46 protein-coding genes, 3 pseudogenes and 1 riboswitch (2 of these 50 cut by a window edge) are annotated in these 57,671 nt (G+C 63.7%); of the genes and pseudogenes, 32 read left to right on the top strand and 17 right to left on the bottom strand.

All coding sequences use genetic code 11. The features are described 5' to 3' along the window. Positions 1-1,234, top strand: the 3' portion of a protein-coding gene (locus tag AC1RQC_RS10320; protein ID WP_492883178.1) for a cation:dicarboxylate symporter family transporter. It extends 173 nt beyond the left edge of the window; the window shows 1,234 of its 1,407 coding nt (coding positions 174-1,407); its start codon lies off the left edge, out of view; the stop codon is at positions 1,232-1,234. Between the two features lie 34 nt (positions 1,235-1,268). Here the strand turns inward: AC1RQC_RS10320 and AC1RQC_RS10315 are convergent, their stop codons facing one another. Further along, positions 1,269-2,681 (bottom strand): MFS transporter, encoded by a 1,413-nt coding sequence (locus AC1RQC_RS10315; RefSeq protein ID WP_492883176.1) that lies wholly within the window; start codon positions 2,679-2,681, stop codon positions 1,269-1,271. A gap of 97 nt (positions 2,682-2,778) precedes the next feature. On the opposite strand from AC1RQC_RS10315, the gene AC1RQC_RS10310 reads away from it, so the two are divergent. From AC1RQC_RS10310 to AC1RQC_RS10295, 4 genes are all read left to right on the top strand, one after another. Then, positions 2,779-3,654 (top strand): LysR family transcriptional regulator, encoded by an 876-nt coding sequence (locus AC1RQC_RS10310; protein WP_492883174.1) that lies wholly within the window; start codon positions 2,779-2,781, stop codon positions 3,652-3,654. Positions 3,655-3,835: 181 nt separating this feature from the next. Further along, positions 3,836-4,384, top strand: a complete 549-nt coding sequence (locus AC1RQC_RS10305; RefSeq protein ID WP_492374912.1) for a hypothetical protein — start codon at positions 3,836-3,838, stop codon at positions 4,382-4,384. A gap of 42 nt (positions 4,385-4,426) precedes the next feature. Further along, entirely contained in the window at positions 4,427-4,741 is a 315-nt protein-coding gene (locus AC1RQC_RS10300) for a hypothetical protein (RefSeq protein ID WP_492374913.1), read from the top strand. Next, positions 4,738-5,301, top strand: coding sequence for an RNA 2'-phosphotransferase (locus AC1RQC_RS10295; protein WP_492883172.1), 564 nt, complete (start codon positions 4,738-4,740; stop codon positions 5,299-5,301). Before AC1RQC_RS10300 ends, AC1RQC_RS10295 begins: the two co-directional genes overlap by 4 nt. A gap of 303 nt (positions 5,302-5,604) precedes the next feature. On the opposite strand, the gene AC1RQC_RS10290 is transcribed toward AC1RQC_RS10295, so the two are convergent. Both AC1RQC_RS10290 and AC1RQC_RS10285 read right to left on the bottom strand, forming a co-directional pair. Further along, entirely contained in the window at positions 5,605-6,588 is a 984-nt protein-coding gene (locus AC1RQC_RS10290; protein ID WP_492814353.1) for an MBL fold metallo-hydrolase, read from the bottom strand. A 185-nt stretch (positions 6,589-6,773) separates the two neighbouring features. Further along, positions 6,774-7,478: an alpha/beta fold hydrolase gene (locus AC1RQC_RS10285; RefSeq protein WP_492374916.1), complete on the bottom strand. Its 705-nt coding sequence runs from the start codon at positions 7,476-7,478 to the stop codon at positions 6,774-6,776. 560 nt (positions 7,479-8,038) lie between these two features. Here AC1RQC_RS10285 and AC1RQC_RS10280 point away from each other — a divergent pair. From AC1RQC_RS10280 to AC1RQC_RS10270, 3 genes and pseudogenes are all read left to right on the top strand, one after another. Continuing rightward, on the top strand, positions 8,039-8,917 hold the full coding sequence (locus AC1RQC_RS10280; protein ID WP_416046926.1) for an alpha/beta fold hydrolase: 879 nt from the start codon (positions 8,039-8,041) through the stop codon (positions 8,915-8,917). Between the two features lie 88 nt (positions 8,918-9,005). Beyond that, positions 9,006-9,315: pseudogene (locus tag AC1RQC_RS10275) on the top strand (gluconate 2-dehydrogenase subunit 3 family protein); the annotation flags it as partial. Positions 9,316-9,380: 65 nt separating this feature from the next. Then, complete coding sequence (locus AC1RQC_RS10270; protein ID WP_492883170.1) at positions 9,381-10,583, top strand: MFS transporter; 1,203 nt, start codon at positions 9,381-9,383, stop codon at positions 10,581-10,583. Between the two features lie 982 nt (positions 10,584-11,565). Here the strand turns inward: AC1RQC_RS10270 and AC1RQC_RS10265 are convergent. Further along, positions 11,566-11,860, bottom strand: a pseudogene (locus AC1RQC_RS10265) (transposase); the annotation flags it as partial. A 239-nt stretch (positions 11,861-12,099) separates the two neighbouring features. On the opposite strand from AC1RQC_RS10265, the gene AC1RQC_RS10260 reads away from it, so the two are divergent. Beyond that, the gene (locus tag AC1RQC_RS10260; RefSeq protein WP_492883168.1) at positions 12,100-13,575 is read left to right on the top strand and encodes a sensor histidine kinase; all 1,476 of its coding nucleotides are present in this window, start codon (positions 12,100-12,102) and stop codon (positions 13,573-13,575) included. A gap of 35 nt (positions 13,576-13,610) precedes the next feature. Here AC1RQC_RS10260 and AC1RQC_RS10255 read toward each other — a convergent pair whose 3' ends face one another. Continuing rightward, on the bottom strand, positions 13,611-14,552 hold the full coding sequence (locus AC1RQC_RS10255; RefSeq protein WP_492814356.1) for a LysR substrate-binding domain-containing protein: 942 nt from the start codon (positions 14,550-14,552) through the stop codon (positions 13,611-13,613). A gap of 355 nt (positions 14,553-14,907) precedes the next feature. On the opposite strand from AC1RQC_RS10255, the pseudogene AC1RQC_RS10250 reads away from it, so the two are divergent. Together AC1RQC_RS10250 and AC1RQC_RS10245 are read left to right on the top strand one after the other, a co-directional pair. Beyond that, a pseudogene (locus tag AC1RQC_RS10250) lies at positions 14,908-15,763 on the top strand (IS5 family transposase). A gap of 92 nt (positions 15,764-15,855) precedes the next feature. After that, positions 15,856-16,362, top strand: a complete 507-nt coding sequence (locus AC1RQC_RS10245; RefSeq protein ID WP_492374927.1) for a GNAT family N-acetyltransferase — start codon at positions 15,856-15,858, stop codon at positions 16,360-16,362. 193 nt (positions 16,363-16,555) lie between these two features. Here AC1RQC_RS10245 and AC1RQC_RS10240 read toward each other — a convergent pair whose 3' ends face one another. Continuing rightward, positions 16,556-17,629, bottom strand: coding sequence for an alkene reductase (locus AC1RQC_RS10240; protein ID WP_492374919.1), 1,074 nt, complete (start codon positions 17,627-17,629; stop codon positions 16,556-16,558). Positions 17,630-17,734: 105 nt separating this feature from the next. Here AC1RQC_RS10240 and AC1RQC_RS10235 point away from each other — a divergent pair, with 105 nt between their 5' ends. Next, positions 17,735-18,607, top strand: coding sequence for a LysR family transcriptional regulator (locus AC1RQC_RS10235; RefSeq protein WP_492883165.1), 873 nt, complete (start codon positions 17,735-17,737; stop codon positions 18,605-18,607). A 152-nt stretch (positions 18,608-18,759) separates the two neighbouring features. After that, entirely contained in the window at positions 18,760-19,083 is a 324-nt protein-coding gene (locus AC1RQC_RS10230) for a hypothetical protein (RefSeq protein WP_492883164.1), read from the top strand. 242 nt (positions 19,084-19,325) lie between these two features. Here AC1RQC_RS10230 and AC1RQC_RS10225 read toward each other — a convergent pair whose 3' ends face one another. Next, positions 19,326-20,342 (bottom strand): GlxA family transcriptional regulator, encoded by a 1,017-nt coding sequence (locus AC1RQC_RS10225; protein ID WP_492883162.1) that lies wholly within the window; start codon positions 20,340-20,342, stop codon positions 19,326-19,328. Positions 20,343-20,524: 182 nt separating this feature from the next. On the opposite strand from AC1RQC_RS10225, the gene AC1RQC_RS10220 reads away from it, so the two are divergent. Next, positions 20,525-22,936, top strand: a complete 2,412-nt coding sequence (locus AC1RQC_RS10220; RefSeq protein ID WP_492883160.1) for an acylase — start codon at positions 20,525-20,527, stop codon at positions 22,934-22,936. Positions 22,937-23,062: 126 nt separating this feature from the next. Here the strand turns inward: AC1RQC_RS10220 and AC1RQC_RS10215 are convergent, their stop codons facing one another. Further along, the gene (locus tag AC1RQC_RS10215; RefSeq protein ID WP_492814363.1) at positions 23,063-23,926 is read right to left on the bottom strand and encodes a ParB N-terminal domain-containing protein; all 864 of its coding nucleotides are present in this window, start codon (positions 23,924-23,926) and stop codon (positions 23,063-23,065) included. Between the two features lie 145 nt (positions 23,927-24,071). Between AC1RQC_RS10215 and AC1RQC_RS10210 the strand changes: the two genes are divergently transcribed. Together AC1RQC_RS10210 and AC1RQC_RS10205 are read left to right on the top strand one after the other, a co-directional pair. Beyond that, a complete protein-coding gene (locus AC1RQC_RS10210; protein WP_492883158.1) occupies positions 24,072-25,214 on the top strand; it encodes a GGDEF domain-containing protein in 1,143 nt (380 codons plus the stop codon). A 252-nt stretch (positions 25,215-25,466) separates the two neighbouring features. Continuing rightward, positions 25,467-26,558 (top strand): branched-chain amino acid aminotransferase, encoded by a 1,092-nt coding sequence (locus AC1RQC_RS10205; RefSeq protein ID WP_492831751.1) that lies wholly within the window; start codon positions 25,467-25,469, stop codon positions 26,556-26,558. 164 nt (positions 26,559-26,722) lie between these two features. Here AC1RQC_RS10205 and AC1RQC_RS10200 read toward each other — a convergent pair whose 3' ends face one another. After that, positions 26,723-27,619, bottom strand: coding sequence for an IclR family transcriptional regulator (locus AC1RQC_RS10200; protein WP_492375751.1), 897 nt, complete (start codon positions 27,617-27,619; stop codon positions 26,723-26,725). 132 nt (positions 27,620-27,751) lie between these two features. Here AC1RQC_RS10200 and AC1RQC_RS10195 point away from each other — a divergent pair, with 132 nt between their 5' ends. The 4 genes from AC1RQC_RS10195 to AC1RQC_RS10180 all read left to right on the top strand — a co-directional run bounded on the left by AC1RQC_RS10195 (position 27,752) and on the right by AC1RQC_RS10180 (position 32,029). After that, on the top strand, positions 27,752-28,528 hold the full coding sequence (locus AC1RQC_RS10195) for an enoyl-CoA hydratase/isomerase family protein (protein WP_492375750.1): 777 nt from the start codon (positions 27,752-27,754) through the stop codon (positions 28,526-28,528). A gap of 9 nt (positions 28,529-28,537) precedes the next feature. Then, entirely contained in the window at positions 28,538-29,746 is a 1,209-nt protein-coding gene (locus AC1RQC_RS10190; RefSeq protein ID WP_492814369.1) for a CaiB/BaiF CoA transferase family protein, read from the top strand. 31 nt (positions 29,747-29,777) lie between these two features. Beyond that, positions 29,778-30,944, top strand: coding sequence for an acyl-CoA dehydrogenase family protein (locus tag AC1RQC_RS10185; RefSeq protein ID WP_492883156.1), 1,167 nt, complete (start codon positions 29,778-29,780; stop codon positions 30,942-30,944). Positions 30,945-31,027: 83 nt separating this feature from the next. Further along, positions 31,028-32,029, top strand: coding sequence for a Bug family tripartite tricarboxylate transporter substrate binding protein (locus AC1RQC_RS10180; protein ID WP_492375747.1), 1,002 nt, complete (start codon positions 31,028-31,030; stop codon positions 32,027-32,029). 233 nt (positions 32,030-32,262) lie between these two features. Here the strand turns inward: AC1RQC_RS10180 and AC1RQC_RS10175 are convergent, their stop codons facing one another. After that, a complete protein-coding gene (locus tag AC1RQC_RS10175) occupies positions 32,263-32,955 on the bottom strand; it encodes an NnrU family protein (protein ID WP_492831745.1) in 693 nt (230 codons plus the stop codon). A 337-nt stretch (positions 32,956-33,292) separates the two neighbouring features. Here AC1RQC_RS10175 and AC1RQC_RS10170 point away from each other — a divergent pair, with 337 nt between their 5' ends. Further along, complete coding sequence (locus AC1RQC_RS10170) at positions 33,293-33,979, top strand: hydrolase (RefSeq protein ID WP_492375745.1); 687 nt, start codon at positions 33,293-33,295, stop codon at positions 33,977-33,979. A 98-nt stretch (positions 33,980-34,077) separates the two neighbouring features. After that, positions 34,078-34,174: riboswitch (glycine riboswitch) on the top strand. Between the two features lie 168 nt (positions 34,175-34,342). Then, a complete protein-coding gene (locus AC1RQC_RS10165; protein WP_492375744.1) occupies positions 34,343-35,611 on the top strand; it encodes a D-amino acid dehydrogenase in 1,269 nt (422 codons plus the stop codon). 13 nt (positions 35,612-35,624) lie between these two features. Here AC1RQC_RS10165 and AC1RQC_RS10160 read toward each other — a convergent pair whose 3' ends face one another. Next, complete coding sequence (locus tag AC1RQC_RS10160; protein WP_492831488.1) at positions 35,625-38,054, bottom strand: DUF3772 domain-containing protein; 2,430 nt, start codon at positions 38,052-38,054, stop codon at positions 35,625-35,627. 355 nt (positions 38,055-38,409) lie between these two features. On the opposite strand from AC1RQC_RS10160, the gene AC1RQC_RS10155 reads away from it, so the two are divergent. Both AC1RQC_RS10155 and AC1RQC_RS10150 read left to right on the top strand, forming a co-directional pair. Then, the gene (locus AC1RQC_RS10155; protein WP_492375742.1) at positions 38,410-39,408 is read left to right on the top strand and encodes a helix-turn-helix domain-containing protein; all 999 of its coding nucleotides are present in this window, start codon (positions 38,410-38,412) and stop codon (positions 39,406-39,408) included. A 167-nt stretch (positions 39,409-39,575) separates the two neighbouring features. Next, positions 39,576-41,207, top strand: coding sequence for an MFS transporter (locus tag AC1RQC_RS10150; RefSeq protein WP_492883154.1), 1,632 nt, complete (start codon positions 39,576-39,578; stop codon positions 41,205-41,207). Between the two features lie 16 nt (positions 41,208-41,223). Here AC1RQC_RS10150 and AC1RQC_RS10145 read toward each other — a convergent pair whose 3' ends face one another. Continuing rightward, entirely contained in the window at positions 41,224-42,411 is a 1,188-nt protein-coding gene (locus tag AC1RQC_RS10145; protein WP_492813205.1) for an MFS transporter, read from the bottom strand. Between the two features lie 20 nt (positions 42,412-42,431). Next, positions 42,432-42,815: a response regulator transcription factor gene (locus AC1RQC_RS10140; RefSeq protein WP_492883152.1), complete on the bottom strand. Its 384-nt coding sequence runs from the start codon at positions 42,813-42,815 to the stop codon at positions 42,432-42,434. Between the two features lie 358 nt (positions 42,816-43,173). Between AC1RQC_RS10140 and AC1RQC_RS10135 the strand changes: the two genes are divergently transcribed. The 5 genes from AC1RQC_RS10135 (at position 43,174) to AC1RQC_RS10115 (ending at position 50,850) form a co-directional block, all read left to right on the top strand. After that, on the top strand, positions 43,174-47,544 hold the full coding sequence (locus tag AC1RQC_RS10135) for an ATP-binding protein (protein ID WP_492883150.1): 4,371 nt from the start codon (positions 43,174-43,176) through the stop codon (positions 47,542-47,544). A gap of 221 nt (positions 47,545-47,765) precedes the next feature. Continuing rightward, the gene (locus AC1RQC_RS10130) at positions 47,766-48,425 is read left to right on the top strand and encodes a response regulator transcription factor (RefSeq protein ID WP_492375737.1); all 660 of its coding nucleotides are present in this window, start codon (positions 47,766-47,768) and stop codon (positions 48,423-48,425) included. Positions 48,426-48,553: 128 nt separating this feature from the next. After that, complete coding sequence (locus AC1RQC_RS10125) at positions 48,554-49,711, top strand: acyl-CoA dehydrogenase family protein (RefSeq protein WP_492375756.1); 1,158 nt, start codon at positions 48,554-48,556, stop codon at positions 49,709-49,711. Between the two features lie 69 nt (positions 49,712-49,780). After that, the gene (locus tag AC1RQC_RS10120; RefSeq protein WP_492375736.1) at positions 49,781-50,020 is read left to right on the top strand and encodes a DUF2789 domain-containing protein; all 240 of its coding nucleotides are present in this window, start codon (positions 49,781-49,783) and stop codon (positions 50,018-50,020) included. A gap of 188 nt (positions 50,021-50,208) precedes the next feature. Beyond that, a complete protein-coding gene (locus AC1RQC_RS10115; protein WP_492883148.1) occupies positions 50,209-50,850 on the top strand; it encodes a hypothetical protein in 642 nt (213 codons plus the stop codon). 102 nt (positions 50,851-50,952) lie between these two features. On the opposite strand, the gene cyoD is transcribed toward AC1RQC_RS10115, so the two are convergent. The 4 genes from cyoD to cyoA form a co-directional block, all read right to left on the bottom strand. Further along, the gene (gene cyoD, locus AC1RQC_RS10110; RefSeq protein WP_492831493.1) at positions 50,953-51,327 is read right to left on the bottom strand and encodes a cytochrome o ubiquinol oxidase subunit IV; all 375 of its coding nucleotides are present in this window, start codon (positions 51,325-51,327) and stop codon (positions 50,953-50,955) included. Then, the gene (gene cyoC / locus AC1RQC_RS10105; RefSeq protein ID WP_043354234.1) at positions 51,324-51,926 is read right to left on the bottom strand and encodes a cytochrome o ubiquinol oxidase subunit III; all 603 of its coding nucleotides are present in this window, start codon (positions 51,924-51,926) and stop codon (positions 51,324-51,326) included. Before cyoC ends, cyoD begins: the two co-directional genes overlap by 4 nt. 3 nt (positions 51,927-51,929) lie before the next feature. Beyond that, a complete protein-coding gene (gene cyoB / locus AC1RQC_RS10100; protein WP_174425386.1) occupies positions 51,930-53,906 on the bottom strand; it encodes a cytochrome o ubiquinol oxidase subunit I in 1,977 nt (658 codons plus the stop codon). 80 nt (positions 53,907-53,986) lie between these two features. Next, positions 53,987-54,868: a ubiquinol oxidase subunit II gene (gene cyoA, locus AC1RQC_RS10095; RefSeq protein WP_492374512.1), complete on the bottom strand. Its 882-nt coding sequence runs from the start codon at positions 54,866-54,868 to the stop codon at positions 53,987-53,989. A 306-nt stretch (positions 54,869-55,174) separates the two neighbouring features. Between cyoA and AC1RQC_RS10090 the strand changes: the two genes are divergently transcribed. From AC1RQC_RS10090 to AC1RQC_RS10080, 3 genes are all read left to right on the top strand, one after another. Continuing rightward, positions 55,175-56,578, top strand: a complete 1,404-nt coding sequence (locus AC1RQC_RS10090) for an aminotransferase-like domain-containing protein (protein ID WP_492883146.1) — start codon at positions 55,175-55,177, stop codon at positions 56,576-56,578. Positions 56,579-56,749: 171 nt separating this feature from the next. Beyond that, a complete protein-coding gene (locus AC1RQC_RS10085; RefSeq protein WP_492374514.1) occupies positions 56,750-57,607 on the top strand; it encodes an ABC transporter ATP-binding protein in 858 nt (285 codons plus the stop codon). Positions 57,608-57,613: 6 nt separating this feature from the next. Further along, on the top strand, positions 57,614-57,671 hold the beginning of the coding sequence (locus tag AC1RQC_RS10080) for an ABC transporter permease (protein ID WP_492374515.1). The gene runs 779 nt beyond the window's last position; only the first 58 of its 837 coding nucleotides appear in the window; it begins with the start codon at positions 57,614-57,616; its stop codon lies beyond the right edge, outside the window.

Raw genomic sequence — 57,671 nt, 5'->3', positions numbered from 1 at the left:
GCTGATCAAGGCGGGCGTGGCGCCGCTTGTGTTCCTCACCATTGTCCACGGCATTGCATCCGCCGGCGATGTGAAGAGTGCTGGCCGCGTTGGCTGGCGCTCCATCTTCTACTTCGAAGTGCTTTCGACGATTGCCCTGGTCGTGGGCATGCTGGCGGGTAACCTCTTGCAGATCGGCAAGGGCATGACCACCGTAGCCACCGGCGCCGCCCCGCCGGTGGTGGCCAAGGCCGGGCAGCACGGCTTCCTGGCGTTCATGGCCCACATCGTGCCAGACAATTTTGTCGGGGCGTTTGCCAAGGGCGAACTGCTGCAGGTGGTGGTGCTTGCGGTGATGGTCGGCATCGGCATCCTCGCCATTCCGGAAGGCCGGCGCGAGAAGATCAACGAGGGGCTCGACCAGATCTCCGAGGTACTGTTCTCCTTCATCAACCTGGTGATGAAACTGGCGCCGATCGGCACGTTCGGCGCAGTAGCCTATTCGGTCGGCAGCAACGGCACCGCGGTGCTGATCGCGTTGGCCCAACTGGTGTTCAGCTTCTACGCGGTGGTGGCGGTGTTTATCGTGGTGGTGCTGGGCCTGGTGGCACGGCTGGCAGGCTTCAGTCTCTGGCGTTTCCTGCGCTACATCAAAGACGAGATCCTTATCGTGCTCGGCACCGCATCGTCGGAGAGTGCACTGCCCCGCCTGCTGATCAAGCTGGAGCGGTTGGGTTGCGCCAAGCAGACCGTGGGCCTGGTGCTGCCAACCGGCTACGCATTCAACCTCGATGGCACCTCGCTCTTCATGGCCATGGGCGTGATGTTCATCGCGCATGCCTACGGCGTGCCGCTGTCGCTGGATCAGCAGATTGGCATCCTGTTGCTGATGCTCCTGACTTCCAAGGGCGCGGCGACCGTCTCCGGCGGCTCCTTCGTGGTCTTCGCTGCAACGGTGACTTCGACCGGGATGCTGCCGGTCGAGGGACTAGCCGTTATCTTCGGCGTCTACCGCTTCCTGTCGATGGCGATCTCCACCTGCAATACGATCGGCAACAGCGTCGCGACCGTGGTCATTGCCAAGTGGTCCGGCACCTTTGACCACGAGATTGCGCAGCGGCATCTGTATCCCGAGCGCTTTCCCGAAACGGCCAACGCCGATGCTGCGCTCGACGATGGCAACCTTCTGCCTGAGGACTCCAAGGAAGGCAATCCACACACTGCCGGTATCCCGCTCTCGAAATCCGGAGAGTGATCGGACCATCCCGCCATGGCAGCGAAGGTGCCGATTAGAGAGCATTGGTTCCAGTGGCGCCTTGCTGCCCGTCCTTGCTAGCGGCGGGACGTTCCGCACGAATGCCAAACCAGCACGTCACGGCTCCCACCAGCAGCAATGCGGCCGCGAGGCAGAGCGAGAGATGCATGCCGCGCATGAAGGCCTGCGGGGCAGTGTCGCGCACCAGGTAACCGAACCCCGCCACGCCTAGCATACCGCCCACCTGCCGCGCTGAGTTGAGGACGCCGGAGGCGATGCCCGCGCGGAAGCCATCCACGGCTGACAGCGTGACATTGGTCATGGTCGGCACCATCAGCGCGATGCCGCTGGCGGCTAGCAGCATCGGCGGGGCAAGCAGCCAGTAGGGGCCGTCGATGCGCACCGGCAACAGCATCAGGTAACCCAGGGCGGCCAGGAGCAATCCCAGCACCATCAGGTATCTCGCGCCCATCCGCGTGATCAGGCGGCCGGCGAGCACGTTGACTGCCATCAGTACCACCGTCATCGGGAGGAACGCCAGCCCGGTCTGCTGTGGCGATAGTCCCTGCTGAAGCTGGAAGAACAGGCTGAAGACAAAGATCTGGCCATAGTAGGCAAAATTCACGATCACACCGGCGAGCGACGCCACCCTGAACGCCGGGATGCGCAATAGCGCCAGCGGCAGCATCGGCGCAGCACTGCGTGATTCGATGCGGATAAAGGCCGCCGCCGACGCCAAGGCCAGCCACAGCCCCGCCTGCACCCAGGCGTGTCCCCAGCCGAGACGGCCGGCTTCGGTGACCGATGCGGTGAGTGCGGCCAGCGCCAGTATGGCCGCGCCTTGCCCGGGCCAATCCAGGCCGCGGTGATGTCCGCCGCCATCGGCGGCGACATGGCGCAACGTCAGATACAGGCCAATCAGGCCCAGCGGCAGGTTGATCAGGAAGATGCTGCGCCAGCCGAAGTGGGTCACCAGCAGGCCACCCAGTACCGGCCCGGCCGCCAGCGAGATGCCGCCGATCGCACCCCACCAGCCGACTGCGCGGCTGCGTTGTTCGCGTTCGGGAAAGGCCCGCTGGAGCATCGACAGCGAGTTCGGCACCAGCAGCGCCGCACCAATGCCCTGGCCCAGCCGGGCCACCACCAGCATCGCCAGGCTGCCCGCCGCGCCGCACGCCACCGACGTCAGCGTGAACAGCGCGAGCCCCATCAGGAACACCCGTCTGGCGCCCAAGCGATCTCCGAGCGCTCCGCTGGTCAGTAGCAACGCCGCGAACACCAGCGTGTAGGCGTTGATCACCCATTGCAGCCCCGCCACATCGGTGGCGAATCCTTGCCGCAAGGTATCCAGGGCGACATTGACGACGCTGACGTCCAGCAGGACGACGACAAAGCCGAGCGCAGCGGCCAGCAGGGTGGCCCGTTGCGCATTGGTGGTGGTAGGCATGGCATGGATTCCAACGATAGGATCTCCGCATGCTAGGCTGCAGACATATCCGCGTAAATTCCCTAAAATCTCCACCGAACCTGGAGAAAACGCACAGATGCTCGATTGGGAAAATCTTCGCCACTTCCTGGCAGTCGCTCGCACCGGCACGTTGTCCGGCGCAGCGCGCGATTTGCAGGTGGATCACGCCACGGTAAGCCGCCGGCTGGCCGCGCTCGAAGCCGGGCTGCAAGCGCTTCTGGTTGAACGCCTGCCGCGCTCGTGCCGCCTGACGCCGCTCGGGGTGTCGGTCTTCGAGCAAGCCAGGACGATGGAAGCCGCCGCGTTCGCTATCGAGCGGCAGACGCGTGCCAGCCACGAGCCCGTGAGCGGCAAGGTGTCGCTCAGTGCGCCACCGGTGCTGACCACACATCTGCTGGCCGGCCGCCTGGCGGATTTCCGCGCGGCTTATCCGGGTATCCAGCTCTCCGTGTCGGCGCAGGCCCGCGCGGTGTCGCTGACGCGCCGTGAGGCAGACGTAGCGCTACGGCTGGTGCGGCCCAGCGAGTCGAGCAGTGTGGTGCGCAAGCTGGGGCAGATGCCATTCGCCTTGTACGCAAGCCTCGACTATCCGGCATTGCGGAGTCCCCGCGACTGGACCTTTATTGCCTACGATGCGCAGTTCGCCGACATGCCGCAGCAGCGCTGGCTGCTGGAGCTGGCGGGGCCACGGCCCGTGGGCTGCGAACTCAGCGATATCAGCAGCCATCTCGCCGCTGCCCGCGCAGGGGCGGGCGTGGCTGGCCTGCCTTGTTTCCTGGGGGATGCCGATGCGGGCCTGGTACGGCTGGAACACGAGGGCGCTGCATTCTCGCGCGACATCTGGCTGGTGGTGCACAGGGACTTGCGGCGCTCGGCCCCTGTGCGCGCGGTGATGGACTTTCTTAGCGAAGTAGTGGCCGGGCACGGCGCATTTGGATCCGCTTCGGAATAGGCACATGGGCTCTCAAGCGGCTGCTTGGGGCCGGCTAACGCGGCCGGGCCCGCCAGTATCGGCCGGTCGACACGGACGCCTGGATCGTCGACAATCGACGTGTGGATGGCAGGCAATTCTCTTCGTGGAGTGAACTGCAGACCATAGGATGCAAATCTCGCGTGCGGTGGGAAAAATATAAATGACTCTGATTGACGATTTTCTGCCTCAATATGATTTCCGCGAGCGACACGCTGCGCTCGTACACGCGCCAGCGAACATTATTCTGGATTGCGTTGCTCGCCAACGTGCGCAAGATGATCCGCTGGTACGACTGGCCATTGGCCTGCGCGAACTGCCGTCGCGATGGATGAACCGGTCGAGCAGACGCCCGCTAGATCTCGACGATTTCACATTTCTTGGTCGCGAAGGGGATTCCGGGCTGGCGTTCGGGCTGACCGGAGCTTTCTGGCGGGCAGATTACGGTTTGCTGGACATTGGGTCCCCCGAAGCCTTCAAGGCGAGCGTCAGAATGGACGTCTGCCAGCTCGTCATGGGCTTCAACGTAGATGCCAATGCGTCAGGCGCATCCGTGCTGAGCACGGAGACCCGGGTGTTTTGTCCAACCGCGGCGGTTCGTCGCCGATTTGCTCCCTACTGGTACATCATCCGTCCTGTCAGTGGGCTAATCCGGCGGCGTATGCTTGCCAGGGTTCGGCGACAGGCCGAAAGTCTTGCCAAAGAACGATGATTCGCCACTGGCCAAGAATGGCTATTTGTGAAAGGTATATGCATGGAGTGGCTTGAACCGTGGTGGTCCACTAAAAGTATGGACGAGCAATTTCACGAAGCCTTCGCGCGACAGCTCGCGCTGGAGGTTCCGCCGGGGCACGAAATGTTCGGGCTGCTTGCAAAACTTATCGGAAGGGGCCCGGGCGACGATGCTTTGTTTGAAATACTCGATGGTAGTGGTCGGGTTGCGGTGGTTCATCTAACCTGGTCGAAATCGCGCGGGCGCTTACCCTGGCCCATCACCGTTTTCTACACCGACATGAAGAACTGGATCGAGACATGCATGCTTCCGGAGCATCAGGAGTGGGCGAATTGAGTGAAGACCTGACGTCCAGCAGTAAATTCCTTAGTCTGGTGCTCAGACACGCTCCGGAAACGATAGGCCTTTCGCTGAATGAAGCCGGTTGGGCGAATGTCGAGTTGCTTCTGCGGCAAGCCAACGCGCACGGCAAGCGAATTGATCGTGAGATGCTTGAGAAGATCGTGGCGACCAGCGACAAGAGGCGGTTTGCCATCAGCGACGACGGGCTGATGATCCGAGCCAACCAGGGACACTCGATCGATGTGAATCTTGGTCTCGAAGCGCTAAAGCCGCCTGTGCAACTTTTCCACGGCACGGCAAGCAGGTTCGTTCCTGCCATTCAGGACCAAGGCTTGAAGCCGCAGAACCGGCAGCACGTGCATCTGTCGGCAGACATTGCTACCGCGCTTGTCGTTGGGCGTCGGCACGGCAGTCCTATTGTGTTGAGGGTGGAGTCCGCGAAGATGTGCGAGCTCGGTCACGCCTTCTTCCAATCACAGAACGGTGTTTGGCTCACGCAAGCGGTGCCGCCTCAGTTCATACAACCGATCGACTTGCCCAAGCTTCTTGGATGATGTGGCTTAATGCCCCCTTTGAGGACGGCAGTTTGAATGCAATCGATTGCGGGCACTCACCTGACAGACATTGGTTGGTTGATGCGACGATGAGAGCGATGAGATTGCGTGGAAGTCCAACGCAGCGCCAATGTTCCTCGCCGGTCCAAACGAATGCTAGCCAGCCGATCGCGCTGCGCGCCGGAGCGTGTTCCGAACGCCTGGCGGGGGGCACGTCCCTCGCTTAGGTTGCCTTCGCGACCAGTGGCCGACTTAATACATGACGAGCAGGCGGCGGCTCATCATCTGCCACAAACGGCGGGGCTATTTTCCGGGTTCTCCCACATAGTTCAGGGGCACCCATTCATATTTGTTTCCCGCTCTTCGAATGTGCCCCAAGCCGGGGAAGGCGATGTGGGCCGCACCTACCGTGTAATGACTGGTTGCCAGCATATCCATGACCGAGCGGCGCGAGCGTTGCGCCTCGGTCGCGGTGCTATCGTACTTGACCGTCGCCTCGGGTGTTCGCATTTGAATTGAGGCAACGTGGACAATATCGCCCCAGACCAACATTCCCTCCCCTTTGCTGCGGATCAGATACCCCGTGTGTCCGGGAGTGTGGCCGGGCAATGCCATTGCCTGAATACCGGCATCCAGTTCGATGTCCCCGATAAACGGGCGGACCTTGTTTGCCGCAACATAAGGTGCGACCGATGCGATGGCCGCATCAAAGAACGTTGCGAGGAAGTCGGGCGCCTTTGATTTGCTGGCTGGATTGAGCCAGTAGTCTGCTTCGGCCTGGTTCACGCGCAAGATGGCGTTTGGAAACGCCATCTTTCCGCTGGCGTCGACACCACCAACGTGGTCCTTGTGCAGGTGCGTCAGCAGGATCTCGTCAACTTGTTCCGGTTGATAGCCAGACGCTCGCAGGTTGGCCAACAAGTGTCCGCAGCAGTCACCATAGAGCACGCCCGCCCCGGCATCGACCAGGACGAGTTTTGCGCCAGTGTTGATCAAGAAGGCGTTGATGGAACCCTGGACGGGAGCTTGCAGGAAATCCTCATCGAGGTCGCGTTTGATTTGTGCCTTGGACACCCCTTCAACAACCGCATCTATCGGAAACGCATGCGTTCCGTCCAGGAGCGCCGTCACCTCAAAGTCTCCGACCATGACGCGGTGAAAGCCGGGCCCCTGTGTACGAACTTGTGGTGCCGCGGCCTGCGCGGAAGGCAGAACAGATGCCCCCAGCATTATTGTGAACACCAGCCGTGTGCAGGCGAGCGCCAGGCGTTTGAGGATTTGCTTCATGACTTCGGATACCGCAAGGAGATGGGTAGGGCTCGCACCCCGGACCGAGGCGCTATCGCGACGGGAACCGGCAGAGGGATTCGGGAAGTCACGCACGCGTTCCGGACCATCGTGAGGGCGGATGCTACCGCCTCGTGGAATCACTGCATGGCCCCCGGCGCTGGCGGGCATAGACGCAGGCCAGGTTAAGCAGTAACCGACTTAACCGCGTCGATGATGACGTCTGCAACTTCCCGGTGCTTCGACAGGATCAGAAGATGGCTTGCCTTCAGTTCAGTCGTCTTCGCCTTGAGCCGTTTGGCGAGTTCCGCCTGAAGTTCCACGCTCACTGCGCGATCGTCCGTCGCCACGACGTACCAGCTCGGACGCGTCTGCCACGCGGCTTTGGTGATCTTGTCGCCGAACGTGCTGGTAGGCAAAGGAGGCTGCACCGTTGCGAGGATGCGCACCTCGGATGCCGGCAGATCGTTCGCGACATCTTCGATCCAGGCCTCGGGGCTGAGCTTAAGGTAACCGCGGCCATCATCCTGAATCTTTCCCAGCGCCGGCGGGGCAGGATGTGACGAGACCAGGTCGCCCGTCGACTCGCCTGCCCCCGGCGCAAGCGCGGCTACGTACACCAACCCCTTCACCTTGGGATCGTTACCTGCCTCGGTGATGACCGTCCCACCCCAGCTATGCCCAACCAACACAATCGGGCCTTTGATCGACGCCATCGCCCTCTCGGTCGCGGCCACATCGTCGGCGAGCGAGCTGGTGGGATTCTGGATTGCTACCACGGGAATGTTCTTGTCCAGCAGGTGCGGGATGACCCGTGCCCAACTTGACCCATCAGCCCATGCACCGTGGACGAGCACGACAGTTACGCCATTTGGCGATGCAGCATTCATTTGGAAACTCCTTGACCGGAATGTGACCGGATTCAGTTTGGCTATCGTTCGGATAGTGCGCTGATCGAGCGCAGTCGAAAAACAGGCGAAGGATGATGCGCGCCTACTAGCTGCGGCGATTATTTCGGGCCAGGGGAAAAAGCTCGATCGACACCATTCTGGTGACCTGAAAGTGTCATGAAGCCCAGCAAGTTAAACGGATGCCATTCCTGTGGTCAATACTACTTACGGATAATCGTCGAGACGGTAGTCTTAGCGACGTGTTGGATCAACAGGTGTCTTGGCGCAGGAGCGACGTGTTGGGCTTGTGTGCGGGGCGGGCTGATGCGATGCGACCTACGACCTTGGTGTTAGCCGGTTCTACGAGGATCGGGTAGAAAATTTCAGCTTTCTTTCGAAGAATGGAGGGAGCTTGCCAGGGAGTCAGAAAGCGAAGCTGCCCGATTGATGACATTCACAATTTTGGGGAATTTAATAAAAACGAAAAATCGATCCGCATGCGGAATGTCGATCAGTGAGAGGACAACAATTTAACGTTCCCCGCCAGAAGGTAAGACATCATGGAAAATAGCCAGATTCGGATCAAGCATCATACGATTCGTGCGAATGGTATTCGACAGCATTTTCTCGAAGCCGGTGACGGACCTCCCGTGGTGCTTCTGCATGGATTTCCGGAAACCAGTTTCGCGTGGCGATTTCAGTTTCCGGCGCTGGCCCGGCACTATCGGGTCATCGCTCCCGATCTGCGCGGTTACGGGGAAACAGACAAGCCGTCCTCGGGGTACGACAAGCGGAACATGGCGCTGGACATCACCCGCCTGCTCGATGAACTGAAGATCGGCAAGGTGGCGCTGGTAGGGCACGACCGCGGTGCCCGGGTGGCGACGAGACTGACGAAGGATCATCCTGAGCGCGTGGACCGATTGGTGGTGATGGATAACGTGCCGACACGAGTCGTCGCGCAGAACATGAGCGCACAGACCGCGCGCGCCTATTGGTTCTTCCTCTTCCATCTGGTGTCGGACCTCCCTGAGACCCTGATCGCAGGTAAGGAAGCCGAGTGGCTCCACCATTTCTTCGCCGACTGGTGCTACAACCCACACACGATCGAAGGCGAGGCGTTCGACACCTATGTCCGCGCGTACAAGCGGCCCGGCGCAGTGCGCGGAGCAATGGCTGACTATCGGGCGAACGCCGAAGATGTGGCGCAGGACCTGATCGATGCCGACGTCAAGATCAAGTGTCCCGCGATGGCGATCTGGGGCGAGGACTTCTACGCGGTGGGCGGGATGTTCGATATGAAGGCCGTTTGGGAAGGAATGGCCAGCAACTTGCGCGCTGAACCTATCGCCCAGTGTGGCCACTTGCCGCAGGAAGAGCAGCCTGCCCATGTCAACGAGTTGTTGATCGACTTCTTGCGCGGCTGGAACGGCGCGTAGTTGGCGCGACGAAACCACCTCGAAGGGCCACACCGGTGGCGATATCCCAGCGTGACCCTTCTCCGCAAGCACCCCATAAGAGACAGCCATGTCGGAAGACAAAGAGCCTCGCAGGCGCTTCCTGCGCCAGGTACTCGCTGCCAGGCTGCCCGAGTTCGTCGATCGCCAGATGGAAACGCCGTTCGGCCACGGCAAGCTCTGGTACATGCGGAGACCATTTCCACACGGACCGGGTGCTGGAGTTCGGCTACCAGTTGAGCCTGGTGCCACGCGACAACTATCGGCACGGCATCGCAGCCTGCAACGCATGGTGCAAGAAGGAGCATGGCAAGGTATTCGCCGAACTGGACAAGGCCACTCAGGAAAAGGTGCTGACCGACCTGCAGACGGGCAAGGTGCAAATATCGATACGCACACTCTCGTTGACCATTTTCCCAATCCAGTATCTTTGAGGACTTGAACGATGATTGACAGGGCACAGGACGGCACGTCCTTGTCGGGGCGAAGTGTGCTGGTGTTGGCTGCGTCGTGCGGATTCGCCGTGGCGAACCTGTATTACAGCCAGCCGTTGCTTCCAGCGATGGCTGCCGCCTTCGACGCTGGTGCCGAGGCGCAAGGCGCCATCGCCATGCTGACGCAGCTCGGCTACGCCAGCGGCTTGCTGCTGTTTGGCCCCTTGGGCGATCAACTCGATCGCCGAAAGTTGATTACCGTTCTGTTGCTGGCAAACGTGGCCGCGCTTGGGTTGTGCGCGTCCGCCCAGAATCTTCCTTGGTTGCTGGCCGCCAGTGTCCTCCTCGGGCTCACGGCGATGAGTGCGCAGGTCATCATTCCTGCAGTGTCGGGGCAAGTAGACCCCGCGCAACGAGGACAGACGGTGGGGCGGTTGTTGAGTGGACTGTTCGCCGGCACGCTGCTAGCGCGCACGGTCAGTGGCTATGTCGGTGCTCACGCGGGCTGGCGCTCGATGTTCCTGTTGGCCGCGGCTCTCGATCTCGTCCTGATCGCGATGGTCTGGGTTCACTTGCCACGTGCCGGAGCGGAAAGCGACCTGTCATACGTACGCTTGCTCCGTTCAATGGTAGAGCTGTTCGCACGAGAGCCGCTTCTGCGCGAGGCCTGTCTGACCGGCTTTCTCTTGTTCGGCGCCTTCAACGTCTTGTGGGGGTCGCTTGCCATGATGCTTGCCGGGCCGCCCTATCGCTGGGGCAGCGAGGTGGCCGGGCTCTTCGGGCTTGTCGGCCTGGTCGGGATGTTTGCGTCGCCCACCATCGGTCGCATTGCGGATCGCTTCGGTGGGCGACGAGTCGTCGGCGGGGCCGCAATATTGGTGATGCTGGCGTTCGGACTTGTCGCTGGCTCGATATGGTCAATCGCGTGGCTAATCGCCGGTATAGTCGTGCTTGACCTGGGAAGCCGGGCGAATCTCGTCGCGAACCAGACAAGGCTATATGCGTTGCTTCCGGCGGCGCGCGGGCGTCTTAACACGATCTTCATGACTTGCTATTTCCTCGGCGGCGCCGCAGGGTCGACAGTTGGGACGTTTGCAGCCGGTCGGTATGGATGGCACGGCGTGGCGATAGCTGGCATGCTCTGCGCGGGCTCAGCGCTGATCGCGACCGTCGGGGTTCGTGCGGCCGCACAACGTGCAGTATCAGGGGAATGACTGATGCCTCGCGTGCGGTCCGTTTCGCATCGATGCGGGAGACGTTGAGCGGAGATTGAATGTCATGGCGCTGACCTGCGAATTGAGCTTGAGGGCGAACGAAGTCCAAAAGTCCCGCTAGTTCGCCGCAGGCATCTGAACTCTGCCGCACCGACACAGTGGCGTCATGTGGAGGCCGTAGCGATTCAGGATGAGCGACGCTCCATCCAGGAAGCTGAGGCGATGTCGATGTGCTGGCTGGAGACTATCTCAAGGTTGGGCATGATATTGCCTTCCTATGGTCGTAACGCGCCAGGAAAGTCGGGAGGCGAGCGGCGCCTGAGTCGTCCTCTGGCGATGCCCTTGTGCGCGAGCACGATGCTTTACGGGGGCGCCATCCCGTTCTTAAACGGGAGCAACTTCCCATGTCGGAACTACCTTTGCACGAACCAACTCAATGTGCGTTCGTCCTTGTCGACGAACAAGCGGGACTCGCTTTCGCAGCGGGATATCAGGCCCCGCAATTGCTTCGCAGTAACGGCCTGGCGGTAGCAAAGACCGCAGTTGCCTTCGGCGTGCCAGTCGTGATCTCGACGTCGGCGTCTAGGGCATGGCGGCGGCTACGGAACAGGGTTCGCATATGCCCGGGATATGATCAAGCCCGCTTGATCCGAAAGCGGAAGACCGAGTTCTACGCAACGCATCGTGCATGAGTGGAAGCACTCCGACGAGGTGCTCTGGTCATGAACAATGCGATCGGTACTCCGATTTTGCATTTCAGCGAACGGAATCTTCCCCTTGCTGTCCCGCTCGGCGGCGTTGGCGGGCTTCAATTCACTGTGTCGCTTCGGCTTTCAGCCTTGGTGGCAGACAATCTCACTCCGCCTGTCCCGTAGTCCCGCTGCCGCCTCGATCGCGATCCCTGCGGCCCACCTTGAGGCGCCATTCACAATCGCCGAGACGTTCATCTTTTGGCGATCTGCTCCTGCCTGCAGTGCGCGCCAGATTCCGTCATTTGCTCTATCCCTGCAAACGTGCACATCGCTATGTTGTCGTACAGCGAATCTTCCAGTGCTTCGTCCGACAGTCCATACCACTGCTGCAGGAAGCAAATACGCATCCGTTCCAATCCAATCGGCGGCCGGCCACATCGTCGCTTGGAATAGGGCAGCTCAATCGCCGCCAGCAGTCGCCGCCGTGCCACCACGCGTTCCATCTCGTTCGGAAGGCGCTGGCGACGGGTCACGCACTTCTTGCCGTGGTTTCTCTGCTTTCGCAAAACTGAACTGTCGCTTCATCTCTGGCTCATCTCCGGGACACACACATGACAACACTTACGAGCCACTCAACGATGACTGCCACGCGGACTAAATGGGTTTTCCCCTGGCGTTACGTTGCGCGACCGACATCGATTCTTGATTCCTTGTAAATAGTGTTTTGATTTGATCATTTGCGACTTGCTCAACTAGCATATCCGTCATCCAGCCCCGGGGGGCGCCTGCGCAACTCCCCCTCTGAGGGAAAATCCGCCTTTTTTATGGCGCCGCCAGTCGGCCGCTGTATGAGGAAGAGCATGAAACCACTGACAGGAAGCAGCCAGAATCGGCCCGCGGTGCCCAGTGCTCTCGGCGCCCGGCGCCGACACCAGTTTGCTCGCCTTAAAGCCTCCTTCCGCTCGCACCGGCACCTCGCACATGATCTTGTCGAGATGCCATCGTGTTCTCCGATTCCTGACTGTGATCGGATCGGTATTGCGAGCAAATTGGCAATGCTGTGTACAGCGTTTCCGCCAGCGGCATCTGATGTGCATAGCCAGGCAATATTAAACGTCCTGTTGCACACCTGCTTGAAACTGACCGGTGCGACGCGTGCGGCGGTAGTAGCCATTCAGGGCACTGAGCAGTGCGTAGCTGCAGTGGTGATGGCGGGCGTCGGCTCTCCGTCGCCGAAAATTGTCGATTCAACGCCGCAACAAATCGCACTTCCTCAGTCGGTTATCCACCATGTATTGAACACGGGTGCGGAGCTAGTGCTCGCAAATGCTTTATCAGTAGCGCCATTTAAAGACGATCGCTATATAACCATTCACCGCACGCGCCGGATTATTTGTCTGCCGCTAATCAGGCATGAGAAAATTGTCGGTTCTCTTTATATTGAGTGCCAGCTATCGACGTCAGATCGCGTCCCCGAAGAGATCGCAGTGCTCAGATTCTTCGCGCAGCTATTGGCAGTCCTCCTTGAAAGCTACAGACTAATCGAAGAAGTAGATCAGCAGCGAAAGTCGCTTCGGAAGGCGCAAGTCGATCTGGAACATGCGTCAAGAGTCATGACGTTGAGCGTTCTGCAATCTTCGCTGGCACATGAACTCAGTCAGCCACTAGCAGCACTAACAACCAACGCCGCCGCAGCGATCCGCTGGCTGGATCATGATCCGCCAAATCTCCATGAGACACGCGAGTCCTTGGGGAGCATTGTTTCTCAGGGGATCCGAGCAGCGGCAATCATAGACGGGATGCGAGATCTTCTCAGGAAAACAACGCCATCCGCTCCTGCTCGCTTGCAGATGAACGATCTCGTTGGAGAGACGTTAACGCTGGTTAGAGGAAAATCTTCGGAAGAGCAGATCGCGATCACGACCGATCTAAGCCCAGACCTTCCGCCTGTTAGCGGCAACAAGGTCCAGCTACTGCAAGTGATCCTGAATCTGGCGCTGAACGCTCTGGATGCCCTAAAAGGCATTACGGAGCGGCCTCGAATCCTCCATATACGTTCGAGGAATTTCGGCAAGAAAGGTGTCATCGTCTCCGTACAGGATTCCGGGGCGGGCCTTACTCAACAGGCAAATGAACGAATGTTTGAACCATTTTTTACGACAAAGGAGAATGGACTTGGCATGGGCCTGATCATCTGCAATTCAATAATCAAAGCACATGGCGGACATCTCTGGTGTAGTTCAGGAAATCCGACGGGAACGGTTTTTAATTTCTCAATACCTTCTCTCCCTGCGGGTTAATTAAATTTAATGCATTAAAAATCAGATTGATTGCATTATTTTTTATGTGTTAGTTTGCTCGCGCCGATATTATGGCAAATGTTCTGTGATTTTACAGAAAGCTCTCTGGCCACGTGATCGACAAAGCAGATAATGCGGGATGCTAATGCCGTATTGCGGTAGTAGACTGCGTTAATCGACTGTCGCGCATCGAGTGTTTGCTGCGTGAATAACTGAACCAGTCTCCCGCATTGTCGATCATCGCTTGTCATGAAGTCTGCCAGACAAACGATGCCCTGACCAGCCAAGGCCAAATTCCTAAGTACTTCGCCGCTTGACGAGGCGATTGTCGGTTCAATGCGCATGATCGTTTGGTTATGGTTGAGCAGCGGCCATTCATTGAGCGACTCCGGCTGTGTAAAGCCTAGCAGGGAATGCTGCGCGAGTTGCGCCGGTTTGGTCGGAGTGCCGTGGCGTTTCAGATAGTCAGGACTCGCGAGCACGCGAAGGGAACTGCTACCAATCGGACGCGCGTGCAGCGTGGAGTCTCTCAGCGGACCGATACGAAATGCCACATCGGTTCGCTTCTCAAGCAGATCAATAATGCCCTCGTTCGTGTTCAACTCCAGCTCTACTTCCGGATACTGGCTTCGGAAGCCTTCCAGTAGCGGTACGATTGCGTGCACCATATATGGTGTCGCTGCGTCAATCCGTAACCGCCCGACCGGACGCATCCGTCTCGCCGCCATTTGCTCTTCCGCTTCATCGACTCTCGTCAGGATGGCACGGGCGTGTTCCAGGAACGCCGCCCCTTCCTCCGTCAGTTCCAGTCGTCGTGTGGTTCGCCGCAGCAGCGTAGTCTGTAGTTTTTCCTCAAGCCGGCTTAATGTTCGGCTGGTGGCGGACACCGTCAAAGCTAGCTGTTCAGCGGCAGCCGTAATTGAGCCCGTGTCCACGACGGCCGTAAAGGCAAGCATTTCGTCGATCGTCGTCTTCATTCCTGACATCCTATACACGCATTTGTAAATATGAGGACGGTAATCTGGTAGAGATCGCTCCCACACGGTCCGCGGCGACGGGTCCTGGGGCCACCTGCGAAGCGAACCCTGAGTTGCAGGGGCGTGTCACAACGTAGACGGCCCCCCTGACTCGCCGGACACAGTCTGCCCTCTTACACGGGGACCCAGGCGCGCACTGTGGCAGGGATTAGTTCAGTGGGAAACGCAGGCACCTCGTTAGTGCTTTATGGGGCATTCTAACCGCAGGCGATCGAGGCTTTGCGATAAGACGTAGTCACGCTGGCAATGGTCGGGTTCCAGGGTCAGTAAGCGCCCGTTTGAAAATTCGCCGCAGATGTGTTCTAACGTTCGGACGTGGATAAAAGAACATCGAGAGCGGCAGGCAAGCATGGCGGCCAAGACAAAGCGGTATCCGAGTGATCTGACGGACATGGAGTGGCCAGCGATGGAGGAACTGCTGCCGAGGCCCGCACAGCGAGGGCGGCGAAGGAAGGCCGATCTGCGGGAGGTGATCAACACCTTGCGAAACCTGGTGCGCTCGGGGTGTGGCTGGCGCATGCTACCCAAGGACTTTCCGGCCTGGCAAACGGTGTACTGGTGGTTTCGCTGACTGATGCGGGGGTTCCTGTTCCAGACGCTTCATGATGTAGTGCTGGTGCTCGACAGGGAGTTGGAAGGCAGGCAGCGCTTGCCGAAGCGCGGGCGTGGTGGATAGCCAGTCGGTAAAAGCGCCAGCCGCCAAAGAGCGCGGCTACGACTCGGGAGAGAAGATCGTCGGGCGCAAGCGGCATATTGCCGTGGATACGAATGGCCGGTTGCTGATGGTGAACTTGACGCCGGCAGATATCGCAGATAGTGCCGGGGCGTTGGCGGTTCTGGAGGCCCTAAAGAAGCGTTGGCCGGGACTGAAGCATTTGTTTGCAGATGGCGCATACGGTCGTCGCACGTTGATGGACAAAGCCGCGACGCTCGACTTCGTCGTGCAGGTGGTGCGCCGCCACGAGGATCAAGTTGGTTTCGCGGTGCTACTTCGGCGTTGGGTGGTGGAACATACCTTCGGTTGGATGGTTCGCTGGCGTCGCCTTGTCAGGGACTACGAGCGGCGTCCTGATGTGTCCGAGGCCATGGTCTATACCGCAATGGGCGGGTTGCCGCTAGGTAGAATCGCCCCGCAGAATGCCCATCCTTGAATTATCGAGCGGGCTATAACCGCAGCATTCAATAAAGACGTCATTGTTCAAATGACGAAAACACATATTTTTGAGGTTTTATGACCACCTCCTTGGTTAAAATCCGACTTCTTACCGCCGCTGACGCAGCAATCTTCAAGGCAATCCGTCTACACGCTATCGAAAACGCTCCCACGGCAATCTGGCCAACCCGCGTCGAAGAAGAGGCACGCTCTGCCAGTGCAGTCGCAGAGCGAATTCAATCGACGCCTACGCAGGCTGTTTTTGGTGCGTTTGTTTGCGAAACCCTGGTTGGCATCGCTGGCGTACGTCGCGAATCGCTCTCGCAGGTGAGCCACAAGGCGACCATCTGGGGGGTATTTGTCGACCCAAACCAACGCGGCAAGGGAATCGCGCGGGATCTGTTGAATACCGCGATGGCCCATGCGTCAAAGAACTGGGATAGCGCGCAGTGCAATCTGTGCGTCAATACGGAAAACACGGCGGCCAAGCAATTGTACGAATCATTGGGATTCGCAGCTTTCGGCGTCGAACCTCGCGCAATGCAGGTGGATGGGCGGTTCTACGACGAACAGCACATGTTTCTGAAGCTGCGATGATCGCAACGAAGCGGCCTTCGATATTCCCGTTTTCGGCTACGGCCATTCATCGGGACGTTGGAATGCCATTGCCATGGCTGGCTTGATCAGCTAGCCGCCATTCGAGGGCCGGCGAGGGACGACTCCGAGGGCGGCATACGCGCCCAGGCGGGTTGGTGGGCGCCGATGTTGGTCGGCGCACATTGTGGTGGCCTCAGGCTCCTTGGGCTTCGCTCAAGGTCGGGTAATCGGTGTAGCCCTGCGCCGTGCCGCCGAAGAAAGCACTGTGCTGAACCTCGTTCATCGGCGCATTGGTCTTCAGCCGGGTGACGAAATCCGGGTTCGCAAGAACCATCTGGCCGTAGGCTTCCAGGTCGGCCAGCCCCGATGCCACGTCGGCCCCGATCTGGTCACGCGGGCGGCTCGGCCGGTTCAGGATCAGCGTGCCATTCCAGAGCTTGCGGATGTCGGCCAGCAGCGGCTCGTTGCCCTGGTGCAGGATGTGCAGATAGGCCAGGCCCAGCTTGTCGAGTTCGGCGACCAGGTAGCGGTACAGATCCGGCCCTTCGGCGCCTTCGTCGATACCCCAAAGCGTCGTGCCGGGCGACAGGCGAATCGCGGTCCTGTCTGCGCCGATTTCCTCGGCAATCGCGGCGGCGACTTCGAGGGCGAAGTGGGCGCGGTTCTTGACCGGACCGCCGTACACGTCGGTGCGCGTGTTCGCGCTCGGTGCGAAGAACTGCTGGATCAGGTAGGCGTTCGCAGCGTGGATCTCGACGCCATCGGCGCCTGCCTCGACTGCCCGGCGCGCCGCGTGGCGGAAATCCTGAGCGGTCTGGTGCACTTGCTCGGTGGTCAGCGCACGCGGCACGGGGATGTCCTGCATGCCCTTGGCAGTGAACATCTGCGTGCCCGGCGCAATGGCCGACGGTGCGACGCCCTGGCGATGATGCGGCGTGTTGTCCGGGTGCGACATGCGCCCGGCGTGCATGAGCTGGATGAAGAGGTGGCCACCCTTGGCATGCACGGCGTCAGTGGTCTTCTTCCAGCCGGCGACGTGTGCATTGGTGTAGATGCCTGGCGTGGTCAGGTAGCCCTGTCCATCGTCCGAGGGTTGGGTGCCTTCGGCGACGATCAGGCCGGCGCTGGCGCGCTGGGCGTAATACTCGGCGGCCAGCTCTCCCGGCGTGCCGTCGAATTGGGCACGGCTGCGGGTCATTGGTGCCATGACCAGGCGGTTTTGCAGGGTGTGGCGGCCGACGCGGACGGGATCGAACAGTTTGCTCATGATGGAATCCTCAGAAAGTGGTGGATGGAGGAATCATCGCCTGCTTCTCATGCGGGATAAATATGGTAATTTGGAGAACATTGATCCACTGATGGAGCAACGAGCATGGAGCTGTTGAACGACATGGCCTTGTTCGTGGAGGTCGTCAAAGCCAAGGGCTTTCGAAGTGCCGCGGAGGTGATGGGCGTGCCGAACTCGACACTATCGCGGCGGATCAGCGCATTGGAGAAAGCGATCGGGCTGCGCCTGCTGCATCGCACGACACGCAAGATCGAATTGACCGAGGCCGGCCAGATTTACTTCGAGCGATGCAAACGCATCGTCGATGAAGCCCGGCTGGCACACGAGCAGCTCGGCGACATGCTTGCCCAGCCCAGCGGTGTGCTGCGTGCATCGTTGCCGGTGGATTTCGCAGTCACCTACCTGGCGCCCTTGATCGCCGAGTTTGCTGGCCTCTATCCCGGCATCACCTTCGATTTCGACCTGACTCCGCGACGGGTCGATCTGGTCAGCGAACCCTTCGATGTGGCTATCCGCATGGGGGAGTCCGAAAACTCGCAGCTGATCGCACGCGCGTTGGCCGCGCTTACGCCTAACCTCTACGCCTCGCCCGGCTACCTTGGACGATCGGGCGAGCCAAACAAGCCCGCCGACCTGGATCGGCACGAGTGCTTGAGCATCCTGAAGGCGGGTTCGTGGACGTTGCGCGACGGGAAGCGAAGCGCCACGGTGCCGGTGGGTGGGCGGTTCACGCTCAACAGCGTTGGCATGAGCCGCCGCCTGGCAACGCTCGATATGGGCATCGTCCTGATGCCGGAGGAAGTCGTCGCTGATGAACTGGCCAGCGGAAAGCTGCGCCGAATCATGCCGCAATGGCACGGCACGCCGATGCCCGTTTATGCCATCACCGAAACCCGTCTGTTGCCAGCGAAGACGCAGCGCTTCATCGAGTTCCTTCGGGAGCGTTTAGGGCGGTAGCTCGGCCGCTGGATCGTACGGCCGCAACCAGATTCGGCCGTTCAAGGGAGGCTACAATCGTGACGCGCCGGCCCGGCCCCTGCTGAATTGAGCTTGCGCCCGAACTAAACTGCCGCGCACCGCGTCCCGGCTACTGCAAACGAGCAAAGAAAATGGATGCAGCTACATTCGTGGGAAACTGGGTAGACCTCAAAAACGACCTCCTTTCCGTCTTGATGGGCGAACAAGGCGAAAGTGTCATCGCTACGCAGATTCGGAATATGGCGCTGACGGTGGACCAGACTGAGCAGCTTCGTAATGTGCTCGATGGCGTTTTGCGAGACGCCATGTACAGCCTGCTTCTTGGACTCGATGGCGCGTCTAGCATAGGCCGCGATCAGCAAGCTTTCCAGATTCTGGATGAGCGAGGAATGACTGTTTCCTCCTGTGGCGAGCTTGAGGCGGAGGCGTGGAAGCGATTTCGCGCCGTGCCATAGCGTTGCTAGCCGATCAGTTTCACTGCCTTGGCTTTTTGGCGCTGAGGGCCGGACTAGACCGGGGCGATCGGACCGGTTGAACCCCCACCTTAAGCGCCATCGTTCAACCGCCAACCGTGCACGAAGCGCTTTCCCGATATCCGCGTCGGCATCGGGATTCGCATTTCCTCTGGGCTGACCATTTCATTATGTCCGGTCCTGGCCGAGCTCAAATGTGCGCCTGAGGCGCCTGTCCACGGCATTCAGCCTGCGCGCAATTCCGAGCGCACCGAATGCGCCCGCCGATGCGCGCCCGGCGTCTGGCCCGTATGGCGGCGCACCAGGTTGCGGAAGGCGGACATATCCTGGTAGCCGCATTGTTCGGCAATGGCGGTCAGGCTGAGCGTGGAGACTTCCAGCAGATGGCAGGCGCGCTCAGCCCGCAATCGGTGCAGGAACTGCAGCGGCGACATGCCCACGGTCTTCATGAAATGCCGCAGCAGCGTGCGTTCGCTGGTGGACGCCACCGCCGCCAGCCGGGGCAGGTCATAGGGCTCGGCCAGATGCTGTTGCAGGTAGCGGCGCGCGCGCAGCGCCACGCTGTGGCGCGGGGCATCGCCGGTCTTCAGCCAGATGCTGACTGCCTCGCCGCGCTCGGGCTGGTCCAGCAGGGCGTTGCCCAGCGTGCGGGCCAGGGCGTTACCTGCGGTATGCGCCACCGCCTGCAGCAACAGCGCATGCATGCGATCCAGGGCGCGGGAACTGAGCAGGTTGCCGCTCTTGACCACTGGCTGGTCGGCCTGCAATCGTCGCGCGGGTTCGCTCAGCCGCATCCAGTTGGCAATCAGCCACGGCACCGCCAGCTTGCGCTGTGCCGGCAAATCCATGGCTACCAGAAGTGCTACTGCCGTGAACGGCGCCACCACCAGCGTCCCCCGCGTAGCAACTGCCGCAATGGCGGCGCGTTCGCGGTCCAATAGCGACAGCATATGTTCAAGCCCGGCGATGTGGTCAAACAACGGTGGCGCGATCACCACCATGGCGTCCTTGCCTGCGCCGGCCAGTTCTTCCAGCGGCACGCACGTGCAGCGCAGCACGCTGGCCAGCGCCTGCCAGCGTTGCGGCTCGGCTACCGCCAGCCGCCAGCGAAAGGGCGCCGCCGTGCCGCGCCGCCGGCTTTGCATGGAGGCCAGCGTGTTGGCAATGTCCAGCATGTCGACCGCGGTGGAAAGGGCGGAGACAACGGCCGAGGGGTAGCACAGCAGATAGACGTCCGACATGACGCGGTGGATTTTGGTTGGAAAGCTGCCTGCCCGATGGCGGGAATGCCACCAATTGTGGCGGAATCCACTCTACCTGTCACGGCCCCGATGCCCGACCATGTCAGCGGCACCATGGCGCGTCGCCGGTTGGCGCGCAACGTTCCATGGGCCCACAGACACAAGAACGAGGAGACAACACAATGAAGCAACGCATCGTGCGCGGCGCGACCGCACTTGGCGGCGCCGTGCTGGCGGTCGCCACCCTGGGCGGCTGCGCCACCGCAGGCAGCGACAGCGCCAACTGGAGCGAAGGCGGACTCAACGCCGAGATCCGCCGCACCGCCTATGGCATTCCCCATATCAAGGCCAACGACTACGCCAGCCTGGCCTTTGGCATGGGCTACGCATACGCGCAGGACAACGTCTGCCTGATGGCCGACCAGGTCGTCACGGTCAGCGGCGATCGCTCGCGCGTGTTCGGCCCCGACGAAAGTACCGAGGTGTCATTCAAGCGCATCAAGAACAGCGAATCCGATCCATTCTTCCGCGCGATCATCGATGACGACGCCCTGCGCGCCGGCTACGCGCAGGCCTCGCCAGAGGCGCGCGAATTGCTGCGCGGCTATATCGCCGGCTACAACCGCTACCTGCGCGATACCCCGCCCGCCCAACGCCCGGCTGGCTGCCGCAACGCTGACTGGGTGCGGCCCGTTACCGCCATCGACCTGTTCCGCCTGGCCGAGGAGAAGAGCATCCAAGCCAGCGCCGGCGCGCTGGCAGCGGGCATTGTCGCCGCCGTGCCGCCCGGGGCCGCGGGCAGTGCCAAGACCGCGCAGCAGGCGGGGGCGGTGGACGTAGCCAGCATCGACTTCGAAGCCGTCAACAACAACCTGCAGCTGCTGGATCCGCCGATCGGCAGCAACGGCTGGGCCTTTGGCAAGGAAGCCACCACGAATGGGCGCGGCCTGCTGCTGGGAAATCCGCATTTTCCGTGGACCACCACCAATCGTTTTTTTGAAGCGCACCTGACCATACCGGGCAAGCTGGACGTCATGGGCGCGTCCATTGCATCGTTCCCGATCATCAGCATCGGCTTCAACAAGGACGTGGCCTGGACGCACACCGTGTCCACCGCCCGCCGCTTCACCCTGTATGAACTGAAACTGGCCGAAGGCGACCCCACCACCTACCTGGTGGACGGCGCGCCGCGCAAGATGACCCCACGCACCGTCAGCTATGCGGCAAAACTGCCCGACGGCCGTACCGAGCAGCGCTCGCACACCTTCTACATGACCGAATACGGCCCGGTGCTGTCCATGCCATCGGCCGGCCTGCCGTGGTCCGCGCAAAAGGCCTACGCGCTGCGCGACGCCAACCGCAACAACACGCGTTCGGTCGACACCTGGCTTGATATCGGCCGCGCGCGCGACGTCGCTGGCATCCGCACCGCCATTGGCCGCCTGGGCATTCCGTGGGTCAACACGATTGCCACCGACCGTGAAGGCCGCGCCATGTTTGCCGATGTATCGGTCGCGCCCAACGTATCGGCCGCCTTGCTCAAGCAATGCGCGCCGACCGGCGACAGCGCCGCGCTGGCCGCCAAGCTGATGCAGGGCACCGGCATGGTCCTGCTGGACGGCACGCGGGCTAGCTGCAACTGGACGGTGGACGCGGCGTCGCCAGTACCGGGGCTGGTGGCCCCCAACGCCATGCCCGTGCTGGTACGCGATGACTATGTCGCCAACAGCAATGACAGTTCGTGGCTGTCTAACCCCAGCCAGAAGCTGACCGGCTTCTCACCGGTGCTGGGTCCCACCGAAGTTGCGCAACGCCTGCGCACGCGCGTTGGCCTGATGGAAATCGGCCGCCGCCTCGCGGGGGAGGACGGCCTGCCCGGTAACCGCTTTGACGTACCCGGCCTGCAGGCCGTGCTGTTCCGCGACCGCAACCTCTCCGGCGAGCTCGTGCTGGATGACCTGCTCGATGCCTGCCGCGGCGCCAAGGACGCCGACCTGAGCGACGGCTGCGCGGCGCTGCGCAAGTGGGACCGCCACAGCAACCTCGACAGTCGTGCCGCACCGCTGTTCCGCGAGTTCTGGATGCGCGCCAGCAAGATCCCCAAGGTCTACGCCATCGAGTTCACCTCCACCGATCCGGTCAACACGCCACGCGGACTGCGCATGCGCGATGCGTCTGTGCGCACCGAGGTCTTCAAGGCACTGAAGGACGCCGTGCAGGCCATGCGCACTGCCGGCTTTGCGCTGGATGCGCCGCTGGGCCAGGTGCAGGCCGCCACGGCACCGACTGGCCGCATCGCCTTGCACGGCGGCGAGGAATATGAAGGCGTGCTCAACAAGCTGCAAAGCACCCCCGTGTCGGACAAGGGTCTGCAGGTCTACTTTGGGACCAGCTACGTGCAGACCGTAGGCTTTGACGAGCAAGGGCCGGTCGCCGAGGCGCTGCTGGTGTACGGCCAGTCCGTAGATCAGCAGTCGCCGCACGCCTTTGACCAGATGGCGGAGTACTCCGCCAAGCGATGGGTGCGGCTGCCGTTCAGCGAGCAAGCCATTGCGGCGGACCCGCAGTTGAAGGTAACGCGGCTGAGCCAGTAAGCCGGCGGCGTTGGGAGCGGGGCCGCCGCCCCGCTCCGCCATCGATAGGCGATCATCACGGGCCTTTCGGTTCTGGTGAGCAGCACTACACCGGCGCGCTCTCGACGAGCGCAAGTAGTGCTTGCGCTAGGACACGCGTGCCCGCTCACCAGACAAGTGTGCCTCAGTCGATTGCCCGCCGCGGGCCTCTGCGAGTGCAACCGTCAAGTGCTGCACCTTCTTTTTCAACTGATCGCGCTCTTCGGTGAGCTGTGTCACCAATTGCGTCAGACGATGAATTGCCAGTTGGTCGGGGGTGGCGTCGCTGGGTGGGGGCGCCGGTTCAGGCTTGGGTGGCACGCGGGCCTCGCGCACCTGTCTGGCCACCTGGCGCAGTTCCTTCTTGCCCCCGGCAACCGCCGCTACCTGCTTCTCGCCAGGCAAGGAGGCTACGGCAGCCGCAGCATTGATGGAAATCACGCCCGCTTTTACCGCGCTGACCAACTCGGGCGCAGCGGTCTTCTGGATTTTTTCGATCTGACCAAGCGTCGCACTGCTCACCCGCGCCGTGCGCGCAACCGCCTCGCGAGTCAACACGGTATCGGCCCCGGATTGCATGGCGACTTCAGCCCCGGCAGGCTTTGCAGAACCCGGCTGGGCCTGCGCTTGGGCTTGGGCTTGTGCCAGACGCGCGGATACGATTTCCTTCTTCCGCAATGCGAGTACACCGCGTTGGAAATCCGATACGCTGCGCCGCCCGAGGTGATTGTCGATCATCCACAGGTGAACATCCTCCATGGACTGGAACGTCTGGTTTTGTACCGTATTGAAAGGGACTCCGTGCTTCTGGCAGATGCTGTAGCGGTTGTGTCCATCCACCAGGAGATCGCCCCACAGCACCAGTGCATCGCGGCACCCTTCGGAGAGTAGGCTGCGTTCTAGCGCCGCGTATTCGTCGTCTGTAAGTGGATCGATATAGGCACGGAGGTCTTCGTTGATAGTGATCGTCATGGGTCAAGCGAAAAAGGTAGGGCAGTAGTGTACACACTGCCTGCCTTACCAGGCGACGGCCGGCTTGGCGGCCGGGCGGTGGCTAACCGCCAGTACAATGTGTGCACGGTGCCATGTGCACAGATCGTTTCTCCACGGCCGACCCATGCTAAACCTGGACCTGCGCTCCATGACGGCGATGACGGGGATGATCAATATCGCCCTGGGCATCGTCCTGCTGGCTTTTCGCCGCGCCTATCCTGCCTCCACCAAAGGGTTGCTACCCTGGGCGCTGGCACCGGTGCTTTGCGCGCTTTCCACCGCCTTCTATGCGATGGACGGGCATTGGCCGGCCGTGCTCGTCGCACTTGGCGGTAACGCGCTGCTGCTTTCGGGCTGCGCCTTGTTCTACTTCGGCAGCCAGCGCTTCTACGGGGTGCCCTGTAGCTGGAAACGCTGGCTCGCCCTGGGTGTTGGCTGCCTGGCTGGCATTACCTGGTTCCTGCTGGTCCATCCCGACTACCGGATCCGCGTGTTGCTGCTTACCTCGGTGTTAGCGGCAATATGCCTGACCCATGCGCGACTGACCTGGCAGCACGGCCGGGGTTTTGCCCCGCGTTTCATGGCAGTTGTCCTCGCTTTCCAGGGGCTGGCCTTGCTCATGCGGGCAGCGACGACGCTTTTCCAGGATGCCGTCGATACTTCGCGGTTTTCCCCTTCGGCTATTCAGACCGCGTACATTGCAGCGTATTGCTTCGCGTCGCTCTTCGTCTGCCTTGGACTGCTTTTGACTGTGAGCGAGCGGTTACGTGCGCAGTTCGAGTACCTGGCGCAACGCGACGACCTGACGGGAATCTTGAGTCGACGCGCTGTGCTGCACGCAGGTAGTAGTGAACTGAAGAACCGGCGCGGCGGGCAGCCACTGTCGTTGCTGCTGATGGATATCGACCACTTCAAGCGCATCAACGACCAGCACGGACACCTGGTGGGTGACCGCGTGCTGGCGCATTTCGCACAAATCGTAGGGCGGGCACTGCGCCACACGGACCATCTTGGCCGCTTCGGCGGCGAAGAGTTTGTCGTGCTGCTGCCGCAGACCGGCATGGAGACCGCGCTTGCCATGGCCGAGCGCGTGCGCCAGGCAGTCGAGCAGCAATCGGCCATCGCCGGGCAGCCCGCCTGCACGGCAAGCCTGGGGTTGGCCAGCATCGAGGCCGGGGAAGCGACCCTTGACGAATTGCTGGCACGGGCCGATTCGGCGCTGTATCGCGCCAAGGCTGAAGGACGCAATCGTGTTGAGGCAGGCTAAGAGGCTGTCTCAATTGGCTTACCGTCTCAAATCAACGATTTAACATAACCTTTGTGCGGCAATTGGTTTGTTGTAGCGGCTAAGCAATGTCCGGAGCGAAGGTCAATCCTTGTCATTGAAGACAAACTGGGCGCCAGCATGCGATCATCGATACCCTCGGATTTCACGTAGAACCACGTGCGATGCCGGCGGCAGACAGGGGTGTTCGCCCTGCTGCCAATCCCCAACGCCAGCGAAGGAAGACGCGCGCTCATGACGCAACAAACCATTTTCAGCCTCGAACCCAACCCGAACGCGCTCGACGCGGCCACGCGGGATGCACTGATGCGCGACCCCGCGTTCGGCCGCGTCTTCACCGACCATATGGTGACGATCACCTGGCGTGAAGGACAGGGTTGGCAGGACGCCAAGGTCACTGCCCGCAAGCCGTTCTCGATCGATCCGGCGTGCTCGGTACTCCACTATGGCCAGGAGATCTTCGAGGGCATGAAGGCCTATCGCGGCGCGGATGGCGCCGTGACGCTGTTCCGCCCGCTCGAGAACGCGCGCCGCTTCCAGGCGTCGGCCAAGCGCATGGCCATGCCGGCGTTGCCCGAATCGCTCTTTCTGGAAGCGATCGAGCAACTGGTGCGGATCGACCAGGCCTGGGTGCCGCATGGCTCGGGCAGCCTCTACCTGCGTCCCTTCATGTTTGCCAACGAGGTGTTCCTCGGCATCAAGCCAGCCTCCGAGTTCATTTTCTGCGTGATTGCCTGCCCGGTGGGCCCGTACTTCAAGGGCGGAGACAAGGCCGTCTCCGTCTGGGTATCCGAGAACTACACGCGCGCCGCGCCCGGCGGCACCGGCGAGGCGAAGTGCGGTGGCAACTATGCCGGCAGCCTGGTCGCGCAGAGCGAGGCCACTGCGAACGGATGCGACCAGGTGGTCTTCCTGGATGCCGCCGAGCACCGCTGGGTGGAGGAACTCGGTGGCATGAACATCTTCTTCGTGATGGACGACGGCACTCTGGTCACGCCGCCCCTTAGCGGCTCGATTCTTCCGGGCATCACCCGGGCTTCGGTGATCGAGCTGGCCAGGGAGATGGGCATGGTGGTGGAAGAGCGCCGGTATTCGTACCCCGAGTGGGAGGCGGATGCCCAAAGCGGACGCCTGGCCGAGGCCTTTGTTTGCGGAACGGCGGCGACGCTGGTGGCCATTGGCGAAGTGCGCTCCGCGCGGACGCGCTTCGCGATCGGGAACGGCGCCGCTGGCAACACTGTCAAGGTGCTAAGGGAGCGGCTGGTGGAGATTCAGCGCAACCAGGCCGCTGGCCCGGCCGGCTGGGTCCATCACGTCGGTTTGTAAGAGGCCATTTCAAAAAGATCCTGGCGTTATTGCGCGGCCTTGGCCGTACCACATGTACTGTCTGCGGCCGCGCGCCTAGCCAGAACCGCTTCGCTTCATTTTGAAACAAGCAGTATGACTCCCCTGATGGGCAAGAAGGCTGGCCCCGCGCTAGCCGCCGGCCGTCATGCTGACTCCACGCCGTCCTCCACCCCGCATGACGCGCTGATCTTCTCGATCAGACCGAGCAGCAGCGGCGCATAGCGTGCCACATCACGCGGCTTTTCGCTGGGTTTGTGCGGGAAGCTGATATTGAGCCCGTACCACTGGTGGTCCGGCCCGCGGAACGCCGCGCCCACGGCGGTCAGGTGGCCGGGCTGGTAGTTGGTGCTGCAATAGCCTTGCGCCTTTGCCTGGGCAATGCCACGCGACAGTTCCTTGTGCAAGGCCGGCCATTCGTCGCCGGCCTTCTCCTCGATCCGTGCGAGGAAGTGGTCGCGCACGCCGGCCGGCACCGCGGCCAGCCACGCCATGCCGATCGAGGTCAGTTCCATGGGAACGCGCGTGCCGGGCGCTACGCGCCGGGTGCGCGATACGCTGTCGCGGCTGTGGCGCACCGCGGCCAGGTAGACCATGGCGGTCTGGTCGGGCACGGCCAGGCCGACATTGACCTTTTCCGCCTCGGCGATCTTGCGCATCAGCGGCAGGGCGATATCGGGCACCGTGGTGGCGTGGTGGAAGGCGTCCGCCAGGCTCACCACCACGGCCGCCAGCCGATAGGCGCGCTCGGTGGCGTCGTAGCACAGGAAGCCGCTGTCCACCAGCGAGCGCGTGAGGCGGCTGACAGTGGGGCGCGGCAGGCCGGTGCGCGCTGCCAGGTCCGCATTGGTCAGGCTGGAAGAGCCGACGCGGAACGCGCGCAGCAGCATCAGGCCACGTTCGAGCGACTGACTGCCTTCGGTCTGCCGCGTGAACCGGCCCGTACTGTGCGTGAGTTCGCGGCTCGAAGGCGGTTTGGCGCGGGAATCCGGGTGGGAAGCCGGGGCGGAACCGGGGTCGGAATGGGGGTGCGGATCAGGCATGTAGTTGGCCGCAGGCCCGCCAATCCAGCATCGGGGCGCTGCAAGTAATTTCGGTATTCGAAATTGTAGTGTAGCGCGGGAATCCACATCGGCGAATACTGGGTGCCTTTCCACTTCCCGGAGCCCTTCGCCATGACCTCGGCATCCACCCCCGAAATCGTCCTGACACGCGACCAGCATGTTGCGCAGATCGAGATCTCCCGCCCGCCCCATAACTTTGTCGACGCCGATGTCATGCGCCGGCTGGCCGAAGCGTTGCTGCAACTCGACGAGGACGACAGCTGTCGCGCCATCGTGCTGTCTTCCGGCGTAGGCGCCTTCTGCGCCGGGGCCGATTTCAGCGGCACCGACCAGGGCAGTGTCTCGCGCGACCCATCGGCCTTCTACGCACAGGCCATGAAGCTGTACCGCAACCGCAAGCCCATCGTGGCCGCGGTTGCGGGCGCCGCGATCGGCGCGGGGCTGGGACTGGCGCTGGTGGCGGACTTTCGCATCACATGCCGCGAAGCGCGCTTTAGCGCCAGCTTCAACAGGCTCGGCTTCCATCCCGGCTTTGGGATGAGCGTGACGCTGCCACGCCTGGTCGGCGAGCAGCAGGCCGCGCTGCTGTTGTATACGGGCAGGCGCCTCGACGGCGAAGAAGCGGTGCGCATCGGGCTGGCCGACGAACTGGTGGCGCAGGCCGAGGTGCGTGCCCGCGCGCTGGCGCTCGCGCACGATATCGCGGCCTCGGCGCCACTGGCCGTGGAAAGCACACGCGAGACGCTGCGCCTGGGCCTGGCCGACCGCATCGTGGAGGCCAACCAGCGTGAACTGGCCATCCAGCGCGTGCAGTTCGCTACCGCGGATTTCCGCGAAGGCGTGGCGGCGATGGCCGAGCGCCGCGCGCCCGTGTTCCAGCGCCGCTGAGGGGGCCGTATGCAACATGAGAAACCCGTCTGCGCCGGCCCGCTCGAGGGAATTCGCGTACTCGACCTGACTTCGGTGGTGCTGGGCCCCCTGGCCACGCAATCTCTGGCCGACCTGGGCGCGGACGTCATCAAGGTCGAAGGGCCGGAAGGCGACCTCATGCGCGCCAACGGCGTATCGCGCAACGCCGGCATGAGTTCGATCTACCTGGCGCTCAACCGCAACAAGCGCTCGGTGGTGCTGGACCTGAAGACGCCTGCAGGCGCTGCGGCGCTGCGCCGCCTGATCGCCGGCGCCGATGTGCTGATCCACAATATGCGCGTGGCCGCCATCGAGCGGCTGGGCTTTGGCTACGCTGCGGTGGCAGCGTTGAACCCGCGCATCGTCTACTGCGTGGCCACCGGCTTTGGCCAGGACGGCCCGCACCGTGACAAACCGGCCTTCGACGACATCATCCAGGCCGCTTGCGGGCTGGTGTCGCTGGGCTGCGTCGCCGGCAGCCGGCCCGAGTACGTGCCTAGCCTGATTGCCGACAAGACCACCGGGATGGCGCTGGCCAACGCGGTGATGGCCGCGCTGCTGCACCGCGAGCGCCACGGCAGCGGGCAAGCGGTGGAAGTACCGATGCTGGAAACCATGGCCAGCTTCGTGATGGCCGAGCACCTGGCGGGGTTGACCTTCGAGCCCGCCACCGGCGCGCCCGGCTATGCGCGCCTGCTGCAGGGAGGGCGGCGGCCGGCGCAGACTGCGGACGGCTGGATCTGCGCACTACCGTACACGGACCGCCACTGGAAAGCCTTTTTCCACGCCGTGGGCCGCGATGACCTGGGTGACAAGTACAACATCGCCAGCCGCGCGCAGCGCAACGCCCATATCCGCGCGCTGTACCAGCACCTCGCGGAAATCACGCCGACCCGGACCACAAAGGCGTGGATGGCGCTGTTCGAGACGCTGGATATCCCCGCCACGCCGATCTATGCGCCGGACGAATTGCTGGCGCATCCCCACCTGGAGGCGGTCGGGCTGTTCCAGCAGACCGAGCATCCCACCGAGGGCCCGTTGCGCGAAATGCGGCCCACGACGCGCTTCTCCGCCACACCGCTGTCGTTGCGCCGCCACGCGCCCACGCTGGGCGAGCACACCGATGAAGTGTTGCGCGAAGCCGGGCTAGCCCCTGAAGACATCGCCCGGGTGACGGGCGGCCGGAACGCCGCCTGAAGCGGGACGCAAACAATAAAGGAGACATTGCATGAACTTCGCACTGGAAGAAGAGCACCAGATGCTCAAGGATCTGGTGGCGCGCTTTGTGCGCGAGCAGTTGATCCCGCTTGAAGCGGGCGTGCTGGCCCGCGAGGCAGAGGGCGGCCAGCTCACGCTGCTGGCGCAGGAGCAGGACAAGCTGGACGGACTCTCGCGTGAGCTGGGCCTGTGGGGCCTGGATGCGCCGGCCGAGATGGGCGGTGCCGACCTGCCAGTGGTGGCCATGGTCGGCGTCAACGAGGAACTAGGCAAGACCGTCACACCCTACGACCTGCCGCCCGATTCGCCGAACCTGCGCATGCTGCTCAAGACCGCCGACGCGGCCCAGCGTGCGCGCTACCTGGAACCGTACGCGCGCGGCGAGACCATCTCCGCCATCGCTATTTCCGAGCCCGGCGCCGGCGGCGACCCGGCCATGATGACCACCCGCGCCGAACGCGACGCCGACGACTGGGTGCTCAACGGCCGCAAGATCTGGATCAGCCGCGCTGCCCGCGCCGACTGGACCATCGTGATGGCCGTGACCGACAAGGCGCGCGGCGCCCGCGGCGGCATCTCCGCTTTTCTGGTCGACCGTGGCACGCCCGGCTTCAAGGTAGAACGGCGCATCCCCATGATCGGCGGCGCCTCCACCTACGAGGTGGTGCTGGAGGACTGCCGCGTCGCGCACACGCAGCTGCTGGGCGTGGAAGGCCAGGGCTTCGCGCCGATGCAGGCACGGCTGTCCAGCCGGCGCGTGCAGATGGCGGCCTGGTGCATTGGCCGCGCCCAGCGCGCGCTTGACATGCTGTGCGAGTACGCGCCGCAGCGCCGCACCTTCGGCGCCGCGCTGGCGGACCGGCAGGCAATCCAGTGGTGGGTGGCCGATGCCGCCACCCGCATCCACGCCTGTCGCCTGATGACATACGAGGCCGCGGCGCGCATTGACGCCGGCGACGAGGCGCGTACCCAGGTCTCGATGATCAAGGTATTCGCCACCGAGATGGCCTGGGACGTGATCGACCACGCCATGCAGGCCTTTGGCGCGATGGGCATGACCAAGGAAATGCCGTTGCAGCAGATGGCCAACGAGACGCGGTTGATGCGCATCTACGAAGGCCCGTCCGAAGTGCACCGATGGGTTATCGCGCGGGATCTGCTTGGCCTCAAGCGTTAGCCCGCCGCCAAAGCGAACCACGGAATCACTGACGCACCCGCACTGGCGGAACCCACTGCCAGGCGCAAGACCAAGGAGACAACATGACCCGAACCGTGAACTGTTCCCGGCGCCGCTTCGCTGTCCTGGCAGGGACCGTCCTTACAGCGAGCCTGGCAGGCGCGCCGTTCGCCGCGCTGGCGCAGCCGCTGGCATTTCCCACCCGGCCGATCCGCTTTATCGTGCCGTTCCCGTCCGGCAGCGGTACCGACATGACCGCCCGCATGTTCGCCAAGAAGATCGGCGAGCTGACGGGGCAGGGCGTGGTGGTGGAGAACAAGCCGGGTGGCAACGGCTTTATCGGCGTGCAGACGCTGCTCAGCGCGCCGGCCGACGGCTACACGGTGTTTATCGGCAGCAACTCCACGTTGTCCACCAATGCCGCCACCTTTCGCAAGCTGCCTTACGATCCGCTGACCGACTTCACGCCCATCACGCTGCTCTCGCGTGGGCCATGCCTGATCATCGTGCCCGCCAGCTCGCCGTACCACACGCTCAAGGCGCTGGTGGAGGACGCGCGCAAGCGGCCCGGCGCGCTCAACTACGGCACCGGCTCGGTGTCGTACACGCTGTACAGCGAATGGCTGAACGAGCAAAGCCGCATGAAGACCACTGCCGTGCCCTACAAGGGCGCGGGCGACGCGATCAACGGCGTGATGGCCGCCAACGTGGACTTCGCCGTGGTGGATGCCAGCGGCGCGATTGAGCTGGTCAAGGGCGGCAAGGTGCGCGCGCTGGCTTACACCGCGCCCCAGCGTTCGCCGCTACTGCCGGGCGTGCCGAGCGCGGCCGAAGCCGGCGTGCCGGACTTCCTGGCCTACAACTGGGTGGCAGCGGCGGTCTCCGCCAAGACACCTGCGCCCATTGCACAACGCCTTGGCGAACTGTTTGCCCAGGCCGGCGCCGCCGACGACGTCAAGGAGTACTACCAGCGCCAGTCCACCTCGCTGATCCTGTCCACGCCGGCAGAACTTCGCGACTACCAGAAGGACGAGATAGCGCGCTGGAAGCGGCTGGCAGCGATCGCGAAGATCGAGCTGCAGTAAAAAGAGAGCGCGGGGCGGAGCGGAGGGGGATCATGCCCCATTCGCTTCCTCCCCGCGCCGCCCTCTCCCTCCGGATTCCGAGGCAAAAGCTTAAGCCTTCACAACTTTGACGACGCGCGTAGCCCCGGGGCGGCCCGATAGCGGTCTTCGCGAGGGCTGGCGGTGTTCGTGGAGTGGTTCGAGGCGCTGATGCGGGTGTATCTGGACGCCTGACGCTGCGGCTACAGCTACAGCTACAGCCAGCGCCAGATGCCCGCGGCCCAACCGGCGAGCGGGATATGTGCCCAGGTTGCTGCGAGCCAGACGACGAGGCCGCCCAAAAGCGCGTGCAAGCCGAACCCGCCGAGCCGCGCACGGCCAGCGGCAATCGCCGCGAACGGCAGATAACTCGTCTTGGACTCCCATGCGGGCCAGAGATCGGGCTGGAGCTGCTCCTTTTTCCGGTCCTGCAGCGCGGCGCCGACGAGCGCGAGGATGACCATAGCCGCTGCGATCATGATGTTCTTGGCCACCGGAAACACCGCGATGTGGCACAGCCCCCAAAGTGCGAACGACCACATCATTGGGTGGCGCGTCACCGCGAACACGCCGCGCGCTGCTTCCGGGAACGCGCCGAGCCGACCGCCGGTGGGAAGCGCCGGGTTGCGGATCAGCGAACCCATCAGGAGGACCGACGCGATCAGCATGACCGTGGTCACAGCCGCCCAGAGGCCGTTTCCTACCGGCCATAGTGGTGCCGTCAGGGGCGCCTTTCGGTATGCCAGGATCAGCCAGCCGAGCGTCAAGACTGCAATCAGCGAATAAACGCCCTGGAACCCGGCTTCGCCAAGTGCGCGGACCAAACCCCTGCGCAGCGGATGGGACAAGAGAAAGTGGCTGCCCACGAAGGCGACTGCCGCCACCGCAACTGCGTTGGTGCTTCCCATTGGCCCGGCTCCTCAAGTCATATCGTTGGCTGACCGTATTGCCCCATCGCAATTCAAGCCGCCATCGAGCAGTCGGGCATTTTGCCTTTGTTCCCTATGCGGCAGCCAGTATTGAAGATTACTACTTGGGTGTCGCGAAAGCCAACGCGGCCACCCCACCGTTTGGCTGCCTCCTACTCCCATTAAATATCAATCAATAAAATTGAACAAGTTATCCGACTAACTCATCACATCGTCAGCCGGCGCTGCCATAAAGTTCAACCCATGGACGGATCGACGCCAAAGACGACGTTCTAAATAATTCAACCAGATAGCCAAATAGCCAAGGAGAGAAATCATGACCAACGCCAAGCTCGAAGTCCTGACCCCGCAAAACAGCCAGCTGATCTTCATCGACCACCAGCCGCAGATGGCCTTCGGCGTGCAGTCGATGGACCGCCAGGCGATGAAGAACAACGCGGTGGGCCTGGCCAAGGCGGCCAGGATCTTCAATATTCCGACCACCATCACCACGGTGGAGAGCGAGTCTTTCTCCGGCTATACCTACCCCGAACTGCTTGACGTATTCCCCGGCCAGCAGACGCTGGAACGCACCTCGATGAACTCGTGGGATGACCAGAAGGTGCGCGACGCGCTGGCCGCCAACGGCCGCAAGAAGATCATCGTGGCCGGGTTGTGGACCGAGGTCTGCAACACCACCTTCGCGCTGTCGGCGATGCACGACAGCGACTACGAGATCTACATGGTGGCCGACGCTTCCGGCGGCACCAGCAAGGAAGCGCACGACTACGCCATGCAGCGCATGGTGCAGGCCGGCGTGGTGCCGGTGACCTGGCAGCAGGTGCTGCTCGAATGGCAGCGCGACTGGGCGCACCGCGACAGCTATGACGCCGTGATGCAGCTGGTCAAGGAACACTCGGGCGCCTACGGCATGGGCGTGGACTACGCCTACACCATGGTGCACAAGGCCGCGCAGCGCACCGCCACGCCGCACGCGTCGATCGCCCCGGTTCCGGCCCGCTGATATTCTCGGCCTGAACCCGCAGGGAAATTTCCCAGGCAGTCAGACTAGTGCTAAAGTTCCGAGCCATGCCACTTGGTATTACCTGGCGGCATCATGCAAAGTTGATATCGGGAGAGACTGCCTGGCCAAGCGCCGGGCAGCGCCGAAGGAGCAACCGCCCCGGAAACTCTCAGGCAAAAGGACCGGTATCACGTTTGAACTCTGAAGAACCCCGGCGCTCGTCAGCCGGCGGTACCGAAGGAGCAAGCGATCCCCGCCACCCCCAAAGTGGCGTATCGTGAATCTCTCAGGTCAAGGACAGAGGGGGCGTCTTTTGCGCATGCTGCGCAAGAGGCTCCCATCCGACGTCCTGGAACCATAGAGATGAAATCAATTGCCGTTATCGGTGGTGGCATCACCGGCGTGACCACTGCCTACGCGCTCGCCAAACGCGGTTTCTCGGTCACCCTGCTCGAAAAACACCGCTATGCCGCCATGGAAACCTCGTTCGCCAACGGCGGCCAGCTTTCCGCTTCCAACGCCGAAGTCTGGACACACTGGTCCACCATCCTCAAGGGCATCAAGTGGATGCTCAAGAGCGATGCGCCGCTGCTGGTCAACCCGCGCCCGAGCTGGCACAAGCTGTCCTGGTTCGCCGAGTTCATCGCCGCCATTCCCCATTACCGCAAGAACACCATCGAGACCACGCGCCTGGCGATTGCCGCGCGTGACCACCTGTTCTCCTGGGCGGCGGCCGAAGGCATCGATTTCGACCTGAAGAAGGAAGGCATCCTCCATATCTATCGCGACAAGGCGGGTTTCGAGCATGCAGGCAGGGTATCGAAGCTGCTGGCCGAGGGCGGGCTGGAGCGCCACGCGGTCACGCCGGAAGAAATGCGCGCCATCGAGCCGACCCTGGCCGGGCAGTACTACGGTGGCTATTTCACCCAGAGCGACTCTACTGGCGACATCCACAAGTTCACCAGCGGCATGGCCGCGGCTATCGACCGCCTGGGCGTGCGTTGCCTGTACAGCCAGGATGTCCAGTCGGTCAGCACTGACGGCCGGCAGGTCACCATCGTCAGCAGCGACGGCCAGCAGGCCGAATCGCGCGTGTTCGACGGCGTGGTCGTCTGTGCCGGCACCGCCAGCCGGGCGCTGGCGGCCAGCCTTGGCGATCGCGTCAACATCTATCCGGTCAAGGGCTATTCGATCACCGTCAACCTGAACGACGCGCAAAGCCAGGCGGCCGCGCCCGTCGTGAGCCTGCTCGACGACGAGACCAAGCTGGTCACCAGCCGCCTGGGCGTTGACCGCTTCCGCGTGGCGGGCACGGCGGAGTTCAATGGCTACAACCGCGACATCCGCGCCGACCGCATCCGTCCGCTGGTGGAGTGGGTCAACCAGTGCTTCCCCGGTGTCAGCACGCGCAGCGTGGTGCCCTGGGCCGGCCTGCGGCCGATGATGCCTACCATGCTGCCGCGCGTGGGCCGGGGCCGTGCGTCCTGCGTGTTCTACAACACCGGCCACGGCCACCTGGGATGGACGCTGTCGGCGGTCACTGCGGACATGATCGGCGATGTGGTGCAGCAAGCCATGGGCGCCAGGCGTGCGCATGGCGTGCAGGACTCGGTGGCGCTGGTGACTCCGTAAGGGGCCGGACGCGTTACGCGCCAAGCGCGGCCATATTCTCCACCCGCAAGGTCTGCGGGACCGACAGCGAGATATCGGCCGCGCGCAGCCGCTTCAGTATCTCGAACAGCAGGTCGCTCTTGGTCGCGGTGGCGATCCGCGGGCTGCCTACGTAGCCCGTCACGCTTAGCGTGATCCCGTTCGGCGCCAGCTGGCTGAACGTGACGGATGGCGCGGGCTTGTCGAGAATCGCTTCATTTTCCCGATAGGAGTCGAGCAGCAGTTCGCGCACCTGTTCAGGATCGATGTTCAACGGGAAGGTGAGCAGCAGCGTCGCGACGCCTTGCGTGCTGTTGCTCATCGTCACGTTGCGCAGGTTCTGCGAGATCAACTGCGAGTTGGGCACGATCACGGTCGAGCGGTCGCCCAGCAGGATCTCCGTCGCGCGCACGTTGATGCGCTTGATGTCGCCCTCCACGCCGCCGATGCTCACCATGTCGCCGACCTTCACCGGGCGCTCGGTCAGCAGGATGAGCCCCGACACGAAGTTCTTGACGATCTCCTGCAGGCCGAAGCCAATACCCACGGACAGCGCGCTGACGATCCAGGCCAGGTTTTCCCACCTGACGCCCAGCAGCGACAGCGTCAGCAATACGATCAGCACATAGCCGATGTTGCTGAACAGCGTGATGAGCGATGCGCGCAGGCCCGCTTCCATGCAGACCTTCGGCAAGAGTTCCGCGTCCAGCCAGCGCCGCACCGAGCGCAGCAGGTAGGTGCCGACCGAGAGCGCGATGACAGCGTTCAGGATGCGGTCGGGCATGATGTTGAGGCTGCGCAGCCGCTCGCCGCCTAGCATCGTCAGCAGGCTGTTGAGCAGGTCGCTCGGCGTGGTGCCGAAGCCGCCGGTCAGCAGCGCGATGACGGCCACCAGGAGCAGCAGGCTGGTGCCGATCCCCGAGAGCACCGTCGACGCCTGCGCGAGATGGCTGTCCCCGAGTCCGAATAACTGCTTGATGACCTTGCCGCTTGGATGGTGCGCGCTGAACACGCTTTCGCAGACGTCGCGGGTCAGTTGCGTCAACAGGTACAGGCTGCACAGGACGATGTCGATCCAGACAAGCTCGTAGGTCAGGAAGCGCGCGAACGTGATGTAGCCGATCAGCAGCGCCATCAGCGAGGCGACGACCGTCACCGTTACGCCAGCGTGGATCAGGCCGGCAAAGGTGGAGCGCGATTCAGGCCGCTCGCCCGCAGCGGCGAGCTTCGTGCGCACGCGGTTGGCGCGCAGCAGCGCCGCGCCGATTGTCAGCACCACCACAAGCGACACCAGGCCGCGGCCTAGCAAGGTCACCTGCAGGCTTGTGTCCGCGGTCCGGTTGAGTTGCTCGAGTGTGCCGGCGATCAGCAGCAGGCCCGCGAGGACACTAGGGAACGGACGCATCGCCAGCGCGACCTTGTCGGCGAGCGCAGGCACGCGCCATGAGGGATGGCGCGTGCACAGCAATGCCCGTCCCAGGCCCGCGATCAGCGCGCTTGTCAGCGTCAGCTTGCCGAGTTCGCTGATCAGGTCCTGCACCTGAGCTGGCAATTCGTAGTGCGGGGCGAAAGCAAAACACACAATCTGTACCGCGATGGCGGTTGCCGCAACCGTCGCGAGTGCCGTTGCAAGCGCGAGTGCGCTGCGCCGCAGCCGGCTCTCGGGCAAACGGGTCAGACAGAACCATGCCAGCGCCCGCTCGATCAGCCGCCGGCCGATGGTCCAGGCGCCGATCGCAAGCAGCAGAAGCAGGGCGGTGATTGCCTGCCGCCCGGGCTGCCAGGCCAGGTCCCACAACGGGGTAACTTGCCCCATGAACGCGTTTAGCCGCTGCTGGTCCTCCTGGCTTGGCGCGAACAACGGCTCCCAGAATGCCATGCTGAGAATGCTGGCCGAGCGCAGCGCGAGCTGGTTCTTCAAGCGGCTGCGCTGCAGCTTGGCGATCTGCTCGGTCAGGTTGGTGACATTGCCCTTGACCTCGGCCGCTTGCTTCAGTCCGCTGTCCAGTTGCGCCTTGCGCGCGTTCAGGTCTGCCCTCTGCTGTGCGACTGCAGCGGCCTCCGGTGTGGTGCCGGCGGCGGGTGGCGGCCCGAGCACGTCGAGCTGTGCCTGCAACTGCGCACGCTGGGGCGTGAGCGCCGCGCTCAGCTTGTCGACGTCGCCTGCCAACTGGTGGATGGCGTCATCCAGCCCTTCGAGCTGCGTGCCGCTGGTGGGCGACGATGCCAGTTGCTTGATGCGGTCCTGCTCGGTCTGGAGCCGTTTCAGCTCGGCAACGGCATCCGCGCGCGATGGCGGCCTGGTCGCGGGAGCATCCGCATTCGCGGTGGTGTCGGCGGCTGCCGCGGCCGGAAGCGCTGTGGGGATCAGGTGCAATAGCGCAACCAGCACAAGGCTCAGCGCGAGCCTGGGGAGTTTGCTCATAGAAAGAGATAGATCCTTACTGATCGGCTTGCCGGGCCGGCAATCGCGCAGGTTCGCGTGGATTGCCATGGCTCGTCAGACGGTCGATGACCGGCGGGCGACGATCAGGATGTTGGGCGGCCGCGCGGCGATCGAGATGGGAGTCGATCGGAGCGCCAGGGGCGATCTTGCCGGCGTGTGCTCTATAGTCCGTCGGACTATTGGCGATGCCGCGTGATTGGCACGCCGCTTGATACGGGAGAATTGCCTGAAAGAGTTTGAATTATACAGAAGGCATCGCGCGCCCTTGGTTTTCAGCAGGCAACAGGCGCTTGCGTCACTCGACCTGTACCATCCAAGGTTTCACGCGAGCTGCATGCAAGCTCTGCTATTCTTGGTCAGCCGCGGCTGCCGCGGCGTGGGTTTTCATGGTGGTGGTTTATTCCCGTGTGAGATCATGTCCGTCAACGCCAATGCCTCCATCTCGCTCGCAGCCCCTGTATCGATTGACGCATTCGGGTGCGCCGCGGAAAAGCTCTCCAAGGATCAGAAGCTCGCCGGCAGCGAGATCCAGTTTTTCCGCAAAAGCTCGCCGGGCGAGAAGGCGAGCCAGGTTATCACTTCGGCGTCGAATCGTGGCTTTCTGGTCGGGGTTTCGCTGTGCACCGGACATCGCCGCCGGGTGTTTCATGAGCGCCGCGCGAGTACCCACGAATTTGAAAGGAACTCCATCTATATCCGGAATTTCTTTGAAGACTATAAAGCCGATTTTTATGGTTATTTCGATTTCATCCTGCTGGAGATTTCCCGCACCTTTATCGAGCGCACCAGCGCGGAACTAGGCCGCTCGCGCATCCTGGGGCTGCGCAGCGCGGCGGGAGAGCAAGACCAGGTACTGGCGCATCTCGCCCAGGCGGCGGCGCCGGCGCTGAGCCACCCCGGGATGGCCAGCAAGCTGTTCGTCGATCAGCTGGGCTTCACCATCGGGACCTATCTCGTCGAGCACTATGGGAATGGATCCGTCGCGACGCCCAAGACAAACCGGTTGCTGTCGCAACGCAGCGTGGCGATGGCCAAGGAAATGCTGATCGCCAAGATCGATGGCGATCTGTCCATTGCGGACGTCGCCGACGCCTGCAACCTGTCGCGTAGCCATTTCACCCGTGCCTTCCGGGATACGACTGGCCAGACACCCTATCAGTGGCTGGCGGCCCAGCGCCTGGAGCGCGCCCGCGGGCTCCTGCGCGAATCAGGACTCTCCCTGGCGGAAGTGGCCGTGGCTTGTGGCTTCTCCGATCAAAGCCATTTCACCCGCGTGTTCTCGCAAGCGGTCGGCGTCTCTCCCGGCAACTGGCGCCGCAGGGTTCACGCCTGACGCGCTGGGCGCAAGGCCAATGCGTCGGCGCCGATGCTAGCCGGTGCCGAGGCACAAAACAATTGTCCCTTGGTATGGGTAGACGGCGCCCGCTGTGCTCCACACAATGCGGCTGTGCCACTGTTGGCATTACCACCGTCAGTGCCTGAGCAACTTGCGACCAAGCCATGAATGACTCTCAAGCCGGCACTGCCGGCACGCCTGCCGCCGAGCGCGGCAGCGCCGGTGCAGCCGGCTCGCCGTGGAGCCCGCTGCGGCACCGCACTTTCCGGATGCTATGGATCGCCACGGTGGCGTCCAATGTGGGCACCTGGATGAACGACGTGGGTGCCAGCTGGCTGATGACCTCGCTCGATCCCGATCCCCTGATGGTCGCCCTGGTGCAGGCAGCGGGCAGCCTGCCGATGTTCCTGTTCGCCCTGCCGTCCGGGGTGCTGGCCGATATCGTCGACCGGCGCAAGTACCTGATCTTCGCGCAGCTTTGGACGCTGGTCGTGGCGACCACGCTGGGTGTGCTTGCGCTTACCGGCCTGGTCAACGCCCATGTGCTGCTGCTTGCCGCGTTTTTGCTGAGTACCGGCGCGGCGATGAGCTCGCCGCCGTTCCAGGCCATCGTGCCGGATCTGGTCGACAAGGCGGACTTGCCGCCGGCCATTGCGCTGAACTCCCTGGGGATCAACATCAGCCGTGCGATCGGCCCTGCGCTGGGCGGCTTGATCCTGTCGTTCTCCGGGCCCGCGGTGGTCTTTCTGCTCAACGCGCTGTCGGTGCTGGGCGTGACGCTGGTGCTGTATCGGTGGAAGGCCGAGCCCGCCCGGCGGAACCTGCCGTCCGAGCATTTCTTTTCGGCCGTGCGTGCCGGCCTGCGGTACGTGGAGGCCGCGCCGCTGCTGCGGGTCGTGCTGGTCAGGGCGGTCGCGTTCTTTCTCTTCGGCAGTGCCGGCTGGGCGCTGCTTCCGCTGGTGGCCAGGCGGGAACTGGGCCTCGGTCCGGGCGGATATGGCTTGCTGCTGGCCAGCATCGGCCTGGGCGCCGTCGGTGGCGCCCTTGTGCTCCCCAAGCTGCGCGGCCGGGTCTGCGCTGATCGCATGGTGGTGCTGGCAAGCCTGCTGTTCGCGCTGAGCTTGCTCGCGCTGGCCTATGTGCGGCATTTCTGGCTGCTGGCAGCCGCACTGCTGTTTGCCGGGCTGGCTTGGATCGCGGTATTGTCCACGCTCAATGTGGCCGCCCAGCGCAGCGCCGCGGGCTGGGTCAAGGCACGCGCGCTGGCGGCTTACCTGACCGTGTTCTTCGGCGCCATGACTGCGGGGAGCGCGCTATGGGGCAAAGCCGCCGCGCTGCTGGGCATTCCCGTCGCCCTGGTGCTGGCGGCAGCGGGGCTGGTCCTTGCATGCGCCACTGCACTGCGGTGGCGACTGGGCATCTCGCCGGAACTGGACCTGGCGCCTTCAGGTTTTCTGCACCCGGGTGCACTGGACGTGGCCCACGACCGTGGGCCGGTGATGATCTGCGTGGAGTACGAGGTTGCGCGCGAGGATACGGCAGCGTTCGCCAAGGCCGTGCAGGAGATGCGCCGGATTCGTCGTCGCAGCGGTGCGCTGTCCTGGGGTGCCTACGAGGACCTGGCCGCGCCCGGACGCTTTATCGAGACCTTCCTGGTGGAGTCGTGGCTGGAGCATCTGCGCCAGCACGAGCGCCACACCATGAACGACAAACTGATCCAGACGCGTGTGCATCGCTTTCACCGCGGTGCCGCGCCGCCCGTCGTGCGCCACCTGGCAGCACCGGACGGCAGCTGACCACACCTGCGCCGGATCAGGGCGGGGTGGCGTCCAGGCGCGGCAGCAGTTGCCTGGACAGCGCCAGGATCAGCAGGATCACGAGCACGCCGCTGATGGCGAACAAGGCCGGAATGCCGGCCGTGTCCACCAGGCGCGCGGCCAGCAGCACGCCAAGGCCCTGGCCGGCGAACAGGCAGAACGCAAACAGGGCGACGGCGTTCGCGCGTTGCGAAGGCGCCATCTGCGTGGCGGCGGTTTGCATTGCATTCAGGACGATGTAGTAGCCACAGCCCGCGCACAGGCACCCCGCGGCGATCCAGAGCCAGTGTTGCCCAAGCGCAATGCAGGCCATCCCCACGCCAAGCAGCGCGGCCGCCAGCCTGGCCAGGCGCTGCCGTCCCATCCTGCGAATCAGCGCCGGCGCGAAGCCGGCGTACAGCAGCCCGCCTATGCCGTGCATCGACGTGATGGCGCCGGCCGCTGCCAGGGACAAGGCAAAGCGGAGCTTGAGGTAGGTCGGCACAAAGGCGAACACGCTCGGGCAGAGCAAGCCCAGCAGCAAGGTCATGCCGAGTACCCGGCGCACCCATGCGGATTTCAGCAGGGTTGCTGGCCCCGGCCGCGGGCCGGGTGCCCCGCGCTGCCAATAGCCGGCCGTTTCATCGCGGCGTGCCAGGCTGGCCAGGATCGCGGCCACGCAGGCGAAGCCGGCCGCCAGCAGCGCGAAGGCGGCACGCCAGCCCAGCGCATCGGCGACGAGCCCGGATACCCATTGGCCGGTCATCAGTCCGCAGATCGTGGCCACCGAATAGCGCGCGAGCAGGCTCTGCCGCGAGACCAGTGGTTCGGTGTCGCCGAGGCGCGCCAGGCAGATCGGGATGACGCCCGCGGCTGCGGCGCCGGCCATGGCGCGCAGCACCACCAGCCATTCGAAGCCTGGCGCCAGCGACTGGCTGAAATTGGCAACGGCGCAGGCCAGCAAGGCAGCCGCGATGACACGCAGCTTGCCGTAGCGCTCGGCCAGGGGCCCGTAGATCAGCTGGAATGCGGCGTAGGCCAGCATGAAGCTTGTCACCGCCACACCGGTCTTTCCCGCGGAGATCCCAAAATCGCGAGACAAGGCCGGCAGCAGCGTGTCGGCAGCCCGGATGGAGGCGGCGGCAAAGAAGCCGCTCAGGCCCAGGGCAAGCCGCTCGCGGCGCATGCCGAGTCCCAGGGGCATCACGCTTTCGGACATCGTCTTCAGTCCCCTGGCTGCGGCCCGGAATTCGCGCTTCGCGCCAGCACGTTCCCGATGCAACGGATGATGTCAGCTTCCATGAACGGTTTGCTGAGAAAACAGACAGCGCCGATCGCCTCGGCGCGTTGCCGGTAGCGCTCCTCGGGGAAGGCCGTCATGAAAATCACTGGCGTGGAAAACCCGCGTGCGCGGAGGTGTTCGCAAAGCGCGAAGCCGTTCATCGCGGGCATCTGCACGTCGGCGACCAGGCAGGAAATGGCATCGATGGTGTTTGACTGAAGCAGATCGTTCCCGCTCGCATAAAGCTCGACGCTCATGTTGAAGGAGCGGAGCAGGCTTCCCAGGGCTTGTCGGACAGCAGCATCGTCGTCGACGATGGCGATCACCGGGGTAGCTATCACACGATGTTCCTCCTTTTGTCATGAGCGGTGACGAAGCGGTCGGAGGCCCCCATCGCTTGCTACGAGGATATCGCGCTGTCGCACTCAGTGGAATCATACGGTGGTATTGTCGGCATCGGTCAGGGATTCCCCCCGGGCGCGCAGGGGAGGGCGGTCCGGCCGCGCCGTCCCCACCGTGCTTTCAGGCCAGGCCTGGTCCGCGCGGGCAAGGCCTGACGAGGCCGGGGGTAACACCAAAGTATGAGACGGCGACACCGGCGCACGCCTCCTCTACAGCGGATTGCTCCTCCTGGGCGCAATATACTCTGAGATTCCCAGCTTTCATGATGCGGTCCCAGGTCCGATGAATTCGTTGCGCAGCTATAAGCTCGAGTATTTGCTGGACGGTGAGATCGCGCTGCTTCGCGGGACCGCCGCCGGATGCTCGCCCGTGCTGCTTTCGCTCGCCGGCCCGGCTGCCAGCGCGGCTGGCGTACGGCGACGCCTCGAGCACGAATACACCTTGCGGGACCTGCTGCGATCCGATTGGGCAGCGGTCCCGGTGGCATTGATCCGCTATGACCGCAGGCCGGCCCTGCTCGCGGCCGACGAGGGAGGCTTGCCGCTGGCCCAGATGCTTGGCCAGCCGTTCCCGCTGGATGCCTTCCTGGAAATCGCAATCGCCGTGTCCGCCGCGATCGCGGCCATGCACGAATCTGGCATCGTCCACCGGGACATCAAGCCTGCGCATCTCCTTGTCGCACCGAACCGGGAACGGGCCTGGATTACCGGGTTCGGTATCGCCACCGTCGCATCGTCCGGCACTTTGCCAGCCGCGGAACCCCAGATGCTGGCGGGAACCCTGGCCTACATGGCGCCCGAGCAGGCCGCCAGGGGCGAGTCGGCGGTCGACGCACGGGCGGACCTCTACGCGCTGGGCGTGATCCTGTATCAGATGCTTACGGGTGTCCTGCCGCTCGAAGCCAGCGAGCCGGTCGGCTGGGTGCACAGCCATTTCGCAAGACTGCCGGTGGCGCCGTGCGAGCGCAACGACGCCGTTGCGCCAGTGTTGTCGGCCATGGTGATGCGGTTGCTGGCCAAGGCGCCCGAGGAACGCTACCCCAGCGCGAGCGCGCTTGCCAGCGAACTGCGGCGGTGCCTTGCGGCGTGGCGCAACCAGGGCAGCCTGGATCTGGTCGCGAGCGCTCCATTGCCTGACTCGCCGGATATCCAGGGCGATGCGCCGGGTTTGCTTGCCGAGGGCCTGCAGCGACTACCGCCAGAAACAGGCGCCTTGCTGACGGCCCTGTCTTGCCTGGGCAGCACGGTGCCGGCGGCAACAGCGGCTCAGGCGCTGGGTGTCAGCGAGGCACGCCTTGGCGGCCTGTTGGCCGAAGCCGTGGCCGGGGGCTACATCGTGGTCGGCGACGCCTGCTATCACTTCGCCCACGAACGGGTCCAGGAGGCGGCCTATGCCTTGATCCCGGCAGCTGATCGCCCGGCCTTGCACCTGCGGCTTGGCCGCCGGCTGGCGCAGCGGGTGGAGCACGGTGACAACAGCGGTGACAACAGCGGTGACAACAGCGGTGACATCGGCGGTGACATCGGCGAAGGCAGCCGCGACGGCGGCGTCTTCTGCGCGGTTGATCAGTTCAACCGGGCAGTCGGCATCCACCTCGATGGCGGCGAGCGGCTCCAGGTTGCCCAACTGAGCCTGGAGGCCGCACTTCGCGCGATGAAGACAACCGCCTACGACCGCGCCAGTGCCTATTTTTCCGCCGGCGAGCGATGGCTGCCAGACGGGGCATGGGAGACCCATCACGCATTGGCGCTGGCGTTGGCGATGGGGCGCGCCGAGTGCGAATTCGTTGGTGGCCGGCTCGGCGCTGCCGCGGCCAGTTTGCTGGACCTGAGCGCCAGGACGCGGACACCCTATGACCTGGCGGCGGTCACGCGGCTGCAAGTGGCGGTGCATACGGCGCTTGACCAGTCCGACCACGCCGTCCGGCTGGGGCTGGGGTTCATCCGCACGATGGGCCTGGACTTCCGGCCCGGCGCGCGGGGGCAGGTGGAGGAGGAGTACCAGCGCTTGCTTGCATTGCTGGGCGATCGGCCGGTCGAGTCGCTGGCCAGCTTGCCGCGCATGCATAGCCCGGTGTGGCGCGCCACGCTCAGCGTCTTGGCCGAGGTGATGTCGCCCGCGTCGTTCATGGACCGGAACCTGCGCGACCTGATACCGCTCTGGATGGTGCTCATCAGCCTGGAGCATGGCAACGACGAAGCCTCCTGCATTGCCTACGTTCACCTTGGCATGACGATCGGGCCACGCCGTGGCGACTACGGGCTGGGTTATCGCCTGGGCCAGGCCGGCCTGGCGCTGGTCGCGCAGGAGGGCATGGGCCGCTTTCGCGCCAAGGTCCATATGTGCTTTGGCGCGTTGCTGCTGCCGTGGACCCAGCCCATCCGCGGTGGGCGCGAACTGATCGAGCGCAGTTTCGAAGAGGGCCGGCAGACGGGGGATTTCAATTTCGCTGCCTACAGCCGCAACCAGCTGGTGACCCATCTGCTGGCTTGCGCGGAGCCGCTGGCCGACGTGGAGGCGAAGATCGAGGCTGGCTTGGCTTTCGCCCGCTCGCTGGGCCTGGGGCGGGTCGTCGACATCCTGAGCGCGCAGGCCAGGTATGTTGCGGTGCTGCGGGGCAGGGCCGCGGGCTGGATGGCGCTGGACGCCAGCGAGCCGGGGCTGCCGGAAGCCGAGGCAAGACTGCAGGCCGACCCCCGCCTCGCCGTCGCCGCCTGCTGCTACTGGATTCGCAAGCTGCAGGCCTGCTTCGCCGCGGACGACTATCGGGGGGCGCTGGACGCGGCGGGCAAGGCGGAGCCGCTGCTTTGGACCGCCCCGTATTTCCTGGAGATCGCGGACTATCATTTTTTCGCGGCGCTCACGCTGGCCTGGGCGCCGGTGTTCCCGGGCCACACAACCGGCCACACATCTGGCCACGCGCCTGGCAGCGCGCACGCGGCGGCCTTCAGGCGCCATCACGACCAGCTGAGCGCCTGGGCACGGGAGAATCCCGCCAACTTCGGCGCGCGCGCGGGCATCCTGTCGGCCGAAGCCTTGCGCATGGCGCGGGAGCCCTTGCAGGCCATGCGGCAGTACGAACAAGCGGCCCGCCAGGCGAGAGAGCGGGACCAGGTTCATGACGAGGCCCTGGCCTACGATCTTTGCGCGCGCTGCTGTTTCGAACAGGGCCTGGCGGCGCCGGCAATGGCTTACCTGCGCAAGGCACGCGATGCCTATGGCAACTGGGGCGCCGACGGCCAGGTGCGCAAGCTGGAGGCGCGCGCTCGCGCCCATGACGGCACGGATCTGGACACGGGCCGCGCGGCCATCGAACAAGCCGGCGTGGCGGCCCTTCAGCCCGCTACTTACATCGGCCCAGCCTCCCAGCTGGACCTCGACACCGCCATCAGGGCGACGCAGACGCTGGCCGGCGAGATACAGCTCGACCGCCTGATCAACACGCTGCTGACAACCACCCTTCAGCAGGCGGCCGCGCAGCGGGCGCTGCTGTTTCTCCGGCAGGACGGTGCACTGCGCTTGGCCGCGCAAGCCCGCACCGAGCGATCCGGCATCGTGGTCGACCTGGATCCGGCCGGTGCCGTGCCCTATCCCCGTGCCATCGTCGACGCGGCGCTCACGACCCGCGCGGATTTTGTCCTCGACAATGCCAGGACGCATGCGAAGTTCGGGCAGGATCCGGACGTCCGGGCGCGCAGCGTGCGCTCGGTGGCCTGCCTGGCGTTGGCAAAGCAGGCCGAGCTGATCGGCGTGCTTTACCTGGAGAATAATCTGGCAGATGCGTTGTTCACCGGCCGGCGAATCAACCTGCTGGCCATGCTGGCCTCCCAGGCGGCCATCTCGCTGGAGAATGCCAGGCTGTATGCCGAGTTGCTGCGCCAGAACCAGGAGCGCCAGCGGGCACAAGCCGAACTGGCGCACGTCTCCCGTGTCACCACGCTTGGCGAGCTGGCGGCATCGATCGCACACGAGGTCAATCAGCCGCTGACCGGTATCGTCACCTATGGCGGCGCGTGCCTGCGCTGGATCAACCGTCCTGAACCCAATCTCGATGAAGCGCGTCATGCGGTGGAGAACATGATCGCGGAAGGACTGCGCGCAAGCGAGGTGATCCGGCGCATCCGGGCGCTCGCGCGCAAGGGGGAGTCTCGTCGCTTGCCGTTGCAGCTGAGCGACCTTGCGGCCGAGACCGTAGCCATGGTGAAGCACCAGGCCGAGGCTCACGCCATCGTCATTGCCCAGGACTGCGTGGCCGGGCTGCCGCAAGTGCTCGGCGACCGCATCCAGTTGCAGCAGGTGATCATCAACCTGCTTGTCAATGCCATCCAGGCAATGTCATGCCGCCGCCCGGGGCGCCGTCACCTTCGTGTCACCACGGCGGCGCCAGCCGAGGGCCAGGTACTGTTGCGCGTGGAGGATACCGGCCCGGGTATCGAGGCGGGAAAGCTGGACAAGCTGTTCGAGGCTTTCTACACCACGCGCGAGCAAGGGCTGGGCATGGGCCTGTCGATCTGCCGATCGATCGTCGAAGCGCATGGTGGGTCCATATGGGCCGAGTCTCCCGTGCGCTCCGCGGCGCAAAGCGGCCAGCATCCGGCAGGCCCTGGCGCGGCCTTCTCCTTTACCTTGCCTGTGCCGCAACCACAGCCGTGACCTCTCTTAAAGTGATCGCAGTTCAACTTGGAATGTGAGGTGCGCGCTAATCAGCCACAGTAGACAAAAGCCGGCACAAATTGACAATATGCCGGCAAGGCAAAAGCGTACAGTGCCCGCGGGGAAGCCACACGGCGACACTGCCCCGCGCAGCCCGACACAACGATTGACGTTGTCCGCGTTCTTGCTGGTGCCTTTGAAGCTGACTGGAGAAACTGACCGTGACAATTCAAAGCCTGGAGCCTGTCGAAACGATTACCCCGGACGAAGGGTTGGTGCTGGTCGTCGACGACGACGCGCTGCTGCGCGGTGCGCTGGGCAACCTGTTTCGCTCGGTCGGCATGCGTGCCGCGCTGTTCGGCTCGGCCGCGGAATTGCTTGAATACCGGTTGCCAGAGGCACCTTGCTGCCTGGTGCTCGACGTCAGGCTGCGCGGCCAGAGCGGACTGGACCTGCAGGCGCACCTGGGGCAATTGGGCATCTGTGTCCCGATCATCTTCATGACAGGCTATGGCGATATTGCCATGACCGTGGCAGCGATGAAGGCTGGCGCGGAAGACTTCATGGCCAAGCCGTTTCGCGATCAGGACCTGCTCGATGCGGTCTCGGCGGCGCTCGAGAAAGACCGCCGGCGACGCGAGGGAATGCGCAGGGCCCAGGGGCTTCGCAGCAGTTTCGAGACACTGACGCCGCGCGAGTCGGAGGTGATGGCACTGGCCGCATCCGGGCTGATGAACAAGCAGATTGCCAGCCGCATCGGCATTAGCGAGGTGACGGTAAAGATCCACCGCGGGCAGGCCATGCGCAAGATGAAGGCGCGCACGTTTGCCGATCTCGTGCTGATGGCCCAGCAACTTGGCGTCTGCCACGTCGCGTGCTAGCCGCGCAGTATAGCCACGCCTGCACATCCACACGCCTCGCGCCGGGACGCCTGCCTCGCCTACAATTTGTTCTGCATGGCTGCAATGGCCCAATCAGAAAACGAAGCAAGGCGAGGCAAAGCAAGATGATGGACTTCAGTTTGACGCCCGTTCAACGGGAGCTGCAGGAGCGCACCCGCCAGTTCATTGCGGACCAGGTCATGCCGATGGAGCGCGATCCGCGGCAAACGGCGCACGGCCCCACCGAGGATCTGCGCGCGGACCTGGTGGACAAGGCAAGGGCGGTGGGCTTGCTGACACCCCACGCCAGCACGCAGGCCGGAGGCCTCGGGCTTTCGCACCGGGACAAGGCCATTGTCTTTGAAGAGGCGGGCTACTCGCCGCTGGGGCCGATCGCGATGAATATCCATGCGCCGGACGAAGGCAATATCCACCTGATGGAGCTGGTCGCCACGCCGGAGCAGAAGGCGCGCTGGCTGCATCCCCTGATCCTTGGGCACACGCGCTCGTGCTTTTGCATGACCGAGCCGGCGCCAGGCGCGGGGGCCGATCCGTCGATGCTGCAAACCACGGCGGTGCGCGATGGGGATCATTTCGTGATCACGGGCAGGAAGTGGTTTATCACGGGCGCCACCGGCGCCACCTTCGCCATCATCATGGCGCGGATGGAAGACGGCACCGCCACCATGTTCCTCGCTGACATGAACCAGGCCGGTGTCGAGATCGAGCGGCAGATGGACGCGCTCGATACGTGCTTCACGGGTGGGCATGCCGTGGTGCGCTTCGATGGCCTGCGCGTTCCCGAGCGCGACGTGCTCGGCAAGCTTGGGGAAGGATTCCGCTACGCGCAGCTGCGCCTGGCCCCGGCGCGGCTGACGCACTGCATGCGCTGGCTCGGGGCGGCCCGGCGCGCGCATGACATTGCGGTCAACTATGCGCGGCAGCGCCTTGCGTTTGGCCGGACCCTGGTGGAGCATGAGGGCGTGGGGTTCATGCTGGCCGACAACGAAATGGATATGCACACCGCGCGCCTGACCATCTGGCACTGCGCCTGGGTGCTGGACCAGGGCGAGAAGGGGCGCGACGAGTCTAGCCTGGCCAAGGTGTACTGCTCGGAGGCGTTGTGGCGGGTGGTGGATCGTTCCGTGCAGGTGCTTGGTGGTAGCGGGGTGACGGACGAAACCATTGTCGCGCGCATCTTCCGCGACATGCGCGCCTTCCGGATCTACGATGGTCCCTCCGAGGTGCATCGCTGGAGCATGGCCAAGCGGATAGCGCGGGGCTGAGGCGGTTTCAGCGCGCAGGGTCGAACATTGATGCAGTGATGTGTCTTCACCAAAGGAGGTACGCTCGCCGTGGACAATTCCTTCCACCATTTTTCCGAGTTGTTTGCGCAACTCGGCCTGCCCGCCGACGATCAGGCGATCCGTGAATTCCTGGCCGCGCATTCTCCCCTGGCCCCCGATGTCGTGCTTGCGGACGCCCCGTTCTGGACGCCCGCGCAGGCCACGTTGCTGCGGGAGGAAATCCTGGAAGATGCTGACTGGGCGGAAGTGGTTGACCAGCTGAATGCGGCGCTGCGGGTGCCAGGCTAACGCCCCGGCGGAATTCGACTCTGCTCTGCTCCAAATAGCGTACTTCTGCTCCTGTTCTGCATTGTTGCGGTGCGGCAACATCCCCTGGACGCGCGTCATTGTCGACGCCAGGGGAAACCGCCGCAGCCATGAAGTACCAGTTATTTGTATTGGCCGGATGTCCGGCCTGCACCGCGCTTGAACTGTGCATGCGAGACGCCGGTCTCGCCTATGACCGCATCGTGCTGGCGTCGCCACGCCACGCTGCCGATGTGCTGGTTCTGCTTTCCGAATCCGATCCGCGTTGTCCGGCTTTGAGCATGGGCGAGCAAAGCGCAAGCGGCCTCGCGGCTTGCCTTGCGCTTCTCGGCCAGGGGCATCCCGAAGGTGTCTCGCTTGCACCGCCGGCTTTCACCGCCGCGGGCAAGGAACTGATGGATGGCGTGCTTAGTGGGCGTGTGCTGACGGCCAGGAATGAGCGGGCGTTCCTGCTCGCGCTCGGTGCGTTGCGTGCTGCCGTCCACGCATGGGGCTGTGCGATGCCGGCGGTGCTGCGCCGCATCGGCCTGTTCGTGCCTTACCTGGACCTGAGAATCGCGGATGGCCTGTCTGGCGGGAAATTCAGGCTTGCCGGTGAGTTCGGCGCTGACGAAAGCGCGCTGGCGTCCATGGCCAATCGCTTGCCGGCCGGGTTTGAAGACGCCTACCTGGACCGTCTCAGAAGGGGCCGGAGCTGGGTCTATTGGGAAGGGGGCGCCAGCATGCTTGGCGACCGGACCACGCGGTTTCAGAACATCCGCCACTGGCCCGCGGCCAGCCGCACGGCGGCCGCCGGCAGCCTGCTTTTCTAGTCGTTCTATCTAGTCATTCGCAAGCACGCCGCCTGACGGCGGCGCGTGGCCGGCCCCCGCCGAGGGGGCGGCCACGCCATGGTGCCCTTGGCGGCCGTGGTGCTAGTCGCGCAGACGCGCGCGTTCCGGCGACATATCCATCGGCATCATGTTGACGTTCGCGTTATGCATGACCCACAGCGAGCCTGCCACGATGATGGCGATCAGCACCCCGGTGCACACGAAGATTGCCGTGTTCATGCGCTGGTCCGCGGACGTCCCGATGTGCAGGAAAAACACCAGCTGCACCACCAGCTGCGCAACGCAAAGCACCACGATGGCGGCAAGGCCCATGCCCTTGGGCACGAACCCGCCCATCACCGCGCCGAACGACGCGAGGGTGAGCACCAGCGACAGCGCAAAGCCGATCGCATAGCCTTTCAGGCTGCCGTGCGCGGCATGTGCCGCGGATCCTGTGTGGAGATGGGCGGTCTTCATACAAACTCTCGCAGATAGACAAAGGTGAACACGCAGATCCAGATCAGGTCCAGGAAGTGCCAGAACAGGCTGAGGCAGGCCAGGCGGCGCCGGGTCACGCCATCCAGGCCGAAGGACTTGACCTGGTGCATCATGACCAGGATCCACAGCAGGCCGCAACTCACGTGCAGGCCGTGGGTGCCCACCAGGGAGAAGTAGGCAGACAGGAACGCGCTGACGCCCGGCCCCGCGCCGGCATGCAGCAGCTCGGCAAACTCATACAGCTCCATGGCGATGAAGGCCGCGCCAAGGAGGAACGTGATGCCCAGCCATTGGATGACCTGGCGCTCCCGCCCGGGCTGCATGTTCAGCATGGCCACGCCGAAGGTGAAGCTGCTGATCAGCAGCAGCATGGTTTCGCCGAGCACGAACGGCAGCTCGAACAGCTCCCGGCCGCTCGGGCCGCCTGCCGTATTGCCGGCGAGCACCCCGAAGGTGGCGAACAGCACGGCGAAGATCAGGCAGTCGCTCATCAGGTAGATCCAGAACCCCAGTGTGGTCTTGGATCCGTCGTCGTGTGCGACGTGCTCGTGCGTGTTGTGAATGACTGTGTAGCTCATGGGTCAAGCCGCCTTGCGTAGCTGCGCATAGCGCGCGTTTTCGATGCGTTCGACTTCGGCCGCCGGGACGTAGTAGTCCACGTCGCGGTTGTAGGTCCGTGCGATGAAGGTGCCGATCACACCCAGCAGGCCAAGGCCCGCGATTGCCCACATGTGCCAGACGAGCGCGAAGCAGAGCACCAGGCCGAACGCCGACACGATCACGCCCGCGCTGGTGTTCCTGGGCATATGGATGTCCTCGTAGTGGGCTGGCCGCACATAGGCGCGCCCCGCCTCCTTGTCATCCCAGTGCTGTTCCAGCGAGGTGATGTGCGGCACATGGGCGAAGTTGTAGAAGGGGGCCGGCGATGCGGTGGCCCACTCCAGGCTGCGGCCATCCCACGGGTCGCCGGTGAGGTCGGGGTTTTGCTTGCGGTCGCGCACGCTCACGGCCAGCTGGATGAGCAGGGCGACGATGCCGGCGCCGATGATCACGGCGCCGCACAGCGCCACGATCAGGTAGGGCTGCCAGTCGGCGTGCGTGTAGTGGTTCATCCGGCGGGTCATGCCCTTGAAGCCGAGCACGTAGAGCGGCATGAAGGCCAGGTAGAAGCCCACCAGCCAGCACCAGAACGAGATCTTGCCCCAGCGCTCGTTCAGGGTGAAGCCGAACACCTTGGGGAACCAGAAGCTCATGGCGGCCAGGCAGCCGAAGATGACGCCGCCAATGATCACGTTGTGGAAGTGCGCGACCAGGAACAGGCTGTTATGCAGCAAGAAGTCCGCGCCGGGCACGGCCAGCAGCACGCCCGTCATGCCGCCGATGGCAAAGGTCACCATGAAGCCGATCGTCCACAGCGTGGACGAGTGGTAGCGGATGCGGCCGCGATACATCGTGAACAGCCAGTTGAACAGCTTCACGCCCGTCGGGATCGAGATGATGGTTGTCATGATCCCGAAGAAGGCATTGACGTTCGCGCCGGAACCCATCGTGAAGAAGTGGTGCAGCCAGACGAAGAACGACAGGATGCCGATGGACGAGGTGGCGTACACCATCGACTTGTAGCCGAACAGCGGCTTGCCGGAGAACGTGGAGATGATCTCCGAGAAGGCTCCGAAGCACGGCAGGATGAGGATGTAGACCTCCGGGTGTCCCCAGACCCAGATCAGGTTGACGTACATCATGGCGTTGCCGCCAAGCTCATTGGTAAAGAAGTGCATGCCCAGGTAGCGGTCGGCGGTGAGCAGCGCGAGCGTGGCGGTCAGCACCGGGAACACGGCAACGATCAGGATGTTGGTGATCAGCGCGGTCCAGGTGAACACCGGCATCTTCATCAGCGTCAGGCCCGGGGCACGCATGCGCAGGATGGTGACGATGAAGTTGATCCCGGTGAGCGTGGTTCCCAGGCCCGATATCTGTAGTGACCATATGTAGTAGTCCACCCCCACCGTCGGGCTATATCCCAGCTCGGACAACGGTGGATAGGCGACCCAGCCCGTGGCGGCAAAGTCGCCGACGAACATCGACATCATCACCAGCACCGCGCCCGCTGCCGCCAGCCAGAAGCTGAGCGAGTTGACGAACGGATAGGCTACGTCGCGCGCGCCGATCTGCAGCGGCACGATGACGTTCATCAAGCCGAGGATGAACGGCGTTGCCACGAAGAAGATCATGATCACGCCGTGGGCGGTGAAGATCTGGTCGTAGTGGTGTGGAGGCAGGTAGCCGGCCGCATCGCCCACAGCGATCGCCTGCTGCGCGCGCATCATGATGGCGTCGGCAAAGCCGCGCAGCAGCATGACCAGCGCCATGATGATGTACATCACGCCGATGCGCTTGTGGTCGACCGAGCAGATCCACTCGGTCCACAGGTATTTCCATTTGCCGAAGTAGGTCACGGCGCCGAGCAGCGCGACGCCGCCCAGAATGACGGCGGCCAGCGTACCCATGATGATGGGCTCATGGTACGGAATCGCCTCGAGGTTCAGTTTGCCGAACATGGATCAGTGCTCCGTGGCCGCGGCGCGGTGGCGTTGTGTGTGTGGCATGCAGTGCATGTGTTTCGGATTCATTGGCTTCATCAGTTGATGGCCAGCGGGGGGCTTTGGGCTGTGCATACGTCGCCAAGCGCATCACCACGCGTATTACCAAGCGTATTGCCGCGCATATCGCTATGCATGTACTTGTTGACGATGTTCTGGAACAGGCCGGGCGCAACGCCCGCGTAGACCGTCGCCGGCTCCTTGGTGCTCGGCAGCTCCAGCGTCTTGTAGGCCTTCTCGTCCAGCGTCAGCGGCGACTGCCTGGCCTGCCGTACCCACGCGTCGAACGCCTCGCGCGAGGTGGCCACGGTGTCGAAATGCATGTCGGAGAAGCCGGGGCCGCTGTAGGCCGCGGACATGCCCGCGTAGGTGCCGGGCGTGTCGGCGATCAGGTGCAGCTTGGTCTGCATGCCGGCCATGGCATAGACCATGCTGCCGAGCTGCGGGATGAACAGGGAGTTCATCATCGATTCCGCGGTGATGCTGAAATTGATCGGCGTATCGACCGGGATGGGCAGCCGGTTGACCGAGGCGATGCCGTAGTCCGGGTAGATGAACAGCCATTTCCAGTTCAGCGCCACGGCTTCGACGCGGATGGGCTTGACGGTCGACTCCAGCGGCTTGTAGGGGTCCAGCGAATGCGTGGTGTTCCAGATCAGCACCGCCAGGCCGGCCACAATCACGCACGGGATGGTCCAGATGACCACCTCGATCCGCGTGGAGTGCGCCCACTTGGGCGCATACGTTGCCTTGGTGTTGGAGGCGCGATACCGCCAGCCGAAATACAGCGTCAGGAAAATGACGGGCACGACGACCAGCAGCATGATGAACAGCGAGACCAGGATCAGCGTCTTTTCCTGGTGCCCGATGTCGCCCTTCGGGGATAGCAGCTCCAGCTGGCAGCCACTGAGAAGGAGCATCGCTGCTCCACCGAGGAACAGTCCCGCATGGCGGAACCCTCCCTTGCAAGCATTCAGCCAGGCGCTGGATTCTCGCCGGACAGCAGCGTCTGCCCCGGCATTTGAGTTACGCATAAGACACACCTTAGTTATGCATCACATAACCGGCGCGCGCGTCGGGACTGCCTGCCACGGCACGCTGGAAACCATCGCGAGAGAGGGGATTCCGCCGGACTGGCGGGAAACGCATACAAAGCGTTAAATGTATGGATTTGTGTGATGCTGCGGCGCATGATAATGTAAGACAAAGGCCATACATAAAGCAAAATGCATCAGAGTAAATCCATACAAGATGACGGCGCCGGTCCCGGCTGGGCCGCCGCCTTCGTGCGCGGCGAGGGCGCGCGCTACCAGCAGATCGTTGGCTTCATCGAGCGCGCGGTCGGGGACGGGCGCCTGAACCCCGGCGACCGCCTGCCACCCCAGCGCGAGCTGGCCAGGCAGCTCGGGGTGGATCTCACCACGGTGACGCGTGCGTTCACCGAGGCCAAGCGGCGCAACCTGATCGAGGCGCGCGGGGCGCTGGGCACCTTCGTCGCCCCGCCAAAGGTCGAACTGGCACAGATGGTCGACCTGAGCATGAACGTGCCGCCGCCGCCCGCCGCCGTGGATTTCCATGATTTGCTGCAGCGCGGGCTGTCGCAGGTGCTGCTGCGCTCCGATGCGCACCTGCTCATGACCTACCAGCTTGGTGGCGGCAGCAGGGCGGACCGGGCCGCCGGCGCCATGTGGCTCAAGCCGGTGCTGGAGTCGGTCAGCCCGCAGCAGCTGATTGCCTGCCCCGGCGCCCAGGCCGCGCTGGCGGCGCTGATCCTCACGCTCACGCAGCCCGGCGACGCCATCCTTGCGGAGCCGCTGACCTATCCCGGCCTGCGCGCGGCGGCCGAGCAGCTCGGGCGCCGCGTGGTGACGGTGGCCACCGATGACGACGGCATGCGGCCCGATGCGATGGAGCAAGCGTTGCGCGAGCATGGCGCACGCGCGATCTACCTCAACCCGACCATCCAGAACCCGACCACGCGGACCATGCCCGCGCACCGGCGCCGCGATGTCGCGCTGACCGCGCAGAAGTGCGGTGCCTGGATCATCGAGGACGATCCTTACTGGCTGCTCGGCAGCGACGCGCCGCCGCCCGTGGCCCACTTTGCGCCGGGCCAGGTCTACTACGTTGCCACGCTGTCGAAATGCCTGAGCCCGGGGCTGCGGACCGCCTATATCCGCCTGCCCGAAGCGCGCAGCCGGGCGGGCGTGCTGGCCGCGCTGCGCTCCTTCGCGCTGATGTCCACGCCGCTGTCGACAGCCCTGGCCACGCAGTGGATTCACGAAGGCTCCGCCGCGCAGTTGCTGGCCGGGATCCGCACGGAAGCCTTCGCGCGGCGAGAGCTTGCACGGCAGTTGCTGTTCAGCGCGGACCAGGCACCACCCAGCGGCATACACGTCTGGCACAACTTGCCGAGCTACTGGACTTCGCTGGCGCTGACGCAGGCCGCGCGTGCGGAGGATCTGCGTGTTACCGCTTCCGATGCGTTCTATGCTGGCCCCACGCCGCCCAATGCGATCCGCATCTCGCTGGGAGGTGTCGAGACGCGTGCCCATCTTGCTGCTGCGTTGAAGAAGCTGGCTGAGTTGCTGGTGCGCAGGCCGCAGGCGTCGCGGGAGATTGTGGTTTAGGGGGAGTTTTTTGGGTCTGCGCCGATCTGCGTGGCGAAGTGAGGGTCTCAAGACGACGCCAGGCGGAAGCACCGTGGCCGCAAGATCGGAAAGGTTGGGGTGTGGGGTGGACCGCCGATCACACTTCATGTAAGCTTGCCCGCCCTCTTTGCGCCGCCATACCGCGCCGCCATGCCCCAGATCATCGTTAGTCGTCTACACAAGACCTACCGCATCCACGAGCGCGACCCGGGCGTGCTCGGTGCGCTGCGTGCGTTGATTCGGCCGCGCTCTCGCACGGTCGATGCGCTGGCGGGGGTGTCATTCGAACTGCAGCGCGGCGAACTGCTGGGCCTCATTGGCCCAAACGGCGCTGGCAAATCGACCACCATCAAGATCCTTGCCGGTATCCTGCGGCCCGACGGCGGCCGCGTCGAAATCGACGGGCGCGTCCCTTTCGCCGACCGCGAGCGGCACGTGGCACGCATCGGCGTGGTGTTCGGGCAGCGCACGCAACTTTGGTGGGATCTGCCGGTGGGCGACGGCTTCGCGCTGCTGCGCGACATCTATCGGGTCGACCCGGTGCGCTTTGCCCGCACGCGCGACGAACTGGTCGCGCTATTGCATCTCGAGCGCCTGCTTGACCAGCCGGTGCGCCAGTTGTCGCTGGGGCAGCGCATGCGGGCGGAGATAGCGGCGGCGTTGCTTCACGAACCCGACATCCTCTTCCTGGACGAGCCGACAATCGGGCTCGATGCGCCCACCAAGCTCGCGGTCCGTGACTTCGTGCGGCGCGCCAACCACGAACGCGGCACCACCGTGTTACTGACCACGCACGACATGCATGACATCGAGGCGCTGGCCAAGCGTGTGATCGTGATCGGCCACGGCCGCGTGCTGGCCGACTGCGCGGTCGACGCGTTGCGGTCCCAGGTGGTGGCTGCGCGCCGATTGGATGAGGGCCTGTCAGCGGACGCGGAAGACGAGGGTATGACCATCGAGGCCGTCATCGCGCGCTTCTACGCGATGCACGGCGCGGTCGAGGCCTAGTCCATGATGGCGCCGCGCGAACTCCTGCGTCCCTATCTCGCCGCGTTCAGATCCCGGTTCCTGC

The sequence above is a fragment of the Cupriavidus sp. GW822-FHT03E04 genome, from assembly GCF_058801495.1.
Note: the sequence above shows the minus strand (reverse complement) of the source record. Positions and strands in the feature narration are given on the sequence as shown.

What these genes read in the sequence shown, in the direction of transcription:
- AC1RQC_RS10200 (WP_492375751.1), bottom strand. Translation starts at nt 27,619, where the DNA reads ATGCCTGATCCGCACCCCCATTCCGACCCCGGTTCCGCCCCGGCTTCC.
- AC1RQC_RS10270 (WP_492883170.1), top strand. Translation starts at nt 9,381, where the DNA reads ATGATTGACAGGGCACAGGACGGCACGTCCTTGTCGGGGCGAAGTGTG.
- AC1RQC_RS10260 (WP_492883168.1), top strand. Translation starts at nt 12,100, where the DNA reads ATGGCGCCGCCAGTCGGCCGCTGTATGAGGAAGAGCATGAAACCACTG.
- AC1RQC_RS10185 (WP_492883156.1), top strand. Translation starts at nt 29,778, where the DNA reads ATGAACTTCGCACTGGAAGAAGAGCACCAGATGCTCAAGGATCTGGTG.
- AC1RQC_RS10195 (WP_492375750.1), top strand. Translation starts at nt 27,752, where the DNA reads ATGACCTCGGCATCCACCCCCGAAATCGTCCTGACACGCGACCAGCAT.
- AC1RQC_RS10310 (WP_492883174.1), top strand. Translation starts at nt 2,779, where the DNA reads ATGCTCGATTGGGAAAATCTTCGCCACTTCCTGGCAGTCGCTCGCACC.
- cyoA (WP_492374512.1), bottom strand. Translation starts at nt 54,868, where the DNA reads ATGCTCCTTCTCAGTGGCTGCCAGCTGGAGCTGCTATCCCCGAAGGGC.
- AC1RQC_RS10125 (WP_492375756.1), top strand. Translation starts at nt 48,554, where the DNA reads ATGGACTTCAGTTTGACGCCCGTTCAACGGGAGCTGCAGGAGCGCACC.
- AC1RQC_RS10090 (WP_492883146.1), top strand. Translation starts at nt 55,175, where the DNA reads ATGCATCAGAGTAAATCCATACAAGATGACGGCGCCGGTCCCGGCTGG.
- AC1RQC_RS10230 (WP_492883164.1), top strand. Translation starts at nt 18,760, where the DNA reads ATGGATGCAGCTACATTCGTGGGAAACTGGGTAGACCTCAAAAACGAC.
- AC1RQC_RS10205 (WP_492831751.1), top strand. Translation starts at nt 25,467, where the DNA reads ATGACGCAACAAACCATTTTCAGCCTCGAACCCAACCCGAACGCGCTC.
- cyoB (WP_174425386.1), bottom strand. Translation starts at nt 53,906, where the DNA reads ATGTTCGGCAAACTGAACCTCGAGGCGATTCCGTACCATGAGCCCATC.
- AC1RQC_RS10210 (WP_492883158.1), top strand. Translation starts at nt 24,072, where the DNA reads ATGCTAAACCTGGACCTGCGCTCCATGACGGCGATGACGGGGATGATC.
- AC1RQC_RS10300 (WP_492374913.1), top strand. Translation starts at nt 4,427, where the DNA reads ATGGAGTGGCTTGAACCGTGGTGGTCCACTAAAAGTATGGACGAGCAA.
- AC1RQC_RS10315 (WP_492883176.1), bottom strand. Translation starts at nt 2,681, where the DNA reads ATGCCTACCACCACCAATGCGCAACGGGCCACCCTGCTGGCCGCTGCG.
- AC1RQC_RS10240 (WP_492374919.1), bottom strand. Translation starts at nt 17,629, where the DNA reads ATGAGCAAACTGTTCGATCCCGTCCGCGTCGGCCGCCACACCCTGCAA.
- AC1RQC_RS10255 (WP_492814356.1), bottom strand. Translation starts at nt 14,552, where the DNA reads ATGAAGACGACGATCGACGAAATGCTTGCCTTTACGGCCGTCGTGGAC.
- AC1RQC_RS10290 (WP_492814353.1), bottom strand. Translation starts at nt 6,588, where the DNA reads ATGAAGCAAATCCTCAAACGCCTGGCGCTCGCCTGCACACGGCTGGTG.
- AC1RQC_RS10220 (WP_492883160.1), top strand. Translation starts at nt 20,525, where the DNA reads ATGAAGCAACGCATCGTGCGCGGCGCGACCGCACTTGGCGGCGCCGTG.
- AC1RQC_RS10305 (WP_492374912.1), top strand. Translation starts at nt 3,836, where the DNA reads ATGACTCTGATTGACGATTTTCTGCCTCAATATGATTTCCGCGAGCGA.
- AC1RQC_RS10145 (WP_492813205.1), bottom strand. Translation starts at nt 42,411, where the DNA reads ATGCCCCTGGGACTCGGCATGCGCCGCGAGCGGCTTGCCCTGGGCCTG.
- AC1RQC_RS10115 (WP_492883148.1), top strand. Translation starts at nt 50,209, where the DNA reads ATGCGAGACGCCGGTCTCGCCTATGACCGCATCGTGCTGGCGTCGCCA.
- AC1RQC_RS10150 (WP_492883154.1), top strand. Translation starts at nt 39,576, where the DNA reads ATGAATGACTCTCAAGCCGGCACTGCCGGCACGCCTGCCGCCGAGCGC.
- AC1RQC_RS10225 (WP_492883162.1), bottom strand. Translation starts at nt 20,342, where the DNA reads ATGTCGGACGTCTATCTGCTGTGCTACCCCTCGGCCGTTGTCTCCGCC.
- AC1RQC_RS10175 (WP_492831745.1), bottom strand. Translation starts at nt 32,955, where the DNA reads ATGGGAAGCACCAACGCAGTTGCGGTGGCGGCAGTCGCCTTCGTGGGC.
- AC1RQC_RS10165 (WP_492375744.1), top strand. Translation starts at nt 34,343, where the DNA reads ATGAAATCAATTGCCGTTATCGGTGGTGGCATCACCGGCGTGACCACT.
- AC1RQC_RS10135 (WP_492883150.1), top strand. Translation starts at nt 43,174, where the DNA reads ATGAATTCGTTGCGCAGCTATAAGCTCGAGTATTTGCTGGACGGTGAG.
- AC1RQC_RS10155 (WP_492375742.1), top strand. Translation starts at nt 38,410, where the DNA reads ATGCAAGCTCTGCTATTCTTGGTCAGCCGCGGCTGCCGCGGCGTGGGT.
- cyoC (WP_043354234.1), bottom strand. Translation starts at nt 51,926, where the DNA reads ATGAGCTACACAGTCATTCACAACACGCACGAGCACGTCGCACACGAC.
- AC1RQC_RS10085 (WP_492374514.1), top strand. Translation starts at nt 56,750, where the DNA reads ATGCCCCAGATCATCGTTAGTCGTCTACACAAGACCTACCGCATCCAC.
- AC1RQC_RS10280 (WP_416046926.1), top strand. Translation starts at nt 8,039, where the DNA reads ATGGAAAATAGCCAGATTCGGATCAAGCATCATACGATTCGTGCGAAT.
- AC1RQC_RS10215 (WP_492814363.1), bottom strand. Translation starts at nt 23,926, where the DNA reads ATGACGATCACTATCAACGAAGACCTCCGTGCCTATATCGATCCACTT.
- AC1RQC_RS10160 (WP_492831488.1), bottom strand. Translation starts at nt 38,054, where the DNA reads ATGAGCAAACTCCCCAGGCTCGCGCTGAGCCTTGTGCTGGTTGCGCTA.
- AC1RQC_RS10285 (WP_492374916.1), bottom strand. Translation starts at nt 7,478, where the DNA reads ATGAATGCTGCATCGCCAAATGGCGTAACTGTCGTGCTCGTCCACGGT.
- AC1RQC_RS10180 (WP_492375747.1), top strand. Translation starts at nt 31,028, where the DNA reads ATGACCCGAACCGTGAACTGTTCCCGGCGCCGCTTCGCTGTCCTGGCA.
- AC1RQC_RS10190 (WP_492814369.1), top strand. Translation starts at nt 28,538, where the DNA reads ATGCAACATGAGAAACCCGTCTGCGCCGGCCCGCTCGAGGGAATTCGC.
- AC1RQC_RS10235 (WP_492883165.1), top strand. Translation starts at nt 17,735, where the DNA reads ATGGAGCTGTTGAACGACATGGCCTTGTTCGTGGAGGTCGTCAAAGCC.
- AC1RQC_RS10170 (WP_492375745.1), top strand. Translation starts at nt 33,293, where the DNA reads ATGACCAACGCCAAGCTCGAAGTCCTGACCCCGCAAAACAGCCAGCTG.
- cyoD (WP_492831493.1), bottom strand. Translation starts at nt 51,327, where the DNA reads ATGAAGACCGCCCATCTCCACACAGGATCCGCGGCACATGCCGCGCAC.